The organism is Streptomyces sp. NPDC023838 (genome assembly GCF_040639555.1).
In the GTDB taxonomy this organism is placed as follows: Bacteria; Actinomycetota; Actinomycetes; order Streptomycetales; family Streptomycetaceae; genus Streptomyces.
Window position 1 is genome coordinate 1 of sequence record NZ_JBFAAD010000047.1, and the last position, 47,503, is coordinate 47,503.

Annotated in this window: 43 protein-coding genes and 3 pseudogenes; 25 read left to right on the forward strand and 21 right to left on the reverse strand. The window is 68.6% G+C overall.

The genetic code is table 11. The features are described 5' to 3' along the window. Positions 1-24 precede the first annotated feature (24 nt). From AB0G17_RS33965 to AB0G17_RS33985, 5 genes are all read left to right on the forward strand, one after another. The gene (locus AB0G17_RS33965; RefSeq protein ID WP_361390961.1) at positions 25-5,793 is read left to right on the forward strand and encodes a polymorphic toxin-type HINT domain-containing protein; all 5,769 of its coding nucleotides are present in this window, start codon (positions 25-27) and stop codon (positions 5,791-5,793) included. 143 nt (positions 5,794-5,936) lie between these two features. Then, positions 5,937-6,785: a tetratricopeptide repeat protein gene (locus AB0G17_RS33970; RefSeq protein WP_361390963.1), complete on the forward strand. Its 849-nt coding sequence runs from the start codon at positions 5,937-5,939 to the stop codon at positions 6,783-6,785. 421 nt (positions 6,786-7,206) lie between these two features. Beyond that, a complete protein-coding gene (locus AB0G17_RS33975; protein ID WP_361390965.1) occupies positions 7,207-7,662 on the forward strand; it encodes a hypothetical protein in 456 nt (151 codons plus the stop codon). A gap of 229 nt (positions 7,663-7,891) precedes the next feature. Further along, positions 7,892-9,010: a DUF5937 family protein gene (locus AB0G17_RS33980; RefSeq protein WP_361390967.1), complete on the forward strand. Its 1,119-nt coding sequence runs from the start codon at positions 7,892-7,894 to the stop codon at positions 9,008-9,010. Positions 9,011-9,093: 83 nt separating this feature from the next. Beyond that, positions 9,094-9,432 (forward strand): hypothetical protein, encoded by a 339-nt coding sequence (locus AB0G17_RS33985; RefSeq protein WP_361390969.1) that lies wholly within the window; start codon positions 9,094-9,096, stop codon positions 9,430-9,432. 233 nt (positions 9,433-9,665) lie between these two features. Here the strand turns inward: AB0G17_RS33985 and AB0G17_RS33990 are convergent, their stop codons facing one another. Then, on the reverse strand, positions 9,666-9,914 hold the full coding sequence (locus tag AB0G17_RS33990) for a hypothetical protein (protein WP_361390971.1): 249 nt from the start codon (positions 9,912-9,914) through the stop codon (positions 9,666-9,668). A 149-nt stretch (positions 9,915-10,063) separates the two neighbouring features. Here AB0G17_RS33990 and AB0G17_RS33995 point away from each other — a divergent pair, with 149 nt between their 5' ends. Beyond that, on the forward strand, positions 10,064-10,306 hold the full coding sequence (locus AB0G17_RS33995) for a hypothetical protein (protein WP_361390973.1): 243 nt from the start codon (positions 10,064-10,066) through the stop codon (positions 10,304-10,306). On the opposite strand, the gene AB0G17_RS34000 is transcribed toward AB0G17_RS33995, so the two are convergent. From AB0G17_RS34000 to AB0G17_RS34010, 3 genes are read right to left on the reverse strand one after another with little or no spacing between them, the layout of a single operon-like run. After that, on the reverse strand, positions 10,284-12,038 hold the full coding sequence (locus tag AB0G17_RS34000; RefSeq protein WP_361390975.1) for an IclR family transcriptional regulator C-terminal domain-containing protein: 1,755 nt from the start codon (positions 12,036-12,038) through the stop codon (positions 10,284-10,286). The genes AB0G17_RS33995 and AB0G17_RS34000 overlap by 23 nt on opposite strands. A gap of 5 nt (positions 12,039-12,043) precedes the next feature. After that, positions 12,044-12,622, reverse strand: a complete 579-nt coding sequence (locus AB0G17_RS34005; protein WP_361390977.1) for a hypothetical protein — start codon at positions 12,620-12,622, stop codon at positions 12,044-12,046. Next, complete coding sequence (locus AB0G17_RS34010; protein WP_361390979.1) at positions 12,616-12,933, reverse strand: hypothetical protein; 318 nt, start codon at positions 12,931-12,933, stop codon at positions 12,616-12,618. The genes AB0G17_RS34005 and AB0G17_RS34010 overlap by 7 nt, the downstream gene beginning before the upstream one ends. A gap of 345 nt (positions 12,934-13,278) precedes the next feature. Between AB0G17_RS34010 and AB0G17_RS34015 the strand changes: the two genes are divergently transcribed. The 4 genes from AB0G17_RS34015 (at position 13,279) to AB0G17_RS34030 (ending at position 16,704) form a co-directional block, all read left to right on the forward strand. Next, entirely contained in the window at positions 13,279-14,853 is a 1,575-nt protein-coding gene (locus AB0G17_RS34015; protein ID WP_361390981.1) for a hypothetical protein, read from the forward strand. 60 nt (positions 14,854-14,913) lie between these two features. Then, entirely contained in the window at positions 14,914-15,978 is a 1,065-nt protein-coding gene (locus tag AB0G17_RS34020) for a hypothetical protein (RefSeq protein WP_361390983.1), read from the forward strand. 137 nt (positions 15,979-16,115) lie between these two features. After that, entirely contained in the window at positions 16,116-16,307 is a 192-nt protein-coding gene (locus AB0G17_RS34025; protein WP_361390985.1) for a helix-turn-helix transcriptional regulator, read from the forward strand. Further along, positions 16,297-16,704 carry a DUF2178 domain-containing protein gene (locus AB0G17_RS34030; protein WP_361390987.1) on the forward strand — a complete coding sequence of 136 codons (408 nt, stop codon included), beginning with the start codon at positions 16,297-16,299 and terminating at the stop codon, positions 16,702-16,704. Before AB0G17_RS34025 ends, AB0G17_RS34030 begins: the two co-directional genes overlap by 11 nt. 82 nt (positions 16,705-16,786) lie before the next feature. Here the strand turns inward: AB0G17_RS34030 and gap are convergent, their stop codons facing one another. Further along, on the reverse strand, positions 16,787-17,785 hold the full coding sequence (gene gap / locus AB0G17_RS34035) for a type I glyceraldehyde-3-phosphate dehydrogenase (protein WP_361390989.1): 999 nt from the start codon (positions 17,783-17,785) through the stop codon (positions 16,787-16,789). A 238-nt stretch (positions 17,786-18,023) separates the two neighbouring features. Further along, positions 18,024-18,983 (reverse strand): helix-turn-helix domain-containing protein, encoded by a 960-nt coding sequence (locus AB0G17_RS34040; protein ID WP_361390991.1) that lies wholly within the window; start codon positions 18,981-18,983, stop codon positions 18,024-18,026. A gap of 311 nt (positions 18,984-19,294) precedes the next feature. On the opposite strand from AB0G17_RS34040, the gene AB0G17_RS34045 reads away from it, so the two are divergent. The 6 genes from AB0G17_RS34045 to AB0G17_RS34070 all read left to right on the forward strand — a co-directional run bounded on the left by AB0G17_RS34045 (position 19,295) and on the right by AB0G17_RS34070 (position 25,151). Next, complete coding sequence (locus AB0G17_RS34045; protein ID WP_361390993.1) at positions 19,295-19,837, forward strand: HAD domain-containing protein; 543 nt, start codon at positions 19,295-19,297, stop codon at positions 19,835-19,837. 244 nt (positions 19,838-20,081) lie between these two features. Next, on the forward strand, positions 20,082-20,690 hold the full coding sequence (locus AB0G17_RS34050; protein ID WP_361390995.1) for a hypothetical protein: 609 nt from the start codon (positions 20,082-20,084) through the stop codon (positions 20,688-20,690). Between the two features lie 230 nt (positions 20,691-20,920). Continuing rightward, positions 20,921-21,652 (forward strand): endonuclease/exonuclease/phosphatase family protein, encoded by a 732-nt coding sequence (locus AB0G17_RS34055; RefSeq protein ID WP_361390997.1) that lies wholly within the window; start codon positions 20,921-20,923, stop codon positions 21,650-21,652. Between the two features lie 267 nt (positions 21,653-21,919). Then, positions 21,920-22,687, forward strand: a complete 768-nt coding sequence (locus AB0G17_RS34060; RefSeq protein WP_361390999.1) for an alpha/beta hydrolase — start codon at positions 21,920-21,922, stop codon at positions 22,685-22,687. Between the two features lie 807 nt (positions 22,688-23,494). Further along, on the forward strand, positions 23,495-24,040 hold the full coding sequence (locus AB0G17_RS34065) for a S1 RNA-binding domain-containing protein (RefSeq protein ID WP_361391001.1): 546 nt from the start codon (positions 23,495-23,497) through the stop codon (positions 24,038-24,040). 208 nt (positions 24,041-24,248) lie between these two features. After that, positions 24,249-25,151: a DUF6454 family protein gene (locus AB0G17_RS34070; RefSeq protein WP_361391003.1), complete on the forward strand. Its 903-nt coding sequence runs from the start codon at positions 24,249-24,251 to the stop codon at positions 25,149-25,151. On the opposite strand, the gene AB0G17_RS34075 is transcribed toward AB0G17_RS34070, so the two are convergent. Next, positions 25,123-25,734 (reverse strand): class I SAM-dependent methyltransferase, encoded by a 612-nt coding sequence (locus AB0G17_RS34075; protein WP_361391005.1) that lies wholly within the window; start codon positions 25,732-25,734, stop codon positions 25,123-25,125. The two genes, AB0G17_RS34070 and AB0G17_RS34075, sit on opposite strands and share 29 nt — an antisense overlap. Positions 25,735-26,190: 456 nt before the next feature. Here AB0G17_RS34075 and AB0G17_RS34080 point away from each other — a divergent pair, with 456 nt between their 5' ends. Beyond that, on the forward strand, positions 26,191-26,715 hold the full coding sequence (locus AB0G17_RS34080) for a GNAT family N-acetyltransferase (protein ID WP_361391007.1): 525 nt from the start codon (positions 26,191-26,193) through the stop codon (positions 26,713-26,715). Between the two features lie 53 nt (positions 26,716-26,768). Here the strand turns inward: AB0G17_RS34080 and AB0G17_RS34085 are convergent, their stop codons facing one another. The 4 genes from AB0G17_RS34085 to AB0G17_RS34100 form a co-directional block, all read right to left on the reverse strand. Continuing rightward, positions 26,769-27,365 carry a hypothetical protein gene (locus AB0G17_RS34085; RefSeq protein WP_361391009.1) on the reverse strand — a complete coding sequence of 199 codons (597 nt, stop codon included), beginning with the start codon at positions 27,363-27,365 and terminating at the stop codon, positions 26,769-26,771. Continuing rightward, entirely contained in the window at positions 27,362-29,227 is a 1,866-nt protein-coding gene (locus AB0G17_RS34090) for an alpha/beta hydrolase (protein ID WP_361391011.1), read from the reverse strand. The genes AB0G17_RS34085 and AB0G17_RS34090 overlap by 4 nt, the downstream gene beginning before the upstream one ends. Then, a complete protein-coding gene (locus AB0G17_RS34095) occupies positions 29,224-29,526 on the reverse strand; it encodes a hypothetical protein (protein ID WP_361391013.1) in 303 nt (100 codons plus the stop codon). Before AB0G17_RS34095 ends, AB0G17_RS34090 begins: the two co-directional genes overlap by 4 nt. A 610-nt stretch (positions 29,527-30,136) precedes the next feature. Further along, on the reverse strand, positions 30,137-30,316 hold the full coding sequence (locus AB0G17_RS34100) for a hypothetical protein (protein WP_361391015.1): 180 nt from the start codon (positions 30,314-30,316) through the stop codon (positions 30,137-30,139). A gap of 466 nt (positions 30,317-30,782) precedes the next feature. Between AB0G17_RS34100 and AB0G17_RS34105 the strand changes: the two genes are divergently transcribed. Both AB0G17_RS34105 and AB0G17_RS34110 read left to right on the forward strand, forming a co-directional pair. Beyond that, complete coding sequence (locus AB0G17_RS34105; protein ID WP_361391017.1) at positions 30,783-30,953, forward strand: hydrophobic protein; 171 nt, start codon at positions 30,783-30,785, stop codon at positions 30,951-30,953. A gap of 135 nt (positions 30,954-31,088) precedes the next feature. Then, positions 31,089-31,453 (forward strand): annotated as a pseudogene (locus AB0G17_RS34110) (IS701 family transposase); the annotation flags it as partial. Positions 31,454-31,771: 318 nt separating this feature from the next. Here AB0G17_RS34110 and AB0G17_RS34115 read toward each other — a convergent pair. The 3 genes and pseudogenes from AB0G17_RS34115 to AB0G17_RS34125 all read right to left on the reverse strand — a co-directional run. Further along, positions 31,772-33,109 (reverse strand): hypothetical protein, encoded by a 1,338-nt coding sequence (locus AB0G17_RS34115; protein ID WP_361391019.1) that lies wholly within the window; start codon positions 33,107-33,109, stop codon positions 31,772-31,774. Between the two features lie 454 nt (positions 33,110-33,563). Further along, positions 33,564-33,740, reverse strand: coding sequence for a hypothetical protein (locus AB0G17_RS34120; protein ID WP_361391021.1), 177 nt, complete (start codon positions 33,738-33,740; stop codon positions 33,564-33,566). A gap of 359 nt (positions 33,741-34,099) precedes the next feature. Next, a pseudogene (locus AB0G17_RS34125) lies at positions 34,100-34,636 on the reverse strand (TetR/AcrR family transcriptional regulator); the annotation flags it as partial. Here AB0G17_RS34125 and AB0G17_RS34130 point away from each other — a divergent pair. Then, a pseudogene (locus tag AB0G17_RS34130) lies at positions 34,600-34,812 on the forward strand (methyltransferase domain-containing protein); the annotation flags it as partial. The pseudogenes AB0G17_RS34125 and AB0G17_RS34130 sit on opposite strands and share 37 nt — an antisense overlap. 345 nt (positions 34,813-35,157) lie before the next feature. Here AB0G17_RS34130 and AB0G17_RS34135 read toward each other — a convergent pair. After that, positions 35,158-35,559 carry a hypothetical protein gene (locus AB0G17_RS34135; RefSeq protein ID WP_361391023.1) on the reverse strand — a complete coding sequence of 134 codons (402 nt, stop codon included), beginning with the start codon at positions 35,557-35,559 and terminating at the stop codon, positions 35,158-35,160. Between the two features lie 72 nt (positions 35,560-35,631). Here AB0G17_RS34135 and AB0G17_RS34140 point away from each other — a divergent pair, with 72 nt between their 5' ends. Beyond that, positions 35,632-35,925: a hypothetical protein gene (locus tag AB0G17_RS34140; protein ID WP_361391025.1), complete on the forward strand. Its 294-nt coding sequence runs from the start codon at positions 35,632-35,634 to the stop codon at positions 35,923-35,925. 10 nt (positions 35,926-35,935) lie between these two features. Continuing rightward, positions 35,936-36,814 carry an ATP-grasp domain-containing protein gene (locus tag AB0G17_RS34145; RefSeq protein ID WP_361391027.1) on the forward strand — a complete coding sequence of 293 codons (879 nt, stop codon included), beginning with the start codon at positions 35,936-35,938 and terminating at the stop codon, positions 36,812-36,814. 533 nt (positions 36,815-37,347) lie between these two features. Here the strand turns inward: AB0G17_RS34145 and AB0G17_RS34150 are convergent. Together AB0G17_RS34150 and AB0G17_RS34155 are read right to left on the reverse strand one after the other, a co-directional pair. Beyond that, on the reverse strand, positions 37,348-37,977 hold the full coding sequence (locus tag AB0G17_RS34150; protein WP_361391029.1) for a class I SAM-dependent methyltransferase: 630 nt from the start codon (positions 37,975-37,977) through the stop codon (positions 37,348-37,350). Between the two features lie 321 nt (positions 37,978-38,298). Continuing rightward, entirely contained in the window at positions 38,299-39,015 is a 717-nt protein-coding gene (locus tag AB0G17_RS34155; RefSeq protein WP_361391031.1) for a TetR/AcrR family transcriptional regulator, read from the reverse strand. A 181-nt stretch (positions 39,016-39,196) separates the two neighbouring features. Between AB0G17_RS34155 and AB0G17_RS34160 the strand changes: the two genes are divergently transcribed. Then, positions 39,197-40,801 (forward strand): CocE/NonD family hydrolase, encoded by a 1,605-nt coding sequence (locus AB0G17_RS34160; RefSeq protein ID WP_361391034.1) that lies wholly within the window; start codon positions 39,197-39,199, stop codon positions 40,799-40,801. 122 nt (positions 40,802-40,923) lie between these two features. Here AB0G17_RS34160 and AB0G17_RS34165 read toward each other — a convergent pair whose 3' ends face one another. Both AB0G17_RS34165 and AB0G17_RS34170 read right to left on the reverse strand, forming a co-directional pair. Further along, positions 40,924-41,124 carry a hypothetical protein gene (locus tag AB0G17_RS34165; protein WP_361391037.1) on the reverse strand — a complete coding sequence of 67 codons (201 nt, stop codon included), beginning with the start codon at positions 41,122-41,124 and terminating at the stop codon, positions 40,924-40,926. Positions 41,125-41,216: 92 nt separating this feature from the next. Then, entirely contained in the window at positions 41,217-41,480 is a 264-nt protein-coding gene (locus tag AB0G17_RS34170) for a hypothetical protein (RefSeq protein WP_361391040.1), read from the reverse strand. A 349-nt stretch (positions 41,481-41,829) separates the two neighbouring features. Between AB0G17_RS34170 and AB0G17_RS34175 the strand changes: the two genes are divergently transcribed. Beyond that, entirely contained in the window at positions 41,830-42,372 is a 543-nt protein-coding gene (locus AB0G17_RS34175; protein WP_361391043.1) for a hypothetical protein, read from the forward strand. Here AB0G17_RS34175 and AB0G17_RS34180 read toward each other — a convergent pair. After that, a complete protein-coding gene (locus AB0G17_RS34180; protein WP_361391052.1) occupies positions 42,329-43,111 on the reverse strand; it encodes an IS5 family transposase in 783 nt (260 codons plus the stop codon). The two genes, AB0G17_RS34175 and AB0G17_RS34180, sit on opposite strands and share 44 nt — an antisense overlap. 899 nt (positions 43,112-44,010) lie before the next feature. After that, positions 44,011-45,789 (reverse strand): alpha/beta hydrolase, encoded by a 1,779-nt coding sequence (locus AB0G17_RS34185; RefSeq protein WP_361391046.1) that lies wholly within the window; start codon positions 45,787-45,789, stop codon positions 44,011-44,013. A gap of 849 nt (positions 45,790-46,638) precedes the next feature. On the opposite strand from AB0G17_RS34185, the gene AB0G17_RS34190 reads away from it, so the two are divergent. Further along, positions 46,639-47,055 carry a helicase associated domain-containing protein gene (locus AB0G17_RS34190; RefSeq protein WP_361391049.1) on the forward strand — a complete coding sequence of 139 codons (417 nt, stop codon included), beginning with the start codon at positions 46,639-46,641 and terminating at the stop codon, positions 47,053-47,055. Positions 47,056-47,503 lie beyond the last annotated feature (448 nt).

Sequence of the window (47,503 nt, forward strand, 5' to 3'; positions counted from 1 at the left end):
CACGTCTTCTCCGACGCGGGCGGGGTGATCGACCCGGTCACCGGCAAGACCACCGACCCGAAGAACGCCGGAAAGCTGCAGTCGGTCATGTGGCTGTCCTCCATCCAGCACACCGGCTTGGACACCAGCGCGGGCGGCAGCGGTCCGCTCACCCTGGACCCCGTCACCTTCACCGGCATCGAGATGGACAACCGGGTCGACGGGCTGGATCCCGGGGCGCCGCCGCTGTACCACCCGCGGATCTCCAGCATCCGTACCGAGAGCGGCGAGTCGATCGCGGTCACCTACCGCAGCCCGGAGTGCTCGCGGGTCAACCACACCATGCCGTCCGCCGCGGACAGCAACACCATGCCCTGCTACCCCGTCCACTGGAACCCGTCGGGAGCCATCACCCCGATCGACGACTGGTTCCACAAGACGCTCGTCGTCCAGGTCACCGACAGCGACCTGACCAAGGCCAACTCCCCGCCGAAGGTCACCAATTACTCGTACGGTGGCGGCGCGGCCTGGCACCGTGACGACTCCGACCTCGCCGACGACCAGTACCGCGACTGGAGCGACTTCCGCGGCTACCGCACCGTCACCACCACCACCGGCACGGCGCCGGACCCGGTCACCAAGTCCGTCTCCACCTATCTGCAGGGGATGGACGGCGACTACAAGAAGGACGGCACCAAACGGTCCGTCTCCATCAAGAACTCCGTCGACGACACCGCGGTGACCGACAGCAACTGGCTGGCCGGCGCCACCCTCGAAACCGTCGTCTACAGCAACGCAAGCGGCATCCCCGTCAGCAAGACACTCAACGGACCGCTCACCACGACATCCACGGCCAGCAGCTCCCGCACGGCCTGGACCTCCAAGGACCCGGCCCCGGACACCCTGTCGACGTTGCCGGACCTCACCGCGCACCGCACCACCTCGGTCACCAACCGCACCATGGAGCTGCTCGCCGACGGCAGCTGGCGCACCAAGAAGGGGATCACCGAATACGACAGCCACGGGCGCGTCCACCAAGTCGACGACAAGGGCGACGTCTCGGATTCCAAGCAGGAACACTGCACGGTCACGAGCTACGCCGACGCACCGTCCGGCAACCCGATGATGCTCACCTACCCCAGCGAGACGCTGGACCTGGCGGGGGGCTGCGACACCACACCCGACAGCAAGACCACCCTGAGCCACAAACGGCTCTTCTACGACGGCGACGGCACCGTCTCCACCCCCGGCACGTACGGCAAGCTCGGCCAGACATGGGCCTCGGACAGCAAGTCGCACTCGCTCGGATACCTCACCGCGACCCAGACGGTGACGAAGTACGACGCCGGCGGAGAGCCCGTCTACCAGACACTGGCGGCAGTAAGTTACGACGACTACGGGCGCGTGACCAAGACGCTGGACACTGCCTCGCAGGCCACTACCACCGCCTACTCCCCGAGCACCGGGATCCTGCCCACCAGGGTCACCACGACCTACCCCCAGCCGTTCGGCTGGACCACGACCGTCGTCGTCGACCCGGCGCGGGCCCTGACCACTCAGTCCGTCGACGCCAACAACCGCGTCACGGACATGACCTACGACGCGCTGGGCCGCCGCACCCAGGTGTGGCAGCCGGGTCGCGACAAGGCGACGCAGACCCCCGACCGCAAGTTCAGCTACGCCGTCCACGGCAGCGGCGACAGCCCCGACCCGAACACCGTCACCACGCAGACCCTGCGCGAGGACGAGACGTACAACACCGCGATCTCGATCTACGACGGACTGCTGCGCACCCGCCAGCAGCAGACGACCACCGCCGACAACTCGGCGGGCCGACTGATCTCCTCCACCGGCTACGACAGCCATGGCTGGACCGTCTCCAGCATCGCCGCCTACTCCGACCCCACCACAGCGCCCTCCGCGACGATGTGGGTGGAGAGGGAGAACACGGTCCCATCCCAGACCCGCACGGTCTATGACGGGCAGGGCCGGGCGGTCGCCAACCAGCAGTGGTCCAGGGCAGTCAAGCTCTGGGAATCCACCACCTCCTACCCGGGCGCCGACCGCACCGAGAGCACCCCACCGGGCGGCGGCCAGCCGAGCGTCACGTACACGGATGCGCAGGGCCGGACAACCGCGACCCGCCTGAAGGACACCACCCCGGACCGGAAGCTGACAGCTGGAACCGTCATCGCTTCGGGTAGCCAGGTCGCTTCCAGCAGTGTCCGCCTGTCCATGCAGCCCGACGGCAACCTGGTCCTGACCGGCATTGCCGGTGGCCAGATCCTTTGGTCGACGAACACCGGCGGAAACCCGGGCGCCAGCGCCACAGTGCGCACCGACGGCAGCTTCGTCGTCACCAGCGCCACTGGCACTGTCCTGTGGAACTCCGGCAGCGGCACCACCGGGACGACCGGCGCCTATGCCATGGTGCGGGGCGACGCCGGCGTCCAGATCTACAACGCCGCCGGCAGGAGCATCTGGAGCACGGGCACTCAGGGCAAGGCCGCGCCCGCAGATGTGACGACCAGCTACACGTATACGGCGGCAGGCAAGACCGACTCGATCCGGGACACCCTCGGCAACACCTGGTCGTTCACCTACGACCTGCTGGGACGCAAGACCGCCCAGACCGACCCGGACGCGGGTGCCAGCAGCTACAGCTACGACCAGCAGGGTCGGCTCACCCAGAGCACCGACAGCCGAGGCCAGACCCTCTCGTACGCCTACGACAGCCTCGGCCGCAAGACCGGCCTCTACGACGGAGCCGGCACCACCGACCCGAGCAGGCAGCTCGCTGCCTGGACCTACGACACCCTCGCCAAGGGCTACCCGACCGCCTCGACCCGCTATATCGGTGGCGCCAACGGCAGCGCGTACATCAAGAAGGTCAACGGATACAACACCGCCTACCAGCCGACCGGTACCACCACCGTCATTCCGGCGGCCGAAGGCAAACTCGCCGGCACGTACAGCACCAGCGCCGCGTACACCCCGCGCGTCGGGCTGCTGCAGTCCACCACCTACGGCGCGGACGGTGGACTGCCCGCCGAGAGTGTCGGCTACGGCTACAACCTCCAGGGCGGCCTCGTCGAAACCGGCTCCGACCTGGCCCCCTACCTCGACAAGACCCTCTACACACCGCTCGGCCAGGTCATCCAGTCCACCTACGGCCTGTACGGCAAGCAGCTGCGCACCGCGCAGTCCTACGACCAGGCCACCGGTCGCCTGGCCACGAACACGGTGAGCCTGCAGACCAGCAGCACGAACCCGATCGACGCCACCACTTACGGCTACGACCAGGCCGGCAACCTCGCCACCACCGTCGACGTCCAGTCCTCCGGCGGCACCATCACCGGCACCGACACCCAGTGCTTCGCGTACGACGGCATGAACCGGCTGGCCGAGGCCTGGACCGACACCAAGGGCACAACTTCCGCCGCCACCGGGCAACTCGCGAACTGCAACACCAGCACCCCGTCCGCCGCGACGCTTGGCGGCCCGGCCCCGTACTGGCAGTCCTTCACCTACAACCTGCTCGGCGACCGCACCCAGCAGGTCAAGCACGACACCACCGGCAACGCGCTCAAGAACACCGTCCAGACCAGCGCGTATCCCGGTGGCGGTACCACCCAGGCCGCCCGCCCCAACACTGTCACCAGCGTCACGACGACCGGCCCGAGCGGTGCCACCACTCTCACTCCGCACTACGACGCCGCGGGCAACACCACCAGCCGTGACACCAAGTCCGGCACGGCTACTGCCACCACGCAGACGCTCGCCTACAACACCGAAGGCCGCACCGACACCGTCACCACACCGAAGGCGGGAGGCGGAACCCAGACCTCCGCCTACCTCTACGACGCCGACGGCAACCTGCTCGTTCAGAAGGGCGCGGACTCCAACGTCCTCTACCTCTTCGGCGGCGCCGAGCAGCTCACCCTCACCAAGGCCACCGACAAGGTCGCGGGCCTGCGCTACTACACGAGCCCCGACGGCACCCGCATCACCCGCTCTTCCGCCGGAACGCTGACCTACCAGCCCACCAACCCGCAGAAGACCGCCCAGCTCCAGGTCGAGGCCTCCAGCCTTGCCGTCACCCGTCGTGCCTACGACCCCTACGGCGCGCCGCGCGGCACCACCCCGGCCAACTGGATCGACAACCGCGGTTACCTGGGCCAGCCCGTCGACACCACGAGTGGCCTGAACCTCTTGGGCGCCCGTAACTACGACTCTGTTCTGGGACGTTTCCTCAGCGTCGACCCGATGCTTGAGGCCGGCGATCCCAACCAGATGGGTGGCTACGCCTACGCCGGCAACGACCCCATCAACTCCAGCGACCCCAGCGGCCTGTGGTCTTGGCCCTCCTGGGATGACGTCGGCAACTTCTTCACGGGCGTGGGCGACTCGGTCGTCGGCACGCCGTGGGAATGGGGCGTCAACGGTCTCGGATACTTCGGCAACTCCATCTCCAGCATCTGGAACGGTGAGAACGAGCTCTTCAACGAGTGGACCGGATGGGACGGCCCGCCCGGCCTGCTGAGCATGGAACTGCCGCACAACTCCTGGGAGTCGGACGGCCACCCGCTCGCCGACCTCTTCGGCGTCGACACGAAGTCGACTTCGTACGTCGCCGGGGAAGTCACCGGAACTGTCGCGCAGGTCGCCGCGGACGGTTACGGCGTCTACAAGCTCGCCAAGGAATACAGGGCGACGAAGGCGGCGGTAGCAGCCGGTGCGGAGGTCGGCGAAGCCGGAGGAACGGTCTCGCGGATGCTCCGCGACGATCCGGGCGCGGGCAAGCCCTCAGCGAAGCCCGACGCCGGGAAGCCCGCCGACACCACCAAACCGAGCAAGCCGAGCAGCGGCACCCACGACAGCCCGGAACCCGCACCCGAGGCTCCAGTCGAGGCCGGCAGCGGAGCCGGAAAGTGCAGCTTCACCCCGGACACCCTCGTCCTGATGGACCAGGGCAAGACCAAGCCCATCGGAAAGATCGAGGTCGGCGACAAGGTCGAGGCCGCAGACCCCGCTACTGGCAAAGACAAGGGGCCGCGCCAGGTCACAGCAAAGCTCGTCAACCACGACAACGACCTGATCGACGTCGACATCCGCGGCGCAAACGGCAAGACCGCCACGCTCCACACCACGTCTGAGCACCCGTTCTGGGACACCACCACCAAGGACTGGGTCCCGGCCGGAAAGCTCAAAGTCGGACATGCACTGACGACCGACAAGGGGCAGCGAGTCATTCTCGTCGCCATCCATACGGTCAGCGGCGCGGCCGACATGCACAACCTCACGGTCGCAGAACTCCACACGTATTACGTGCTGGTGGGCAGTAGCCCGGTGCTTGTGCACAACACTTGCCCGACCTCGGCCGCACTACGTGCAGCGCCATCACCCGAGCACGCAAGCTTGCCGACGCACGAGGCCAAGAAGACGGCGGCGAGAGCTGGGAGCACCGTGGCGGTGAGCGGCTACTCAAGCAGCGTGCCGACAGGCTTTTCCCGGGCTACGCCGGAGCAGGTCCTGAATGCAATGCCGCACCACCTTCGGACTCCAAACGCTTTCATGGATAACGGCGCTGGTCCGGGGGCGTATTACCTGTCGCACGCTGAAAGGCAAGTCTCTACCCTGAATTCCACGGACAATATATCCGTGTCGCGGGTAATGTGCGATAATTGCCTCGGCTGGTTCCAGGAGCGAGCGAAGCAATTGGGTAGGGATCTCCATGTAACTGATCCAGAGGTGATCAACGTGTTCAAGCCGGATGGAACCTGGGAAGTGATTGATCATCCTGCCTGGTGGTAGATCATCCCCCATGTCGGGGGAATCCGGCATGGGGATTTCCCGTTTTCGTCTTGATGGTCCGGTGCTCACTTATCCGATCATGGGGTGGTGTATGCTTCGGAGGGTATATGAGAAGCGCTTCGGGTCGACGGGCGGGTTCTGGAATGAGTGAGATTGCCCCTGAATGGCGCCAGTTTCCAAGAGGGGTTTCGGCCGCTTCCCTGGTTTCTCGTGGGGAGGCTTCCCTGCGCGAGGGTGACATTGTCGCTGCGGGTAACTGGTTTGTTTACGCGATGCGGAAGGGGGAGGGCCAGGCGCGGTCGCGTCTTGGCGACCTGATGCCCCAGCTTGAGTCTCTGGCGATGCGTAATGTGGATGCCAAGGCTCTGCTGGCTGGGATTATGCTGGACCTCTCGATCGATGTGGATCGATCGTTCGAGCTCTTCGGGGACGCGGCTGAATCTGGGGTTCCGGAAGGTAAAAGAGGGCTCGGGTTCATGCTTCTCCACGGCCTGGGAGTGCAGAAGGATCCGGTGCGTGCCAACCTCTGCTTCGAAAGCGCACTTCAAGATGGTGACTTGTACTCTGCGTACAACCTCGCTGTCAATTTCCATAATGGCGCCGGAGTCGAACGTAACGACTCGGAGTACTTGCGCCTGCTGCGCATGGCGGCGGAGGGAGGGATTCCGGAAGCATGTGCACTTCTCGGCGATGAGCTGTCGGATCGTGATCTCGACGCTGAGGCACTGTCCTATTACTTGCAAGCCGCCGAAGAGGGGCATGCTCCGGCTATGTTCGTTGCGGCCTGCTGGTGCCGTGATGGCGTGGGTACCGAGGTGGACAAGGTTCGAGCTATTCGTTGGTTCCTCGGCATGCTGGATCGGGGAGACGCGGATGGTATTCACCCAGCCCACGAACTTGCGCAAGGTATGGCGATCGGCGAGGTGAGGGAGGCCGGTCGTCTTGCAGGACGCGAAGAGGAAGCCGAGCTATTGATCAGGGGTCGAGTGTGACCCGTCAACCGGTGCTTCGAATCGCCATGATTCCATACTTGGGATCATGGCGCGGCCGCTGCGATGACGCTATAGATGGGTTCATTTGGCCAGCGTGAACCGGATTTTATGAGTTGGGCGATGGCGTCGGCCGGAGTAGGGCTGGTCCGCGCATGGTGAGTGACTCGCCATGAGTTCCTGAGGATTCCGCAGGTTCCCAGGAAGAGAGCTTCCAAGGGGCGAGTGAGTTTTCGCTTCCAGTGTGGAGCCGGGCGAAATATGTAAGCGGCAGGCTATCCATGCGCACCTTGACTCGGAGCGTGTGGTTGGTGCGATTGAGGTGTTCAAGTCTCCTCGGGAGTCCTGAAGAGGGAGGGACAGGGTGGAGGCAGGCGAGGCACTTTGCTGTGCCGCGGCCGTCAGGCTGGGCGGGGCGCTAAGGGTGCTCGCTGACCGAGCCGGGCTGCCCGACCGCTACGACCAGGTCGCGGCGGGCGTGGACAACGTCATCGCCGCCCTCGACGGGCAGGAGCTCGACGCCGCCGTCCTCGGGAAGGCCTTCGGGGTGAACTGGACCCTGGGTACGAGGTACCCGGCCGAGCTGCCGGGTGGGGACTTCTTCAGAACGGGGCTGAGAATCGCGGACGTGGTGCTCGTCGCAACCCGGCCGGGGCAGCAGGTTGCTCCCGAACGGGGGCTGGAACTCTCTCTGGAGGCCGCGGCCGCATGGCCGGCTGAGGTCCGGACAGATGTAGGGACCGGGCTCGCCGACTTCGAGCTGGCCTGCCAGCAGGAGTCGGAGGAGCGGCTCCGGGAGGGCGGTCCCACCGCTCTGTGGGAACTGGCGGCAGCACAGGCCGACCAGTATCGCAGGGTGGCGGAGCTGCTCTTCGCATAGGAGATCTGTTTCCTCCCTGGCCACGTCCATGGCGGACCGAGACGATCCACCGCCGGCCTCGGCCGCGCCCGGGGTTCACCGGCCGCTTCGGCCACGGCGGCGCCCGGCGCGCGGCGTCCGCCCCTGGTACGCCCCGGCCCTGGTACGCCGCGTACAAGAGCAGGCGGACGGTTGACGGGAATCGTCAAATTACGTCGCCCACCTGCGCGGATTCCGGCACCATGGACCCATGAGCGTGATCATCGACATCGCCGGACTCCCGCCCGAGCGGCTCGTGTTCAGCCCCGCGCCGCTGGCCGAGCTGTTCGCCGCGCTGCACGCGCTGGCCGAGCCGGGGCACCACCCCGGGCTGCACGGGTGGACGACCGCGACGAACGCCGCGCTCAAGCCGGACCTCGCGGACCGGCTGTGCGACGCGAACTTCCTGTGGACCTCCTCCTTCTCCGACATATCGCTGCCGTTCGCCGCGCTGCCCGACACGGACGGCCGGCCGGGCGCGACCCTCGCCGAGGACCTGGACATGCTCGACCGGCTCGACGACGACGTGTTCGTCGACGCCGCCCTGGAGATCTCCTGCACCAGCACCTACGGCCGCGGCGGCCCGTCCCCGCTCAGCGACGCCGAGGCCCGCGCCCACGCCCTGGAGCGCGCGGCGGCCCGCGGCCCGCGGCAAGTGGAGTTCGCCACCCGGCTCCTGGAGGACCCGCCCGCCGTGCGGGCCTGGATCCGCCGTCTCTTCGAGGACTGCGCAGAGGTGTTCTTCGACGACGTCTGGCAGCGCGTACGCGTCGAGCTCGCCGCCGACGCCCGGCACAAGACGCAGGTGCTGCGCCACAAGGGCCTGGCCGAGGCGCTGGCCGAGGTCTCGCCCGCGGTCGCGCTGGAGGACGACGGGTCCCGTATCAGCGTCGACAAACTCACCAGCGGCCGTACGAGCGCGCTGGACGCGGCCGTCGGCGCGGGCGTCACCCTCGTGCCCTCCTCCTTCGGCTGGCCCCATCTGTGGGTGCTGCACGCGCCGCGCTGGCGCCCGGTGATCCACTACCCGGCCGCCGCGCCCCAACTGCCCGGACCCGGCTCGCTGGAGCTGCTGGAGCTGCGCATGGAGGCGCTGGCCCACCCGATGCGGATCCGGATGTGCCGCTATCTGGCCCGCTCCGCGTACACCACGACCGAACTCGCGGCCGCGCACGACATCAGCGCGCCGGAAGTGTCCCGGCACATCGCGGCGCTACGGAAGGCCGGGCTGATCACCACGCGGCGGCGCGGCCGGTACGTACACCACCAGCTGGACCTCACGGTCGTGGCGCGCCTGGGCAGCGACTTCCTGGAGGGGGTGCTGCGCTGACCTGCGCGGTGTGGGTGAGCACGTCCGTCGCGCAGCGGCGTGAGGCGGGAGTCGGGGGTCGTTTTTCGGCCTAGCATGCACTCGTGTCCGTGGCTGTGACGGGGGAGGCGGCAGTGCATCAGCTGGCAGCAGTGATCGCGTTGGAGGGTACGCCGGTCGGGGAGTTGGGCATCGGCGGCCAGATCGCCGCGGTGGTGTTCCCCCTGGCCGTGGCGGCGCTGGGTGGTGCGATCGTCACGGACTTCAAGGGTTTGGCGACGTGGCACCGCCAGCAGGCTCAGGCGAGCACGCCTACGGCGGCCCCCGGCCAGGAAAGGGCCGATGGAACCACCGCGGTGATCCAGAAGATCGTCGGATGGTGGTTCCTGATCGGGGGTCTCGCCATGTCCATGGGGGTGCTGGTCAGCATCCTGTCGAGCTGACCGACCACGAACGCCTGGCCGGCATCGCCTCCTTGACGCCTCCTTGGCGCCTCTTTGACGCCTCCGTACTCGGGTGCGAGGCGTCCCGGCCGACGGGGGCGAACGCCGCCGGACCTATCACGGCGTGATAACCCCAGCCGCCATATCCCCTACGCGACAGGTGGGTTCGACGCCGCCCGCCGCCCCCGGAGCCTCAGGCGCACGACAACCCCCTGCCCGAAGGAGGAGCCCTCCTACGAGCCCGCCGAGTCCTCGAGATGCCCGCACGAGGAACAGACCCAGTAGTCGCGCTGGGCCCACATCGTGCGGTGGCAGCGGCCGCATCCGCGGGTCTGGATGCCGTTCGGGCCCAGGGGCGGCGGGTCCGGGGTGGTCGTCGCGTACTCGACGATCTGGGAGCGGAGTCGCTCGTCCGCGGTGGCGGCCATCCGGAGCAGGCGGGCGGTACGGCTGCGAGCCTCGTCGGCGAAGTCGGTCGTCATCTCGGGCAGCAGGTTACGGGCGGTGGGGTGAAGGGCGGGCCTCGGACCCGATGTTCACCTGAATGTGTCGCGTGAAGTTCACGGCCGGGTACCCGTCCGGAGCCTCCCGTCGGGAGCTTCCCGTCGGGTGCCACGGCGGCAGACCGGTCGTGAGCCCGCCTGCGCTCCACCGCGCCCTGCCCCCCACGTCCCCGCCTCCCGCCCCGGCGCGCACCGACGACCGGACCGATGACCGGACCGATGACCGGACCGACGACCGCACCGACGACCGGATCGACGACCGGCTCGACGCGAACACCTACCCCGCGCTCAGGACGGCCGTGAGCGCGGTCCGCACCAGGGCCCCCACGCCCGCGTGGCGGTCGGTGGCTATCCCCGGATCACCCGGGTGAGGGAGACGCCCGCCCGCACCCGGGGCAGCGCGCGGGCCGTCGGCACGGCCGCCGGCCCCGGGGGCGGCCGCCGCGCGCCGGAGGCTCTGTCGCCCCTGTCGGCCTGTTCGGTCAGCAGCAGGACCAGGAGCAGCCCGGCCGACCGTTCGCTCAGCGCGCGGGCGGCGTCCAGCAGGCGGTGGCGCTGTCCCGCCGGGAGGGAGAGGGCCACGCTCGCGGTGCGCCCGGGGATGCCGAGCGAGAAGGCGGCGCAGACCGCGTGGTGCGAGTACTCCAGCAGGTCGAACTGGCCGGCCAGCGGACCGTGCCCGTCCAGGGCCTCGAAGAGCGCCCGGGGGTTGGTGATGGTGCGTTCGGTGAGCCGGATCGGCCGGTGGCGGGCGAGATGGTCCATCCGCCCCGCGAAGTCGAGCTGCGCCAGCAGGCTCTTGCCGACCGCGCTGGCGTGCGCCGCGTCGCGGAAGTCCACCCACTCCCGTACCGCCGGGGCCTGCGGCCCGTGGGCGGACTGGAAGACCGTGACGTCGCCGTCGGTGTAGCCGCTGACGTACACGGCGGCGCCGAGGTCGTCGCGCAGCCCGGCCAGGGTCTGCTCCAGGAGCTGGGCGCGCTGCTCGGGGCCGCCGGTCATCCCCATCAGCGGCCCGGGGAAGTGCGCCCCGGCGACGGTGGAGACGAAGTGCTGGCCGCGCAGCCAGTGCAGCAGCCACGTCACGGCGGACAGCGGCAGCCCGCTGCGCCGCGCCAGGGCCCGCGTACTGGTGCCGTCCGCCTCCTCCACCAGGTACAGGATGTCCAGGGCCTTCACCGCGGCCTTCCACTGCTCGGGGGTGTCGGTGTGGGCGAGCGTCCCGCGGGCCATGTCGGTCAGGACCGCGGGCCGCAGCGCGTTCGCCGACCAGGGCTCGCGCTCGCCGCCGCGGGGGGGCGGGGGAGGGGTGGTGAGCGCGGGGCGGCCCGGCGGGAGCAGCAGCCTTCCGGAGGGGACGGGGCCGGCGGGCTCGTGGCCGGCGCCGGCGGGGGAGTCCAGCCGCGGAGGGGGTACGAGGACGAGCCGGCGGGGTGCGTCGGGGCCCTGCCCGAACAGCCCGATCCCCGCGCGGACTTCATCGATGAAGAGCGGGTCCTCGACGCCACCGAGACCCGGCCCCTGGCCCGGCCCCAGCCCCAGCCCCGGCCCCGGCCCGGCAGTCGGTAAGGCACGCCCCGTCGCGGCAGCCAGCAGCACACGCGCGTCCCCGTGCCCGTGCCGGGCGGCCTCGGCGACGAGGAACCGTACGTCCTCGGCGACGCGCTCCCGTACGTCCGGCGGGACACACGCCCCCACGTCCGACGGGACACAAGCCCGTACGTCCGGCGCGACACGCACCCGTACGTCCTCGTCCTCGTCCTCGCTCCCCCCGCCCCCCACCCGCGCGGTGAGCGCGGCCAGCCGGAACAGGGCGCCGGGGTGTCCGGCCGCGGCGGCCGTGCCCAGCCAGTCGGCAGCCTGCCGCAGCTCCCCGCGGGCCAGGGCCTTCGAGCCCAGCCGGTAGAGGGAGTTGGCGTGCGCGCGCTGCCCGCGGGTCAGCTCGTACGCATCGCTCAGGGGACCGAAGTCCCCCTCGGGCCGGTCCCAGAAGTCGGACGGTCCGGCGAGGTGGGCCAGCAGGTCCGCGAGCCCGGCCGGGACCACAGGCTCCGGGCGCCCTGTCGAAAAGACGCCGTCGTGGTGGTCGTCGTCCCTGCTCACATCGCTCACCTTTCCCTCTCGTGCTGCTGCTTCTTCCGGTGGGCCTCCCGTATATGCCCGGCGAGGCTGCGTCTGAGGTCCGCGACCGCCTTGTTCCGCAGGTTGTGGAGGCGGGGTGCGGCTATCCCGAGCCGGGCCGCGATCTCCGCGTCGCTGAGCCCCTGGCTCTGCAGATCCACCACCTGCCGCCGCCGGCTCTGAGGCATCTCGCCGATCGCCGGGATCACCAGCTCCCGCAGGACCTGCAGGTCCTCGTAGGCCGGCGCCCGCTGCTCCGGCACCACCGCCGGCAGCCGTCGTGGCCGCTCACGGCAGCGGTCGAGGGCGAGATGAAAGGCCGTACGCCGCAGATACGCCATCACGTTGGTCTCCGGCACCAGCCCCCCGGCCGCGGCCTTGCGGCCCACCCGTAAGAAGGCCTCCTGTGCGACGTCCTGACACGCGGCCAGCGACAGGAACCGGAATCTGCGCCGCAGTACGGAGGGCTGGGAGCCCATGAACGCCGGATAACAGTCCAACAGCCGCTGCCCCACGTCCCCGCCGCCGCACTCCGGGCCCTCCCCGCCCACCCCATCGCCTACCACGGCCCCGGCTCCCCACCCGCGTCCACCTCGACGCCCGCGTCCACCTCGACGCCCGCATCCACCTCGACGCCCGCATCCACCTCGACGACCTGGACGGACTCGACGACGTCGACGAGCTGGACGGCCGGGACGGCCTGGACGTACGGACCGCCGGCGCCGCACCGGCAGCACCCCTCGCGCCGGCCCCGAGGCCGGGGAGGTTTGCCCCGAGCAGGGCCGCGCTCCCGGCACAGGCGCACCAGAGCCCCCAGCGCGTGCACCGCGCTCACGGCGGCCGGGAGATACCCGGTCCACTCCAAGGACGGCGTCATGTAAGTCTTTCTCCATCTGTAGGACCCGGCCGCGATACGCGCTTTCGCCCCCCTGACGGCTCCCGGGCCCCACTTCTCCCTCCAAGACGCCCACGTTCACCCGAGAGAGTGAACGAGGAGGTACGCGGGGCCGGATGAACGGGCGGCACCGGGCCCGGCGCGGCACGCCGGAGGGCGCGGCGCACGAAGAGCACAGCAGGGGCGACCAGGACGCGACGGGCCGACGGCGCATCCCGGTCAACCTCCTTGCCCCGCACCGCCATTGGGCGTCATCCGACTGACAGCGCCACGGGGCCGCCCGTACGATGTTCAGTCCTGTCGCAGGACCGATTCCGGAGACGACTGATGGCCAGGACCGCCCTCGGCGCCGCTGGACCCGGCCACGCCGTGCCGGCGGACGCGCCGAGCCCCTTGCCGTACGCGCCCCCGGTTCCACGGCAGGCACGGTCACCTCATCACCCCGACGAGCCTTCCACGGGCTGGTCGGCATTGGCGCGGCAGCTCAGGGATCCGCTGATCGACGCGCTTTCCGCCGATTGCCGGGAGCTGGTCGCGGCTGATGCCGCGTTATGCGGAACAAATGCCCGTGACTTCGACATCCAACTGCGCCTGCACGCTCCGTTGATGTTCGGGGCGGATCACGGGAAGCGGCCGTCCGCGTCACTCTATGAGGAAATGCGGACCCGGCTGATCGCCCGCTCCAGCCGTATCGCGGGCTATACCCAGGACGCGGATATCTGCGCCAACAGCTCGCTGCTCCTCGGGGGCGGCCAGGCCCGGCGGGAATTCACCGTGCGGCGCCCGGACGGTTCCTCCGTCGGAGTGAATTTCGGCCCGGTCTCCCCCGGTCACGGGTATCTCTACCAGGCGAAGCTCCATTACATGCTCTGCGCCAGGGCCGACACGATGGTCGAGGTCGGATGCTATCTGCAGGGAGCCACCCATCCCGTCACCTACCTCGCGTTCTCCGTGTGCGACAGGCCCGGCGTCGTACAGGCGTTGCGGCGGCAGGGTATTCCCGCCGAGCGCGGCAACTTGCTCATCCTCACCCGTGCCCTAGGATTGTCGGGAGCCGTTCGGAATCTTATGAGCTTCACCATTGGGCAGGCCGTGAGGCATGTGCGGTCCATGGGATGCAGATTCATCGTGACAGCCTTCAACCCCTTACTTGGTTTCACCGGGTCGGCGCTCCACGCCACCAACTTCATTCCCTTCGCGACGGCGCCCGTGGCCTACTTCTATGACCAGTTCGGGAGCTATATGACACGCCGTCAATCCCTGTCGGCCACAGGCACGGACCGCCGAGCCGGAAACTACCGCAACCTCCTGGTGGTGCTCGGCACGGACAGCACGGCGAGAAAAGAAACCCGGAAAGTGGAAACCCTCCAGCACGTGGCCGAACCAACCCCCAGGGCTCCCGTCGGCGAACCTCCCGCGCTCGACCCCGACGAACTGCGCGGCTACCGCCACCGGCTGGAAGCCGCCTGGTCGCTCTCCACCGCACACCCGAGCTACGCCCGGGAGCCCCTGTCGTCGAAAGGGCAGTGCGGCGTCAGCTCGGTGTGGCTGGCCCGCCAACTGCGGCTGCGCGAGATCGAAGCCACGTACTGCTACGGGAGGCTGAGTTTCGACGACCCGTCGATCTCCTCCGTGGACCACCACTGCTGGATCGAGATCGGGCCGGCCGCCGATACCGCCCGTCTGGTCATCGACCTGACCTGTGACCAGGCCGACGGCTTCGAGGAAAAGGTGATCTACCGCCGCCACGACGAACTCACCCGCGAAGGCATCCGCTACGAGCCCGTGACGCGTCTGGCGGTCGACGACCTTCCGGGCGACCGCGTCTGGTCACGCTACACACGCCTCGAAGAGTCCATGACGGCCAAGTGGGGTATGCGCACCCTGTACGAATCGGTCTGAGAACCACGGGATTCACCGAATTCACGAGGGCCACCGGGATCGCCGGATTCAGGGGGAGACGTGAGCGAACAGGAGGAGCGCCCGCAGGTCCTGCTGCTGTCGTCGAACCTGCGGCGCCGATACGCCGAGGACATCCTCACCGCCCTGGCCCTGCCCCGGGGCGCCCTCATCCAATTCCGTTATGAGGCCCAGTACGTGGCCTCTTCGCTCCAGCAGAAGGTGGCCAGCGGATCCGTCCTCGGGCAGCGCGCTCTCATCGGCTTCATCGCCGATGCCACCACACCCGCCGAGTGCTTTCTGCTTCCCGTCAGAGTCGCCGAAGTCGTGGCGGCGGAGTGCGTGGCCGAGGTCATCCTCTTCAAACTACGTGTCACCGACCACGTCGATCTCGACGACTACGCGCTCTCCCGCACGGACATCAACATCGAGAGCCGCAGGGCCATCGACAAGATGATCGAGGGCAACGGCGGGACGTACTACCCGGCCGTCCTCAAATTCCCGGCCTTCCCCATCCGTACGAACGGGGACCAGGCGCAGCTGTGGATCAGTGTCGCCCGCCGCCTGGCGCTCCACCCCACGTTTGAGAACTCGTACTTCATGCGGGTCGACCAGCCCGCCCATCTCGCGAGTGCCGCGGCGTTCACCTTCGAGCCGCAAGGGCGCCTGAGCCTGGGCGACTTACAGCCCGCGCGGCTCCCGGTCAGCTTCTACTCGCAGAGCTACACCGAGACACCGAAGATCACGCTCACGTGCTCCACCGACGGCCGCTTCCTGCGCGTCTCCTCGGACCACTCCCACGATGTGGCACTGCGCTACGACTCCACCGAGTTCTGGCTCCAGCCCGACGCCTCGTCGTTCGACGCGCTCACCCACGTCACGATCCGCCTGGGCCCCGCCGAACCGGGCACGACACCGGTGGCCGCGGTGCGTTTCCCGGTGATCATCAAGCACTCCCGGATACGTCTGATCTCCCGCGTGGCCATCAGCGCACTGGGAGCGTTCCTGGTCGCGATGCCCGCGATCCTGGGCGCGAACTCCTCCCTGCCCCTGCGCGTCCTCCTCGCGGTGATCGGTGCCGCGTCACTGAGCGCGGCGACCATCGTCATGGGGCGGCCCCGCAGCTGAGAACACACCGACCGCGGAGTGCGACGACGGCACCGACGGCGACACCGACGGCGAGTGAACGGCGCCCGAGACGCCGCCACCGGCTCCGATGTAAAGGGTGCTTGACACCCCACGCATGTAAAGCTTACTTTCCATACATGCGGAACGATCTACGTCAGCTGCGCGTCGCCAGGGGCCTGTCCCAGCAGGAGTTGGGCCAGGAGCTCGGTGTGTCCCGGCAGACGATCAACGCCATCGAGCAGTGCCGGTACGACCCCTCACTGCCCCTGGCGATCCGTATGGCCCGGTACTTCGCAAAGACGGTGGAGGAGATCTTTCATGTCGACTGACCACGAGCCCGGCACCACACGCGGCCAGCGATGGGCCGTTCCGGCCCTGGGGCTGGCCATGGGCGTCGGCTACATCGCCATCTTCCTCGCCCGGCACGACCCCGGCATGGCCGTCGCAGGCTTCGTCATCATGGCCGTGTACGTACTGATCCTCGTCACGGCATCGCGCCGGTCGGAGGCGGCCGCCATGCTGCGCGGCCAGACGACGGACGAGCGCCGGCACGCCATCAACCGGCGCGCGTCCGCGTTCACGCTGAACGTGCTCGTGCTGGTGCTGCTGGGCGGTTTCGCGACCGAGTTGATCCGCGGGAACAGCGGTCACCCGTGGGACGTGCTGGGAGGGGTGGCCGGTACGACGTACGTCCTGGCCACCATATTCTTCTCCCGCCGGGGCTGACGCGGCTGACGCGGCAGACGCCCGCGGCTGACGCCGAGCGGGCCCGTACGGGCCCCGCCCCGCCCTCCCCGCGTCCCCAGGCTCACCGCCCCGCGAGCAGCTCCAGCGTGTCGATCACCCGGTTCGAGAACCCCCACTCGTTGTCGTACCAGGCGACGACCTTCACATGACGCCCGTCCACCCGCGTCAGCGCCGAGTCGAAGATGGACGAGGCCGGGTTGCCGGTGATGTCCGACGAGACCAGCGGGTCCTCCGAGTACTCGAGAACACCCGCGAGCGGCCCCTGCGCCGCCGCGCGGTACGCGGCCAGCACGTCCTCGCGCGTCACATCCCGCGCGACGGTCGTGTTGAGCTCGACGATCGAGCCCACCGGCACGGGCACCCGGATCGAGTCGCCCGACAACTTCCCGTCGAGACCGGGCAGTACGTGGCCGATCGCCTTGGCCGCACCCGTCGTCGTCGGCACGATGTTGACCCCGGCGGCGCGGGCCCGGCGGGGGTCGCGGTGCGGGCCGTCCTGGAGGTTCTGCTCCTGGGTGTACGCGTGCACGGTCGTCATGAACCCGTGCTCGATCCCGGCGAGTTCGTCGAGGACGGAGGCCAGCGGCGCCAGCGCGTTGGTGGTGCAGGAGGCGTTGGAGACGATGGTGTGCGTCGCCGGGTCGTACGCGTCGTTGTTGACCCCGTACGCCAGCGTCACGTCGGCGCCGTCCGAAGGCGCGCTGACCAGGACCTTCCGCGCGCCCGCGTCGAGGTGGGCACGGGCGGCCCTGGCCGAGGTGAAGCGGCCCGTCGCCTCCAGTACGAGGTCGACGCCCAGCTCCGCCCACGGCAGGTCCGCCGGCTCGCGCTCCGCGAGCACCTTGATACGGCGGCCGTCGACGACGAGCGTGTCCCCGTCCACGGTCACCGGGCGGCCGAGCCGGCCGGACGTGGAGTCGAAGGCGAGCAGCCGAGCGAGGGCGACGGGCTCGGTGAGGTCGTTGACGGCGACCACTTCCAGATCGCTGTCGCGTTCGAGCAGCGCACGCAGCACATTGCGTCCGATGCGGCCGAATCCGTTGATGGCGATGCGAGTCATGAGCGAGTTCCTGTCCCTGTCACTGCCGCGGTGGCTCTGTGGTTCGCCTCAAGCCTCGCGCGGGCCGCCGGAGCAGGGGAGAGGCGTAAGCGCCACGGTTCAAAAGGATCTCGCCACGGACCTTCACAAGGATCTCGCCAAGGATCTCGTCGAGGCACGTCGAGGACAGGTCCCGGCTCTCCTCGACGGCGGTGGCCGGCAGATGCACAGCCGCACAGCCGCACAGCGAGCGAACGTCCTATTCCCCCTGGGCGAACGTACGCCGGTACTCACTCGGCGTCGTCCCCAGCACCCGCTGGAAATGCAGCCGCAGATTCGCCCCGGTGCCGAGCCCCACGTCCTGCGCGATCTGCTCCACCCCCCGCTCGGACCGCTCCAGCAGCTCCCGGGCCATGTCGATACGGGCGCGCATGACCCACTGCATCGGCGTGTACCCGGTGTCCTCGACGAACCGCCGCGAGAACGTACGCGCCGACACCGCCGCGTGCCGGGCCAGCGCCTCCAGCGTGAGGGGCCGGTCGAGCCGGTGCAGCGCCCACTCACGGGTGGCGGCGAACCGCTCGCCGAGCGGCTCGGGCACACTGCGCGGCACGAACTGCGCCTGCCCGCCGCTGCGGTAGGGGGCCGCGACCAGCCGCCGGGCCGCGTGGTTGGACGCGGCCACCCCGAGATCGCCGCGCAGGATGTGCAGACACAGATCGATGCCCGAGGCGGCACCCGCCGACGTCAGCACGCTGCCCTCGTCGACGAACAGGACGTTCGCGTCGACCCGTACGAGGGGGTACTGCGCGGCGAGCGCCCGCGTGTAGTGCCAGTGCGTGGTGGCGCGCCTCCCGTCGAGCAGCCCCGTGGCGGCGAGCGCGAACGCCCCGGTGGAGATCGCGGCGAGCCGCGCGCCCCGCCGGTGGGCGGCGACGAGCGCCTCCAGCACGGCCCGCGGCGGCTCCTCCCGGTCCGGGAAGCGGTACCCGGGCACGAAGACGAGATCGGCCCAGGCAAGCGCGTCGAGCCCGTGCGCGACGGAGTACGCCAGCCCGTCACCCCCGGCCACCAGCCCCGGCGCCGCCCCGCACACCCGTACCTCGTACGGCATGCTCGCCCGCGTCGTGAACACCTGCGCGGGAATCCCGACATCGAGCGGCTTCGCCCCTTCGAGCACGAGAACGGCTACGCGGCGGAGGGGGGTGGAGGGGGGCACGGGAGAAGGGTATGAGGATCCAGCGCGTGCGGGGGCGGCCGCGGCCGCGGGCGCGGTAGGCGTCACTGACGGTTGGGCGGGTGCGCTATAGTGGATCTTGAGCTTGCGGTCGCGACGAGCGGCTGCGGGACCGGCGTTGGTGGTCCAAGGAAAGGCGCCCCACTTCCTGTGGGGAGATGCAGGTGCAAGGCCTGCCCAGCGCTCAACAACAAGGGCCCTGGCCTCCGTACGGAGACCAGGGCCGTTGTCCGTCCCCGCGCTCAGGACTTCGAGCGGCTTTCCCGGGCCAGGCCCCCGACTACGGTTCAGTCGTGACCGCCCATGCCCAGCCGCCCCTGCTCTTCCTCGACGTCGACGGGCCGCTCATCCCTTTCGGCGCGACGCCCGACCAAATGCCCCACGGCTACCCGACGTACGACACCGGCCACTGCCACGGGCGGCCAGGAGCCGACTCCAACCCGCTCATCACCAGGATCAACCCCGCGTACGGGCCCCGGCTGCTGGCTCTTCCGTGCACCCTGGTGTGGGCCACGACGTGGATGTCCGACGCGAACGAATGCATCGCACCCTGGCTCGGCCTGCCGCACCTGCCCGTCGTGGACTGGCCGGACCCCACGGACGACGACCCGGCCGACGGCCTCCACTGGAAGACCCGACCCCTCCTGACCTGGGCAGCCGGACGCCTGTACGCCTGGATCGACGACGAGATCACCGACCGGGACCGGACGTGGACGCAAGCCCAGCACCCGGGCCGAGCCCTCCTGCACCGCGTCGACCCGCGATACGGCCTGACCGACGACGACTTCGCCGTACTCGACCGGTGGCTGCGTTCGTCGACCGGCGGCGGTGCGTGAGCACGGCACAACCCCGGTACGCCGCGGGCTCAGCACGGTGGGAACCGGGCACGCCAGTGCGCCGAGCAGGAGCAGACGGCTCGCCGGTACGAGGCGGCGGCCGCCGGGGGCGAAGGCCGGCGCGGCCGGTGCGGCGGCCGCGCCGAGGACGATCCCCGGTCGCATCTCCTGGACCGGCTCGGGAACCGTTCCCCAGGGTCCTGCGTGACCTCTTGATGTGGGGTCGGTTGGTGGAGGGGGCTGTATGAGAACGCGGACGACGGTGAGCGTGGCGGTATCGGCCTGCGTGGCGCTGATGGCGTGCGCGTGCGGTCCGGAGAAATCGAAGCAGGACGCGGACGCGAAGCCTTCGCAGCCGTCCGCGTCCACGCCGGCGAAAGAGCCGTTGGCCACGCCATCCGCGTCCGCAACCGCGTCCGCAACCGCGTCCGCGTCCGCGTCCGCATCCGCTCGGGCCGGGAACCCGTCGTCCACCCCGGCCCGTAACCAGCCCGCGCCCAGGACGAAGGAGCGCGCGATCCAGCGGTACGAGCAGTACCTCCACGCCCTCGGCCATGAGGACATCCACACGGTCTGCGAAGTGGCCGGACCCGGCGCGAAGAAGGCGCAGGACAAGGGATTCGGTCCGTGCACGTCAACCTACGTCGTTGTGTTCCAGATGATTTCACCCGCGCAGAAGAAGGCCCTGCAAACCGCGACGGTCGATCCGCAGCGCGTCGCCGTGCGCACGCCCGACAGGATCGAGATGCCGCTCGAAGCGGTCAGGGCCTCCGCCACCTTCTCCGAGAGCGACCTCGGCAGCTACACCCTGGAATACCTCAAGAACGATTACTACATCACCGACGGAAAGTGACGCGTCGCGTCGCGTCGTACATAAAACCGCCTGGCGACAGAAGCAGACACACTCACTCACGCGCTCACTCACTCACTCACTCACTCACTCACTCACTCACTCACTCCAAGTAAACTGGCCCATTCCCAATGACCGGGTGCCTGGCACCCCATGACGGGCTGTTACGCCTGCGACGGCACGATCCCGTCCGGGCGGACCATCGGTAGGGGGATGGTGTGGAGGATCTGCCGATGTCGGTGACGGAGCCGGATGGCAGCGTGGTGGTGCGGGTACTGAGTTACAACATCCGTTCGATGCGTGATGATGTCGAGGCACTCGCCCGGGTGATCCGCGCCTGCCGGCCTGACGTGGTCTGTGTTCAGGAGGGGCCGCGGTTCTTCCGCTGGCGCAAGGCCGCCGCCCGCCTCGCCCGGTCTTGCGGACTCGTGTACGTCGCGGGCGGCGCCACCGCTTCCGGCCCCATGATCCTCTCCTCGCTCCGCGCCCACGTGGAGCGCACCGAGGACGTCCTGCTGCCCCGCACCCCCGGCCTGCACCAGCGCGGCTTCGCGACCGCCGTGCTGCGGTTCGGCCAAGCCCGGCTCGGCGTACTCAGCTGCCACCTGAGCATCAACGACCACGAGCGCCACGAGCAGGGCCGGCTGCTCCTGGCGCGGCTGTCCGCCCTGGACGTGCCGTACGCCGTCGCCGCGGGCGACCTCAACGACCGGCCCGACGGCCCTACCTTCGGCCTGCTCGCGGGCGCCCTGCAGGACGGCTGGGCGACGAAGCCGTGGGGGCGGGAGCACACCACCCGGCTGGGCGATCCGCTGCAGCGGATCGACGCCGTCTTCGCCACACCCGGGGTTGAGGTGCTGGGCTGCGGGGTGCCGATGGGCCTGCCCGGGATCTCGGAACGAGACCTGCGGGCAGCCACGGACCACCTGCCGGTGCTGGCTGCTGTGCGGGTACCCGCCACGTAGGGCCTGCCTGAGGCTGTGATCAGCGATCAGCGATCAGTGATCAGTGATCAGTGATCAGTGATGGGGATGGGGATGGGGATGGGGAAAGGGATTGAAGGGATGATCATCGTTCTGGTAGCTTCCAGTTGCCCGTGACACCGCCCGAGGAGGTGAGACCCATGAACGCTGTATCGATGTGGGTGCTCCCCCTTGCCGTCACGGCCGGCGACTGACGTAGGTGTCGCCGGGAGCGCCTCGACAACAAGGCACTCCCGAAAGGCAACACCCATGCACTCTCTGCAGTTCACCGCCGAGTCCTCGTCGAACGGCATCCTCGAACGCGACTTCACCGTGGGCGACGTCCCCGGCGTCCTCTGGTCGCCGTCCTCCCGTACGGCTGATCGCGCGCCCCTGATCCTCATGGCCCACGGCGGCGGCAACCACAAGAAGCACCCGGCGATGTCCGGCCGCGCCCGCCTCCTCGTGGCCGGCTGCGGCTTCCATGTCGCCGTCATCGACGCGCCCGGCCACGGCGACCGGCCGCGCACGGCGCACGACGAGGCGGAGATCGCCGAGCTGTTCCGGGCGAGGGCGGCGGGCGAGCCGGAAGGCCCGATCGTCGTGCGCTACAACGACCACCTGGCACAGCTCGCCGTGCCCGAGTACCAGGCGACCCTGGACGCCCTCCAAGAACTCCCGCAGATCGGCACCGACGGTCCGGTCGGCTTCTGGGGCATCAACATGGGCACCGCGATCGGCATACCGTTCGTGGCGATCGAACCCAGGATCACCGCCGCGGTCTTCGGCCAGCACTGGCCCGACGTCCTGGCCGAGAAGGCGAAGCAGATCACCATCCCGATCGAGTTCGACCTGCAGTGGGACGACGAGCACATCTCGCGCGAGGAGGGCCTCGCGCTGTTCGACGCCTTCGCCTCGAAGGAGAAGTCGTTGCACGTGAACTCGGGCAAGCACAAGGAACTGCCCCGGTACGAGGCGGACAGCGCGGTCCGGTTCTTCGCCCGGCACTTCGCCGGAGCGCACACCTCACCGGCCTGACGCGGCGGCTGCGGCGCCCGGCCCGCCGAGTCGGGCGCCGACGGCGAGACCAGCTTCACGCGCTTTCAGGACATGCCCGCGGACTGGCCGAGTACGGCCAGGGCGCCCCGCCCGGAGCCTGTAGCCGCCGTTGACGTCGTAGCTGAGCAGGACGTCGGCCTGCTCAGCCTTGAGGATCTCCGCGAGTCGCCCCGCCGCCTCCGTGTCCGCCTCGGCGAACCGGACGCGTCCGGTCGGCGCGGGAGGGTCAGGGAGCACAGGGGCGTCCTTGCCGCCGTTCGCATACCCGAGGTGGACGACTCGATGGACGCCCAACGCGGCAGCACTTGCCCGAAGACTCGCAGCATCGCTCACCATCCCCGGCTGGTGGCAGGGGTTGCTGAGAGCGCCGCCACCGGGCTTGCACCACCTGGCGGTGGACGCCGAGGAAGGTGGGCCGGCGGGAAGTCGCCCTGGCGCTGAAGAAGTGTGCGAGGGCACGGACGAGGTCGCAGGTGAGCGCGATCCGCACGTCGAGTCGGCGACCCGCACCGCACGCGTCAGCCGCGTTCGCACATCGAGGCGGTCGGCCAGGCCGACGGTGCGCGCGGTCGCCCGCCCACTGCCGTGCCAGGTGAGATCGCAGACCGGGTGCGCGCCACACTTCCTTGATGTCGGCGATCAGGCAATTCCCCACCCAGACCGGTGTTGGCGTCACGTAATTCCCCACCTTGACGTTCACGGAATTCCCCAGGGGGACGGCGATCGCCGGACGTCGTCCACTGGTACGCGGGCCGCTCGAACTAGGGGTGGCATAAGGTCGCAGCCATGACCCATCCGCTTCCTTCCCCGGTGTTGAGAGAGTTCCTGGCGACACTCCGTCGCGGGGACGAACGCTCGGGAGTGGTTACGTCGATCGAGAACTTCGGCGTCTTCGTGGACCTTGATGGAGCCCCCGAGCCTTCGGTGGGCTTCATTCCTCCACCGGAGGTCTCGTGGAAGTGGATCTCTTCCTGCGGAGAGGTCGTGACGATGGGCCAACGGGTGACCGCGGCAGTCCTGGGCGTGGACGCCGAGATGCGCGGGCAGGCTGTCCTGTCCCTCATCGCCCTCCAGCCGAACCCCTGGCTGGCATGGGTCGATCAGGTCGGCAGCGTCCTGCAGGGACGCGTCACGAGGCTGGTCCCCTTCGGAGTGTTCGTGAGCGTTGATGACGGGATGGACGGTCTACTCCACAACTCCGAGTTGTCACAGCTGGGCGGCGACCGCGACATCCAGGTCGGCGACGAGCTGACGGCACGGATCGCCGAAGTAGACCCGGCACGGCGCCGCATCCGCCTCTCACTCCCGACCGAGCACACGGCAGCGGACTGACACGGCGGCTCGCCTGGACCGCCTCAGCCGGACAGCCCCTGGGGAATTGCGTGACCGTAACCCTGGGGAATTACGTGATCGTCCACACTTGATCCGCAGGTCCGGGCGGAACGTGCGGCCGACGCACATTCGATGAAGGTGGCCAAGGCCTGGCCCGCAGGGGCCTCGCTCCCCGTTACGGGCCCGGGGAAGCCTCGTTCACCGGGTTATGAGCCCCTCAGATTCATTGAAAGCAGATGTGTGTGACGACTCCGATGAAGCCGTCGTCGCGGCGGTGTGGCAGCTGACCCGCAGCACGCCCTGGACGGTGGTCGGGCGCGTGCCGCTGGACTTCCCCGTTCACCACCCTCAAGGCGTCACGCGTGGACATGACCACCGCCTGTACGTGTCGACGGCGGAGATCACCGAGGCGACCCGCTTCCATGACGGCCCCGTGGACGGCTACGACCGAACCCCCGGCCAGGGGCAGGGGCACGTGTTCGTCACGGACAGCGAGGGCGCGGCACTGGGCCGCGTCAGCTTGGGTGAAGGAACCATCTACCACCCGGGGGGTATCGACTTCGACGGCGGATCGCTGTGGGTGCCGACTGCGGAATACCGGCCCAACTCCCATTCCATCGTCTACCGGGTGGACCCAGATAGCCTGGAAGTGCGGGAGGCCTTCCGTTTCGACGACCACATCGGCGGGATCGTGCGTGATCGCAACAGTGGTCTGCTGCACGCCGTCACCTGGGCTTCCAGGCAGCTGCTCACCTTCACCGTCGACGGGAAACTCATGCACCGGGTCGACAACAAGAGCCACTTCGTGGACTACCAGACCTGTGTGACCGCCGGCGGCGGCCACATGGTGTGCACGGGCATCGCGGAATACCCGCTGCCCGGGACCGGCGTCTTCAGCCTCGGCGGGATCGCCGTCATCGACATCGAAACCGGCCGCATCGAGCACGAAGCGCCGGTGGCCGTACTCTCACCGGCCGGCCGAGTGGTCACCTACAACGCGGTGCACCTGGAGACCGACGGGCGTGTCCTGCGGATGTTCGCCGTCCCCGACGACGGGGAAACGGCAGGCGAATCGCACCTGATCACCCTCGAGACACCACTGGCCACATGACCCGCACGGCAAGAAAGTAGGCCCCCTCGTACGTCACCTCGCCGCCCAGCTCCGAGCACAGGCTCTGCGGGGTGAACCGGCGCCGGAAGATGCGGTATGTGGTGTCGGCGACGGAGCGCAGCTCCATCGTCTCCTCGTGGAGGTCGCTGCCGCTGCGTAGGTCGATCACGATCAGCTCGCGCGCCGTACGGCGTGCCTCGGCGAGGAATGCGGTCCGCTCCGCGGGCCGCAGCAGCCCGTAGAAGTTCCCGGTGACGACGCGGTCGAAGGCTCCAGTGGCGAACGGCAGGGGGGGAAACAGCGCCCGGACCTGCTGAGCCCACGGCGCCCGGGCGTGGGTCAGGTCCAGCATTTCCGCGCTCTGGTCCAGGGCAACGACCGGATCGCGCAGAAACTGGGTCCACACCCCGGTCCCGCAACCCACGTCGAGCGCTCGGCCTGTGGGCAGCGCGGTCAGCAGTTTGCCGATGTCGGCGGTTTCCCGGTCCAGGCCCGCGTTCACCACGGGGTCGCCGCGATAACTGGTCTCGTCGTAGACCGGGGCACGATGCCGGTAGTACTGCTCCCGCACTAAATCACGCATGCCCGGAGAACTACCCCCGCCCGAACATTGGGAAAACAACGGGCGTCCTGCTGCGTGGGAACGGCCGGAAGAATCGATGGGTGGCTGGAGGGCTACCAGAACCCTGCCGCGGGTGTTCTTCCGGCCCGGTGGCCGTCCGGGGCCGGGTCGGGAGGGTTTCGGTGCTCGGGCCGGGCAGTGGGCTTGTGGGCTGGACCCTCACGCGCGAGTGGGCCAGCCACCGGAGGAATCGCGTACCACATACCCGACACACGGACACCCTGACGCGATCGTGCAGCGGGCGGGGTGCCAGTTGTGAGGGTGTGGCTTGCGACCCGTGGTTCCCAGAGGTGTGTCTCTGATCCGGGGTCCGGACGACGCTTCGTCGGCCGTGCGCTGGTGTACCGGCCGCATGGCGACCCTTCGGGTGTGGAAACTCGGTATCGCTGTCACCGGCAGTCAGCTGAAGATGGTGGCATGGACGCGCGGAGTGTGACGCTGCGGAAGATGACGCCGTCGGAGTACGACGCGGCGACTGAGCATCGTGAAGCCGAGACGGCCCGTGAACTGGGCAAGTTCATGCCGGCAGAGCTGGCGCGAGAGCGGGCTCAGCGGGGCACGGCCCGGTTTCTCCCGGACGGGCGTGACACGGCTGGTCATCATCTTGTGGTGGCGGAGAACGGATCGGGCGAGGTCGTGGGAAACGCGTGGATCGGCCCGGACCCGCGTCAGGCAACGGCCACCACGGACTCGGCCTGGCTGTACGACATCAACGTCCTCGCCCCATTCCGGCGCCATGGGTACGGGTCTGCCATCCTCGCCGCCGCTGAGGAACTCGTTGCGCGTGAGGGCATGACCTCGCTCAATTTGAACGTTTTCGGGGACAACACGGCAGCCATTGCCTTGTACCAGCGCAATGGCTATGAGGTGTCGTCGATGTCTCTGTCCAAGAGCGTGCAGCCTCGTTCGAGGGGCCGTGGTCCCAGCGCAGGGGCGGAGTGATGCCCCACAGCACCTGTCGGGCTACGGGGACGCTTCGGCCGGGACCGTCCGGTTCACGTATGCGTTGGCGTGGCTGACCAGAAGTCGTCGTGGATGTCGGCGGGGGCGGGGTAGGGGACGTCGCGCTGCGGGGTGTTGGGGGTGGTGGTGGGGTCGGGAATGTTGCCCGTCTGGGTGAGGCAGGGAGTACCGGCGGAGAAGATGAACTGGCCTGTGGCGCCCACCTGCAGCGTGATTTGCAAGTCGTCGGGCGTGGTGGCGAAGATGGCGGGCATTTCCTTGTCGGGGTTGACGCCGTTGATCTTGTAACCCCAGTTCCTCCAGTTGCGCTCGACGATGCCGAGCAGGCTGCCCCGCCGCTCGGCGGACACTTTGGTCAGGATGGCGATACGGCGTTTTACGGTGCCGGTGCCGGTGGCCTTGCCCAGGATGTTGCTACAGGCGATGTCGTTCGAGGGCCCGTGGTTCCAGCGCAGAGGTGGAGCGATGCTCCGCAAGGTCTGCTGAAGCAGCGTATCGGCCTGCTCGGCACCTTGGCGCATGTCCATGGTCGGTTTCCTTCCTTCAGATGGGCCGCTGGGGAGTGCTCCGCAGCCGACGACAGTCATGAAGAGCAGGATCACGGTGACCGAGCGGAGGAGGGAACTCATCGGGGCTCCGCCGTGATGATCTTGCCGCCCTTGCCTACTACAATGAGCGCGATGTTGCTTGCCGACATTGCATCCTTCTCCGGATCGAAGTAGTTGGAGTGGGCGCCCAGGTCCGTTGGGCTCTTCAGGTGCTTGATCTTGTCGACCGTATCCGCGTCGGGGCTGACGAGCAGCGGCCCGTCAGCCGTTGCGAAGCGCTTGGCCCCGAACTCGCGGCTCGCTGGGTCGGCCCCGAAGTAGCGCTCGTCGGGGACGTCGTTCAGAGCGTGGCCGATCTCGTGGCCGATGTGCGCACCGCCGGGTCCGCCGAGAAGGCCGCCGAGCAGGATTCCGGTGGCTTCGCTCCTGCTGGGCAGCTGGGTCACGATGTCGTTCTTGGCGGCGCCCACATACACGTGGTCCCGCCCGACTCCGAGCTCGTCGGCGGTCTTCGCTTCCGTGCCCGGGCTGCCCACGAGGATGATGTCGTCGGCCCCGGGGATGCCACCATGCCGTTGAGCGGCGAGGCCGACGGTGAGCGAGCCGTAGGAGTGGCCTACGGCGGTGACATGCGGATCGCCCGTCTCGTGCGTGGCGGAGATTCCCGCCATGAACCCGTTGTACGCGGAAGCGCCCATCTTGGCGTTGTAGTCGAACGCGACGGCGGCGTTGGCCAGGGGTTGTTCGGCGGGTAGCTGGGGAGCGTCATACCCGAGCCAGACCATCGAAGCGGTGGGATGGTCGGGGTCCGCTTCCTTGGCACCAAGCGCGGTCTCCCGCGCCCGCTTCAGGTCGCTCTCGGCGAAGTGCGTGTCGAGACTGGTGCCAAGCCCCGGAACGTACGCGGCGACGTTCTTCGCCGTGTCGGGATTGCCGTACGAGACGATGGCGCGGCCGTTGCCCTGGTCCCCGATGCCCAGCAGATACATCGGGGGCTCGCTGCCCGCGCTGAGCTGCTGGTCGATCGACCGCATCCCCGCCAGCTTGGCCCGCGCCGCCTCGTTGTCCTCTCCCGACAGTTTGCCGATCAGCATCTGCAGGTTGTCGCGGTTGGCTTCGTCGCGGGCGAGGGCCGGGATGCCGTCCAGGTTGCCGAGGACGTCCGGGCAGAGCGTGAGGTATTCGTCGCGCTGGGTCTGGGAGAGGTGGGTCCACCACTCGTGGCGCTCGGCGGGGGTGGCGTTCGTCGGGATGGTCTTCTTCAGGCGGTCACCGGAGACCTTGCGTACCGCCGCCAGGTCCGACGCCGCGTCTCTCCACGTCGCGTCGGTGACGTCCAGCCCGGGTTCGGCCTTCAGCCTGCTCAGGGCCGTGCAGAAGTGTTCGTCGGCCTCGCGGGCGGCCGTGAGCGCCCGGCGGATGCGGTCGGCGATGTCCTGGGCCTTGGCCTGGTTGGGGTTGGGGTCGATCAGGCCCGGGTGGGGCGTGCTCAGGGTGGGTGGGCGGGACATGAGTGGGGTGTCGGCGCTGGCGCTGCCGCCGGGGTTCGGCTTGTCCGTGACCGTGTTCTGGCCGCCGGCGGGGTAGCTCACCGATCCGTCCGCCGCGACCGTGAACCCGAGACTGGCGGCGTCGTCCAGGGCGTCCTTCAACTGGCCCTGGAAGCCGATCAGTTCGTACACGAGTGAGCTCAGTGTCGTACGGACCAGACCGCATTCGGTGCGGATGTAGTCGTAGTTGCGGTCCAGGCGGCGCAGCCGGTTGACGGCGGCCGGGGACGCCATGCCTTTCTGCGTGGCCTCCAGAGCGTGGATCATCTCGTTGCTGATCCGGTCCCGGGCCGCGTCGGCCTGGGTGCTGACGGCGCCCCAGCCGTCGGCGGCCTCCAGGAGCTCGGCGCACTTGAGGTCGCGCAGCTGCTGCCAGGTGAGCACGGCCGTCACCGCTTCCCGGAGTACTGGGCGAGCGCCGACTTCACACCCGCGTCCACCTCGCCCTGCGCCCACGCGGTCTTACGCAGGGCCGGTTCCAGTGCGCCGCACTCGGTGTGGACGGCCGTCAGCCGCTTCTCCCACGAGGTGAGTACGGACGTGAGCGCGGCCATGCTGGAGAGTCCGGCCGTGCCCGCCTGGGCACCGGCGTGGGCCGTGGCCAAAGCACTCTTCGCCTTGGCGGTGTCCGTCTGGAGGCTGTGCACCGTGCCCGCCGCGTCCGACCATGGTTTGGCGCTGTGCTTCAGCACGCCAGGGCCACCGTTGGCCGCGCCACCCGCCGGTCCCGCCGACGCCAGTGACATGCCTGACTGCTGTCCGCCCGGCCCCGCCTGGTCCAGCAACCGCTGCCAGCTCTGCGCGTACACGTACTCCCCCGTGGTCTCGTGCGACTCTCTTCCGTCGCCCCGAAATGACGTTAAAGGGGCTGGTGGGGGCGTGCGCAAGCGCAAACAAGGGGGTGGCTGAAAAAAGCGCGGCCACGCATAACACCCTTGTCAGGGTGTGCGCAAGAGTGATCACGCTCAGGCGCACGCGTGGGCGCCGCCATGTTCTCCGGCGCGGCGTCTGAGTGCTCGGTGGCCGGCCGCGGTGTGCGCCGATTCCTGTGGCACAAGGCTCGGGACGCAGGGGGCTCCTGAAGATGCGCGGGACCGTCCCGTCCCGTTCCGCTACGGTCCGTTCCGTCCAGCTGCCGCCGGCGCGGCATTCGGCGTGAGCAGTCGGTTCAGCGGGTCCGGCGTCTCGGGTCCACCACCGTGTCCGGCGGCACTCGGGCGGGTGCCGCACTCGTGAGCTGACCTGGCCGAACAGCTCGTGGCCCCGCTCGCAGAGCCGGATCGACGCCCGTGGTCATCCCGTTCAGGCGGCGTGCGCGAAGCGGTGGCGCAGGTCGCGCAGGTGGCTCACCCGCCCTTCGGCTTCGTGCCCGGTGTGCCGCCGGTTGCGGCGGGCGGCGCGGGCCTGGCCGACCAGCCGCTGGGCGGCGGCCTCGCGGAGCAGCTCGGCCTCGTTCACCTTGTACATCCGGTACTCGAACATCTTCGGCTCCCTGGGGCCCCTCGGAGGGGCTTGAGTTGGTGGTCATCGCTTCCTGCGATGCCCCAACTCTCGTCTCCCAGGGGGTCCTGGGGCATCGGGAGAGTGCCCCATCCTCACGGATGCGGGGCCTTAGAAGTACCGTGGGCCGCCGCCCCGGGGGCTCAGTGCATAAGGCAGGGATACGTAGTCGGCGGTGCAACCCCTAACTTGCTGACCGGGACCGGCGGCCAGGGCCAGGGCCAGGGCCGGGGTGCGGTGCAGGCGGCAGGCGGCAGGCGGCAGGCGCTGCCCGGCCGTCGGCCGCCCCGCAGCGGAGGACGAACGGTGTCGGCCCGCAGGCGCGCAACATGCCGTGGCGGCGGCAGGGCGCCTGCGGGTATGTCCTGCACACCGTTGCGGAAACTCACTTTTTCATGGGCTTGTGGGAGCGGTGTGAGGGCATGCGGTGGTCAGGAGGTTGATAGCAATGGTTCCCCTTCTTCTGGTACTTCTGCTCGCTCTGGTCCTCTTCGGTGCGGGTTTCGCGCTGAAGGCGCTGTGGTGGATCGCCGTGATCGTGCTGGCCGTGTGGCTGCTGGGCTTCGTCGCCCGGGCCGCGGACGGCAGCGGCCGTCGGGGCCGCTGGTACCGCTGGTAGGCGGGTTCTCCTTGGTGTGAGGACCGCGGTGAACGACGCGGCTTGACGTGGGGCCCGGCCGGAGACGGCCGGGCCCCACGTCAAGCGCGTATATACCTTTCCCGCGACGGACGGGTACCTACGACTGGGCCAGGGGTCGAAGTCCGGCCCTGGCACCGCGAGGACCGCCGCCACCGGGTGATCGCCCGCCGGAGCGTCCGCAGACCGGACGAGATCTCCTACTGCATCGCCTACTGTCCCGCCGACGCCACCTGGGCGAGCTGATCCACGTCGCGGGAAGCCGGTGGGCGGTCGAGGAATGCTTCCAGAGCGCGATTCAGGAGTGCGGCCTGGACGACTACCAAGTCCGCCGCTACGAGGGTTGGCATCGCCACGTCACCCTCGCCATGGCCGCACACGCCTGTCTCACCGTCCTGCGGGCCCGCGAACTCGACACCGACAAAGCAGAAACGGATCCTCCCAGCTCATCCGCCTCACTCTTCCCGAACTACGACGACTGATGAGCCGGCTCACCCGCCCTCACCCGAACATCGACCACGTCCTGCACGGGTCACACCGGCGACGCAGACGACAACTCCAAGCCCGCACCAGCCACGACAAACGACGCGGCCACACACCACCGGAAACCGGCAAACCGTCACGGCAAACACCGTTGCAGTCCTGGGGCGTGTTTCGAAAGTCCCGTCTGCCCGGTGGCGTTCGGCACGCACGCTTGCCGCGTTGTCGGGATCGCCCCGAACAACCAGTATCGGGGCGACCCTCCGCCTTGCGATCGCACGCACCAGACGCCGCCGGGCCCGCCCTGCGGGCGGACGACGCTACTTTCGAACCACACCATAGGACTTGCCGGGCTTCAGATCGCCGATCACCCCGATCCGGATGCCCAGCCACGGATAGGTGTGGTTGTAGAACACGTTGTCCTGCGGCTGCAGCCCGACGGCGGAGGGCCACATCTGGAAGGCCGGTGCGTTGGAGACTCCGCCGTGGAGCCGCCGCCACACCCGCAGGGAGCTCTGCCCGGCGGGGGGTGCCGTGATCGTGTCGGTCCACTCGACCGCATTGCCGCCCTGGTCGAGAGTGCCCCACGGCGAGGTGGTCCTCGCCCCGCCGACCGTGCTGAGGCTGCCCTGGTAGACCTCGGCGTAGGTGCTGGGGTCAAGTCCCAATGGGTTGACGGTGGAGCAGGCTTCGGGCTGCAGTTGTCCAGGGCACCAGCTCGGAGCCGGCTTTCCGCTCGCGTGGTACGAGGCCAGTGGCTGGGTCGCCGCGTTGGTGACGTCGCCGGTGGCGGGGTTGAGGGTGGTGGGGTTGGGGGCGGTCGCGTCTCCGTCGCCGAAGACTCCCGGGTTGGTCGGGTACTTCCAGTAGGAGTAGGTGCCTCCGCCGCGCGGGTCGTAGTAGGCCGCCTTGATCCATTCATCCTGACTCGGCAGGACGAAGCCCGAGCTGTGGGCTCGGGTCGTATTCGGCCGGGCCAAGTCGTACATTCCGCGCTCGGTCCGCGTCGACAGTTCGACCTGATAAGTGACATAGCTGAAGCGGCCGTTGCTACTGGCCTTCTTGGAGATCAGTCGGCCGTTGTAGAGCGAGTTAACGAAGCGTGCCGCCCTCAGGAAGTTTGCGAAGCCATACGGCTTGTCCGCCCACTCCGGAAAGGCCACCGAGTAGTGGCTGCCCCTGTGGGCGCTGCCGGAGAAGTCGATTTGGCCGTACTTCGGCCATGCCGACGAGCTCTCAATCTCGTCATAGAGACCGAGGCGGTTGCGTCCCTCGGGATCGGCCGTATTCAGGAACGCCACCCACTGCTTCACGGTGACTTCGAGCTGCCCGATCTCGTAGCCATAGCGCACGCCGCCGACACTCAGGCACTTGCTCGGGGTGGGAGCTTCGGCGCATGAGCGGTACAGGGCGTCCTTGAACGGGACAATGCCCACCGAAGGATTACCGGGCGCGCCGACCTTGGCGGTCCTGAGTGTGATGACCGCGCCCCTGTCGGAGGGGTTGTCCCCAGAGGGACGCGGCTCGGCGGTAGCAGCACCGGAGCCGGCCGTCACGGAGGCGGCGAGCAACGCCGACAGCCCGCACGCCGCTACGACGGCCCTGCTGAGGCGAGTACGGCGGGAAACGAAGTGCATGAGCATTCTCTTTTCGGCCATGGCAGCCCTCTCCGCGGCAACGGCCAGCGCGGATCGGACCGACGATCACTCAACGGTTGACGCCACGCTAACCATATTCACTACTGCGTCACGGAAACCGCATGGCGGGCCGTGGGAGGTCTGGAATTTCGGTCGCGCCCGGGCACGGGAGTGAATCCCATGGGCCGCCCGGTGCAGGAAGGAGGAAAGAGCGGAAGGCGAGGGGCGCCCCTATGTCTTTGGCCGCGAGGACAGTCCGTGTCCCTGACAGGCGCGGCGCGGAAGGGCACGGTTCCTTGTGCTCGGACGCTCTGTCGATATGTGGCAGCGGTATCGGCGACCGGCCCGAAGCCGGACTCCGAACCGCCGTCAGGTCAGGTCTGTGACGTGCCGAACCTGCCGAGATGCGGACGAAGAACCGGGCCGAGTTGTCGACCTCGAATCGGGGAACCTGGTTATGCCGGCCCGGATAGGTCTACAACACCTTTTCCTTCGAGGCGCAGGCGTCGACCAATGCGAGACCGGATTGGCGGTTGTTTTCCTTGTCGTCCCACAGGAGCAGGAACTCGATCCGAATGGTGGTCTGGCCGGCCGCCCCGGCCAGGGCCTCGTACACGAAGCCCCCGCCGAAGGCGGCAGCGGTGAACGACAAGCCGCCGTAGCCGACCGGCGCTTCGCTGCCGATCTCGGGCAGAGCCTGGAGGGCGTCCAGGGTTGCCTGCCATTCCGGCTCGGCGCGCTCCGCCGGTGAGCTGTGGTAGTCGACGACGAGCGGGCCGATCGGCTCTCCTGCCGCCCGAGCTCGCCCGGAGCGGATTCCCCTTCCCGCACGCAGAGGCCCCGCCCCGACATTCTGGGCGGAGCCCGCGCGGCCGTTGCCGCAGGCCGGGACATCTGTTGTGATGTCAGGTTCCCCTGCTGCGCGGGAGCGGCTGACTAGCTGGTCAGGGCGGGTTGACGTGGCTTCAGGTTCACTGGTTCGGCCGCTGCCCGGTCGGCGTAGTGCCTCTCCTAGGCCGGTCGTCGTTGCACGGCGTCGGCGATGACCGCTGTGACGAGTTTGTTGACGACTGCCGTGGCCGGCGGGCCGGGGTCGCGGTCTGCGAACAGGAGATGCCCGCCACCGACCAGGGAGAGGGTGAGTGAGTCGATGTCGGCGTCGGCCGCGATGCGGCCCAGTTCACGCTCGGCGGCCAGATAAGCGGAGATTGCGGTCGTGGCCTGGGCGAGGATCGCGATGCCGCCTCCGAGCCTCGCCTTCCGTAGTCGTGTGCGCAGCTCGTCCCGGAAGGTGATGAGCGGGATGATTGCCACCGGAATCGGTCCGAACAGGGTGGTCAGCGCGCTGGTGAGGTTGTCGGCCACCGTGCCGGTACCGGCGGTCTCGCGCAGCGCACTCGCCTGCCTCTCAAGCTGCGCGGCCCGGTCGAGCACGAGGTCGGCGAGGAAGGCGTCGAAGTCGGTGAAGTGCCGGTGCAGGACGCCTTTGGCGCAGCCCGCCTCGTCGGTGACTGCCCGGCTGGTCAGCCCGTTCGGCCCGTCCCGCAGCGTTGGTGGCGCGGATCGTCGCTGGAAGCCCCGGGCCCGACGTGCTCGACGTCGGCTGCGGCACCGGCATCGCAGGCCGCCAGTTCCAGGCCGCCGGCTGCGCCGTGCTCGGCGTCGAGCCCGATACGCGGATGGCCGACTTCGCGCGAGCTCGTGGTCTGGAGGTCGAGGTGGCGGCACCTCCTGAGTCCATCCGCCAAGTCGCCGCCGACCCAGGGACCCGCGCGGCGTTCGACGCTCTGCCGGGCGTCGGCGGACTGCGGCCAGCCGCGCGGGCAGCCACCTCGGCCAGGACTGCGGCTTCGACCGTGCACCGGACAGCACGGGCCTCACGGAGCCCTTGAGGCCATGGGTCGTGGTCATCGTGGTTCACGCGGCCATCGCGCTTGCCGAGAGCCTGCACGAGCTCCCCCTGCTCTTCCCCTCCAGCCTCGTCTGCGCTCACCACGAGCGCCCGTCCAGCGTCAATGCCCGCAAGGGCAAGGCCATGAACGACGACATCCAGGACCTGATCTCCTGGATCAATTCCGCGGAGGCTGGTCGAGCCGGCCGGGCGGTCCCGCTGGGAGGGGCGAGGCGGGATCTGTCCGCCAGTCGCCCTCGGGCCGGGTGGCGATGCTCATGCGGCTCGCCCCCGCATCGCCGTGCCCAGCCGGCCGCGCGTCGCCCGTGAGGGACGGCACCTTGGCGTGCTCCTTTGTGGCTAGGACGGCGCGGCCGGAGTGCTTGCCGTCGTAGAGGGCGGCGTCGGCGGCGCGCTGCGCCACGGACAGGTCGCGGGTACCGATCACGTCCAGGGCCGCAGCGCCGGCCGGGGCGGCGACGTCCACGGCCTGGCTGTCGTCGAGGGCCACCGGAATGCGCAGCGTCCGCACCAGCTGCGCGAGGCGGACTTCGCGGCGGCCGCGGGGCAGGTGCAGCACGACGACGGACCGTTGACTGAACCCACTCGATCATTTTCGCAGGTCAGGCGGCCCTTCTGCGAGCTTCCGCGGATGCTTGAACGTGATCTTGAGAGGGAGCTAGCGAGCTTCGCGCTGCCCGAGGCCGGACAGCTGGCGGAGACGGGAGATCGGTGGAGGCCGTTTGTCCTCCTCGACGCGGACGGGCTCGAGATCGGACCCGTGGCCGCCTTCTTCGCGGAGCTGCGGGTTTGTGACAAGTCAGCAGCCGCGATCCGGTCGTACGGAATGGCCCTGCTGCGTTGGTGGCGCTTCTTTCTCTGCACTTGGCAAGATGCCGTGCCTGGCAGCGCGAAACCCGTGGCCCGAGAGCTGGAGGTTCCGTAGCGTGTCGGTCATGCCGACGCCCGTCCTGTACTGCCGTGATTCGTTGAACCCTCGACGCGTAGACGAACACTTCGCACTGGAAGCTCGGGAGGTCCGCGCCTGTGGCGGGGAAGTAGGGCTGATCGACCACGACGCGCTGTTGCAGGGCGACGCGCAGCAGGCAGTTGCACAAGTTCCGGCTGGACTGGGAAGTGCCTGGTACCGAGGCTGGATGATTCCCAGCGATCGATACGCCGCGTTGGCTGAGGCCCTGAGTCGACGTGGTACCGAGCTGCTCGTGACAGCGCAGCAGTACCGCACCGCTCACGAACTGCCAGGCTGGCATGCAATATTCGTCGATATCACGCCCGCGAGCGTGTGGCGTCCCACGAAGCCCGGTGAGATGCTGACCGCCGACGATCTGACTGCTCTCGCCGAGCCCCTGCTGCCGGGCCCGGGAATCGTGAAGGACTACGTCAAATCGCGCAAGCACGAGTGGGAGCAGGCGTGTTTCATTCCCGATCTCGCCGACGCCGTGGAGCTGACGCGGGTCGTGCAGCGCTTTGTAGAATTGCAGGAGGAATTCCTGGCTGGTGGGATCGTCCTCCGCGCCTTCGAGGCGTTCTCGCGGCTTGAGTCCGTCGCGTCTGAAGTGCGCGTGTGGTGGCTCGATGGTGAACCCAGGCTGCTGACGCCCCATCCGGACAGTCCGTTTGGGCGCGGGCTGGTGCCCGATCTTGATCACATCGGTCCGGCAGTGCGGCGCCTAGGATGCCGGTTCGTCACAACCGACGTGGCCCTTCGCTCGGACGGGGTGTGGCGTGTCGTCGAAGTCGGTGACGGCCAGGTCAGTGATCTGCACCAGTCGAGCAGCCGAGGCGAATTGGCCGCACTGCTGGTCGGTCCGTAGCACTTGCGCTCCTTCCCCCGGCGAGGCTGTCGAAGCCCATCGCGCGTTCATCGCCCGGCGCCGAGCACTCCGGCCCAGCGAGGAGTACCGAACCCCCACCAACGAGGAATGGGATGCCTTCCTCGGGCACTTCGAGCGACGCAAACTGTCCATCGGAATCTGCGCACGCGCATTCGGAACTCCCTGCGTCCACGAACACGCGTGTGTCCGATGCTCCGTGCTCCGGCCGGATCCGGCTCAGAGACACCGTCTCGTCGAGGTCCGCGACAACCTGATCGCCCGAATCACCGAAGCAGAACAGGAGGGATGGCTCGGTGAGATCGAAGGACTCCAAGTCAGCCTCGCCAGCGCAGAGGAGAAGCTCACCCAGCTCGATGCAGCGCAAGTCCGCCAACGCCAAGTGATCGATCTCGGCATGCCCCGCTTCAGCCGGATCGCGACACGAATCAGTACGGCAAGAGGCCCTTCAAGTCAGCCGGGCCTCATCCACGCGGATGATCTACACCACCCCGACCCGGGCCACGACCCACGCCCTACGGGCGGCGGGCCAGCAAGTGGGTGTCGAGGAAGCCCCGCTCGGACGCTGGGTCGTGGAGCAGCCGGGCGAACGTGACGAGGCCGGCTCCGGCCAGCAACTCGGCAAACTGCTCCGCCGGCCAGCTATAGGCGGGCGCCACCTTGTGGTCGAAGCGGACCGGCTCCGGTCCCTCGGTCCCGAAGAAGGACACCAGGAGCAGGCCCCCTGGTGCCAGGACACGCACCTGCTCGGCGAGCAGCGCGGGCAATTCTCCAGGTGGGGTATGGATCATCGAGTAGTGAGCCAGCACTCCGCCGAGCGCGCCGTCCTCGACTGGCAGGGCTTCCATTCGCGCTTCGTCGAACCGCAGCGCCGGATGGGCCCGCTGCGCGTGGGCGACCATGGCCGGGGAGAGGTCGAGCCCGAAGGCGTTCAGCCCCAAGTCGTGCAGCATGGCCGTCAGATGACCGGGTCCGCACCCGACGTCGGCTACCCGCAGGTTCCCCGTGCCACGCACGAGCTCGGCGAAGGTGCCGATCATGTTCCGTGCGAACGGCTGAGTCTCCAACCGATTAGCGAACATCGACGCATACAGCTCGACGACCCCGTCGTAGGCCGCCCTGGTCTCGTCCTGGTGTTTTAACACGGGAAGGAAACTAACACCCGCGCCGTTCGCAGCCGTTCTCCGGCCCCGTACCGGCCCTTCAAGAGGGTGCGCTGGCCGATCCGGCCGTGAACGCGCAGGAGGGACGACATACCTGGGTTCTCCGTCCCGTCTCGTACGGGATGGGTGGGCCCCCGGACAGCCGTCAAGCCGCCAAGCACAGCGGCTGTCCCGGGGCGCAGCTGCAGCGCGACGTCGCTGCGGGTGGTCCAGCTGACGGGGTTGTGCCAGAGGCCGGCCTTCGCGGCGGGCCACTCCATCTGCCGGCCGGACCGGCGGGACGCCTGTCATGGCTGTGTGGCATCACTCAGTATCGAGGCCGTCGATCAGGCGGTTGAGGAACCGGGTGAAGGTGGCGTCGGGGGTGAGGGGGCGTCCGGGGGCGGAAAGGGCTTCGGCGAGTTCGGGGTGGCAGCCGTCGGCGGCGACAGCGGCGAGGTAGCGGCCCTCGGCTGCGGCCCGGTCCGGTGATCGTGAGGCTGCGGCCTGCGCGATCTCATGGGCGACGTGCCCGGCCACGAATGCGGTGATCTGGGCGAAGACCTCCAGCTTCGCCGCACCGTCCAGCCCGGTGGGCCGCAGGGCGGCGAGTACGTGTTCCAGGAAGGCCAGCGTGTTCGGGCCCGGAACGCGACGGGTGGACAGGGCGGCGGGCAGCCAAGGGTGGCGCAGCATGTGGGCGCGCTGCAGTCGGGCCACGGTCTTCAGATCGGCACGCCAGTCGCCGCTGGGTGGGTCCGCCACCGTGAGTTCGCCGCAGACGTGGTCGACCATCAGTTCCAGCAGCGTCTCCTTGTCAGGGGCGTAGCTGTAGAGCGACATGACGCCCGCTCCGACCTCGGCGGCCACCCGCCGCATGGTGACCGCGTCGAGTCCTTCCGCGTCCGCCAGAGTGACGGCCGCCGCGGTGATCGCCTCCCGGCTGAAGGAGGGCCTGCGGCCCCTGCGGGGCTCGGTGGGACGCAGCCAGAGCTGTTCGGGATCGACGCTCTCGGCACCGGACTTTCCGTCAGTGGACACCGCCTCGCACTCCTTTTCCTGGTTGTTGAGGCGACTCTTGCCAAGGTCATCCAAGCATCCTCTATTCTCGTACGTAGTACGAGAATAGAGGAGGGGAACGATGCCATCACGCACGCCCGACGCCGTAGCCAGGCCAGCCTGGGTGGCACCCGTCGGAAAACCGCCGCTTTCCTCACGGATGATGAGGGCGACCTGGCGAGGTCTGCCGGCGAAACGGCATGAGGCCGGCTGGGAGCCGGGACTGTTGGTGCCGGCCGCCGACGGCAGCCCGTTGATCACTGACCACTACTTTCCGCGCGCCCAGGGCGACTTCCCCACCCTCCTGGTCCGCTCGCCCTATGGCCGAGGCCTGCCGTGGTCACCCCAGTACGGCCTGCTCTTCGCCGAACAGGGCTTCCACGTGGTCCTGCAGAGCTGCCGCGGCACCGGAGGCTCGGGCGGTGTGTTCGATCTGTGGCGCAACGAGGCCGCCGACGGCCAGGCCACGGTCTCCTGGCTGCGCGAGCAACCCTGGTTCAACGGAACGCTGGGGACCGTCGGCCCCAGTTACCTGGGCTACGTGCAATGGGCCCTCGCTTCGAACCCACCGCCAGAACTGAAGGCAATGGTGGTGCAAGTAGGACTGCACGATCCCTACGCCCTGTTCCACGCGGACGGTGCGCTGCGCCTGGAGAACGCCCTCGCTGTCGGCGTGGGCATGAACTACCAGCACCAGGGCATGGCACCGTTCCTCAAGGCGACGCTGCGCCTGCAGCGCCGCCTGCGCGACGTCATGACCGCGCAGCCCCTGCGTGGGGCGTACGTGTCAGCCTTCGGCAGCGAACTGCCTTGGTTGGACGACGCGATGACCCACCCGGACGCCAAGGACGCCTACTGGCGCGGCGCGTCGTTGGCGGAATCGGCGCAGCGGCTCCGCGTGCCCACGGCTCTGATCACCGGATGGCACGACGCCATGGCCGACCAGACCTTCGAGCAGTACGACCGGCTGCGCCAAGCCGGATGTGAGACCGCCCTGCTCGTCGGTCCCTGGACCCACACTTCCGCCCTGCAGCAAGGATGGCCCGAGGTATTCGCCGAGAGCCTCGCGTGGCTGCGCGCCCACCTGTACGCCGATCCCTCCAGCCTGCGTCCCACCGCGGTGCGTGTGCACATCGGCGGCGAAAACGACTGGCGGGACCTGGACGAATGGCCGCCAGCCGCGGCTGCCACCTCGTGGTACCCCATCCCTGGCGGGCATCTCACCCAGCTGGCCCCCGCAGATTCCGCACCCGTGACGGCGTTCCGCTACGACCCGGCCGACCCCACCCCCTCCCTCGGCGGCCCGCTGCTCTCCCGCACCGCCGGTCCCCGGGACAACGCCACTCTGGAGGCCCGAGACGACGTCCTGGTATTCACCGGCCCCCCGCTGACCGAGCCCATGGACATCCTGGGCCCCGTCTCCGCACGGCTGAGCATCTCCACGGACACCGGACACGCCGATGTCTTCACCCGCCTGTGCGACGTGGACCCACAAGGCCGCTCCATCAACATCTGTGACGGGTTCGGCCGACTCCGGACGGCCGAACAGGCGCCCTCGCACGTCACCGTGCCGATGAGCTCCACCGCCCACCGCTTCCCCGTCGGCCACCGCATACGCTGGCAGATCAGCGGAGGCGCCCACCCGCGCTACGCCCGCAGTCCCGGCACCGGTGAGCCGCCGGTGGACGCCACCACCTTCACACCGGTGCGCATCACGCTCCACACGGACTCGGCACTGATACTTCCCAGCAGCTCTGAGCTCGCGTAGTTCGTCAACCCTCCGGGAAACGGTCGACGAGCCGGGCCGTGCGGCCCGGCTCACTCCTCCAGCCCGCTACGCCGTCCAGGTCAACCAAATCAGGGTTACGCAGCGGCCACGGGGGTCACGATTCACTTCGACACGCTGAACTTGGCAGGGAAGTCGTCACCGACCAGGGCCCTGAACTGGCCGAGCTCCAGGACCTGCGTGGCGGGCCAGGTGCGCGCCCACGTCGACTTGCCCGACCCGGCCGCGCCGATCAGGACCACCGGCGACGGGTCGGGGATCGTCGTGTCGATGGGCAGCGCGTTGTCCAGGCGGCAGGGCTTCATGCGGATTCTCCCTGCGGGTCAAGAGCACGGGTGGCGCAGGAGGTCTGGAGGCCGGCGTTGCCGGTGATGAGTGCGGCGGCTCCGTGCAGCGGTCAGGACATCTCGCCGTCGCGGTCCGGCTCGATCCGTCCGGCGCCCTGCGCGGCGACGGTGAGCATCTGCGCGAAGGAGCCGAAGACGCCGTCCTGGCGGTGGTCCTCGTGGGGGAACTCGCGCAGGATCTCCGCGAGTTCGAGGGCGCCGACCCCGCCGCGCAGTTCGTCCGCGATCTGCTGGAGGGCGAGCTGGACGATCCCGGCGGAGGCGCGGACGCGGTCGATGCGCGTGCGGGCCGCTGGCCGCGGAGCCGCGGTCACAGCGCGAGGCCCGGCGGCGGCCAGCGCGAGCAGGGCCGGGGCGGCGAGGCTGAGGTCGACCGCGCGGCGCAGTGTGAGTTCTCGCTGGGGTGGAGGGGGTGTGGGCCGGTGAGTTCTCTATGCCTGTGCTGCCTGCCTCGGAGTGAGGTTGATCTTTGATGTGTGTGTCAGGTCGCTGAGCTGTATGTCTGGCGTGGCGGTCGGGGTTGGCCATGGGTCTGGGTGGGGCTGGCCTGTAGTGGCTGTTGTCTTTCCGGGCTTGAGGGCTGCGTTTTCGCTGGTCATGCATAGGGGCGGCGGTCTCGGGGAGTGGTGGCGTGTCGAGTCGTCGCTCGGGTGGAGGTCGGGGATGCCGTCGGTCGTGGGGCTGTTGGAACAGCGTGAGCTGACCGCTCGCCGTCGAATGGACGAGCTGCGGGAGGAGGCCGACCACATTAACGCGGAGCTGGCCGTGGTCGAGCGGGAGTGGAACGAGTGGGTCATCGCCCGCTCGCGCGTTGGCGAGGTCCTGGCCCCGGGCGGCGACGCCGCCGACCCGGATGCCGCTGAGGACCTGCCGGAACGTGGTGAACCGCCGGTGCCGTCCGGGTCTTCGGGGGCGGCGAAGCCGAAGTCGGTGGTGCCGATGTGGCGTGCGGGACTGGCCTGGTCGGCGCTGTCGTTGGACTACCAGCGGATCTTGCAGGCTCTCGCGGATCGGGACCGGCTCGGTCAAGGGCCGCTGACGTGCCAGGAGATGGCTGCCTGCTTCGGCCTGGACCCGGTGCCCGCGAAGATCGAGGCGTTGCGGTCGAAGGCGAAGCGGCTGGTGGCGCGGGGGTGGCTGGCCGAGCCGACATCGGGCCGGTTCACGCTCGCGAAGGCCGTGGCCGGGCCAGGCGGCGGGTCATGAGCTGCGTCATCGACCAGTAGACCATCGCTTCGGCGGTGCCGGTGGAGCGCTCGAAGTCGCGCACCAGGCGGCGGCTTCGCATCAGATGGGCGAAGAACCGCTCCACGATCCAGCGCTTGGGCAGCACGACGAAGCCGCGCATGTCGTCGCTGCGCTTGACAATCGCCAGGACCAGGGCGAGGCCGTACTCGACGAGGTCGCCGGTGTAGCCACCGTCGGCCCAGACCAGGGCCAGCCGGTGGTGCGCGGCGGCGACCTGGGTGAGCAGGACCTGCGCGGCGGTGCGGTCGCCGACATTCGCGGCGGTGACCATCACGGCGAGGAGCAGGCCGACGGTGTCGACCACAGCGTGCCGCTTGCGGCCGTTGATCAGCTTGCCGCCGTCGAAGCCGCGGCTATCGGCGCCGACGACGGCGTCCGCCTTGACCGACTGGGAGTCGATCACGCCCGCGCTCGGCTCCGGATCCCGCCCGGCCTGCTCGCGGACCTTGCGGCGGAGCCGGTCGTGGAACTCCTTGGCCAGACCGTGGTCGCGCCAGCGGCGGAAGAACGCGTAGACCCGGTCCCACGGCGGGAAGTCCGCGGGCATTGCCCGCCACTTGGTGCCGTTGTCGACGAGGTAGCGGATCGCGTCCAATATTGCCCGGTGGCAGTAGGCCTCCGGCTGCCCGCCCCGGCCCCTCAACCAGGCCGGCACCGGCAGCAGCGGCCGGACCACCGCCCACTCCGCGTCGGACATGTCCGTCGGATAGCGGCGCTCACGGACCCCGTGGTCGGCGGCGTTCCCGAACCGGTGTGCCAGGCAGTCACACGCGAGAGTGACCGAAGTGGACCCCGCTCCCGTGATGCCGTAGAACTGCGACAACAGGGCCTCCTGGAGCGCTCTTTGACGTAGACACCCTTTGAGCTACCAAGAGGCGCTGCTCTCATGCACGCCAGCCGCCGCAGTCACCCGATCGAGACCCTAGTCCGACCGATACCGATCAAGGTCGGACCGACAACAGCCACCGAGCTCGCTCGTGAGTCGAAGGTCGCGGGCAGGGTCCAGCAGGTCGCCGTCATCGACGGAAGAGCTGAGGATAGGGGCAGGCATCCAGGGGCTCGGCTGGCCGATCCGCCCAGTGCCACCAGATGTGACCCTCCGGGCACTTCCAGGCGTGTCAGCACACGCGTTGCTTGTCCTCATCACGGAGAGGCAGGACAAGGACCAAGCTCTTCAGCGCTCGCCCGCAGTCGGGGCAGCTCAGCGGCTCGGGAGTGTGGCCCACGGCGGCCAGAGTAGCTCACCCGATCGAAACTCCCGTTCGGCCATCATCCCTCAAGATCGGAACGACACCAGCCACTGAGAACACCGCGGGGGCCCGGAACAATCCCGGGCCCGTGCGCGTGCAATTCAAGCGATGACCGCCTCGCCGTTGGTGCCCGGGGTAGGCCAGCCCCTCGCCCGCCAGTGCCTCCCAGTCGATGGTGGCTGGTCGACCCGCTGCAGAGAACCCAGCCCAGCCGCGCGGCGCCCATCGCCGGCGGCTGCCGGCCCAGCCGGCCTCACTCCTTCGGCAGTCGGTGCTCGGCGGAACGAGGCTGTCTGGCGACTCGATAGACGGATGGCTGCGAGAGGCCTTGCAGAACGGTCTCTGCTCACAGCCGCCTGCGGCGCCACAGGAGGAGACGGCGGAGATCGCTGATCAGCCGGCCGAGCCGTGAATTGATCGGGTACTCAGTGCCTCCGCGCTTACGGGGTGGAGCCACCCTGACTCTTCTGCGGTCGTGCACACTGATTCTCAGGCGCGCGTCCTCACCGAGAACTGGAAGGGCCTGGGCACCGATGGGCAGATCGATGAAGGAGTCTCCGCTCAGCCCGAACGAGCGTGGTAGCTCAGTGATCGGGTCAAAGCGATCGTTTTCGCCTGCCACCGTTGACTTCCATGCCGCCCATGCCTGCAGACGGCATCCGTCGGTCGCAGGTCTCATGTCGATGATGAGCCAGTCTGCCCACTCGGGAACTTGCTCTAGGTGGTCGTTAGGGCGGAAGAAGTCGTCTCGTTCCTGGACCTTGAACACCTGCAGTGCCATGGTGTAGCGCATCCGCCCTTGATGAGGAGGCTCGGCCTTCGCTGTCTGACCCGGTTCGAGAAGAAACGTGCTGACCAGAGGGACCGAGCGAAGTGGGGCGCGTTGGCTGCGGATTTCCTCGCTCAGCAGGATCGGGCACCAGTGCTCGGTGCGCCGCTCACTCATCACGATCGGTAGCCCACGGATCGCCAGGCGCATGTCGGCCTGCCACGGCGATCCGTCGGGAGCGGGCGGGAGGCCGACCAGGCTGACACCCACGCCCCACTGGCCGAAGAGGAAACGCCGCAGGTTCTGGTAGCCCTCCTCGGAGTTGACCAAACCGTAGCGACCGGAGTGGGACCTGTGGACGTACGCGCGGTGGGCACCGTGGACATACGCACGGTCGATGAGCACCAGCCCGTCGCTGCTGGGGCCCGCCGAGAGCCGGGAGAGCCCGTGCCAGGCCTGGTAGTCCTTCGAGTTGGTGCCGATCAGGCAGAAGATGTCGTCTGCGGAAAAAACCTCTTCGGGGATGGCCTGCGGGTCCCAGTCGGCCGAGCGCGGGGGTACATCACCGAAGCCCGCATGAGGATTGAGGTAGCCGTACATCTTCTGTGGGTCGAAGATGTACGAACCCGCCGGCCCGAACGTCTTCTGGAACCAGTCGACGCCCCATACTCGGGACGCGATCCCACCATGCGGAGTGCCATATGTGAAGAACCTCGCCACTAGTTTGCTCGCCGGTTCTCGGGGAGTGCCCAGCATAGGGATCCTCGCCCCGCGCTTCGCCCAAGGCCTGAGCAACAGCTTCGTCAGCCGCCGCCGCTGGCGACGGCTGACACCTTCGTCTACTGACAGGAGACAGATCTTCTGCATCATGCAGCGCACGACCAAGCCCCCCATGGAGTGAGCCACCACGTGGACCTTCTCGGCGCCGGTCTTCTCGCGGACAAGCGTGATCAGCTTATACAGGCCCTCTGCGGCAGACTCGATGTCAAAGCCCTCGGCAGTGACCTTCTGGTATAGCTTCGCAGCGGCGCGCCGGATGCCGCTCTTGTGGGGTGGCATGAAGGTCGTTGCGGCCTGGTCGTAGAACCGGTAGACCCATAGTGACTTCGGATCAACCTCCTCATTTTCGAGGAGATATCTGTGCTGGTCACCCTCGGCGAACAGCTTGTAGCCCTCGTCGTGAATCAGGCGCAGCAACGGACCCTCGAACTGATGGAAGAGCGGGTCCCCATCTCCATCAATCCGCACATGAGTGGAACCGAGGTTGAAGCCATAGAAGGGATCGTCTGCCGCATCGTCAATACCGGCCGTTGACCCGGCGTACCCCCGCACGTACACGATCGGTAGCCTGTCCATCTGGGCGCCCTCCGCATGCACTCGGTGTAAACCGAAGAAGTACCCCGCACAGCGGAGCAGGTCTACTTGGGGGCGCGGAATCACCCGTTCGATCCGTCGTTCGCCTGGCTACCACATGCTCAGGCCGCAGGCGGGAGAAGAGCCGCTCGCCGGTGGCTCGGGCCTGGCGGACCATGTGCCAGCCAGGCGTGAGCGCGACAGACTGGGACAACAGGGCCTCCCTGCTGCTCGGACGGGCTTCGACAACCCTGAGCTGTGCAGGAGGTCCTGCCTTCATGCGCCCGCCGGCCCGCGATCACCCGAACGAGACTCCCGTTCGATCAGCACGCCTTTTGATCGGTACGACAACGGCTTCTGTAGTCCGTTTGGGTGTTTGAGTTTCCTTGGTGTGTTTGAGAATTGCTGTGTTGTCGGTTGGTTTCTGGGGTGTGGTGGGGGTCGGCAGGGCTGTACGTGTGGGTTTTTGGAGCGCGCGTGTGTCGACGGGGGCTTACCAGGCCGCCCTCACCCCCGACTGGATCACCGAACTCGAAGACCTCGGCATGGTCTGGGACGACAACGAAGCCGCCTGGCAAGGCCACATGGCCACCATCGAAGCCTTCCATACCGAACACGGCCACCTCGCCATCCCCACCAACCGACCCCGGCGGCCCCTTCCTCGTCAACCAACGAGCCCTCGTCCGCAACAACCGCCTCCACCCCGACCGTAACGCCCAACTCACCGCCCTGGACCCCGACTGGACGCTCCCGCACAGCCCCGACTGGCACCGCAAGTACCACCTGCTGCATCGTCACATCACAGCCGGGCACGACGTAGCCGCGCTGCACCGGGACACAGAGATCGACGGGATGAAGGCCGGCGCCTGGCTGCACCGCCAGTTCACCGCCTGGAACCAACTCGACCCAGGCCAACACGACCTCCTCACCCGCATCGGCCTGACCCCCGATCACATCTCCCTTTCCGCACGGAAGAAGACGCCCACCCCCACCAGTCCGCGACACCGCCGCTCCTTCGAACAGAACGCGACCCTGCTGCGCGCCTTCGTGGAGCGTCATGGCCGCCCGCCCGGTGCCCGGGAGTGGATCGAGGCTGACGGCGAGCGCGTCATGATCGGCCCCTGGCTGTGCAAGGCGCGTATACGGCACAAGTCCCGTCAACTTCCGCAAGAACAAGGAGAGTTGCTACAGGAGATCCTCCGGGAGGACTGGTCCGGAACGGATCGCACCTCCGAGGAGGGACACGGCGATCTCTCGGAAGTCCTATAGTTTTTCTGCTTCCAAAAGAGCCCAGAGAAGCTCCGAGCCGCTACGATGGAAACCAAGAGGAGCACACTCGCCGCCACCCAGGGGAAGCAGCCCGCCACGCGACAGGCTCACCACCCAGGCGTCGAGACCATCACCCCAAGTGCCCTGCCAGGTTTCCCACGAGCCGTCAAACTACGCTTGTAGCTGCGTATTTCCAGGAAGCCGCGGAGCGGATTCCGGCAGGCCGGATCGCGGAGCGATTCGCGCCGCAGCCAACGGAGTTGGCTGCACCCGGCGGCGGAGCCGCCGGCCAGCCGCGCGGAGCGCGGCATCTCTTCCGCCGCGTAGCGGCGGCGCGTCGTGTCTGCGGAGCAGACCGCGCGAGTCTTACCTTGCTTCGTCGGACCGACGATAGCCAACGCTACTTGTGCACTCCGATGAATTCCGTACATTGGAGCGATGCCCGTTG

What these genes read in the sequence shown, in the direction of transcription:
- AB0G17_RS33970 (WP_361390963.1), top strand. Translation starts at nt 5,937, where the DNA reads ATGAGTGAGATTGCCCCTGAATGGCGCCAGTTTCCAAGAGGGGTTTCG.
- AB0G17_RS33980 (WP_361390967.1), top strand. Translation starts at nt 7,892, where the DNA reads ATGAGCGTGATCATCGACATCGCCGGACTCCCGCCCGAGCGGCTCGTG.
- AB0G17_RS33990 (WP_361390971.1), bottom strand. Translation starts at nt 9,914, where the DNA reads ATGACGACCGACTTCGCCGACGAGGCTCGCAGCCGTACCGCCCGCCTG.
- AB0G17_RS34010 (WP_361390979.1), bottom strand. Translation starts at nt 12,933, where the DNA reads ATGACGCCGTCCTTGGAGTGGACCGGGTATCTCCCGGCCGCCGTGAGC.
- AB0G17_RS34015 (WP_361390981.1), top strand. Translation starts at nt 13,279, where the DNA reads ATGGCCAGGACCGCCCTCGGCGCCGCTGGACCCGGCCACGCCGTGCCG.
- AB0G17_RS34025 (WP_361390985.1), top strand. Translation starts at nt 16,116, where the DNA reads ATGCGGAACGATCTACGTCAGCTGCGCGTCGCCAGGGGCCTGTCCCAG.
- AB0G17_RS34030 (WP_361390987.1), top strand. Translation starts at nt 16,297, where the DNA reads ATGTCGACTGACCACGAGCCCGGCACCACACGCGGCCAGCGATGGGCC.
- gap (WP_361390989.1), bottom strand. Translation starts at nt 17,785, where the DNA reads ATGACTCGCATCGCCATCAACGGATTCGGCCGCATCGGACGCAATGTG.
- AB0G17_RS34050 (WP_361390995.1), top strand. Translation starts at nt 20,082, where the DNA reads ATGAGAACGCGGACGACGGTGAGCGTGGCGGTATCGGCCTGCGTGGCG.
- AB0G17_RS34055 (WP_361390997.1), top strand. Translation starts at nt 20,921, where the DNA reads ATGTCGGTGACGGAGCCGGATGGCAGCGTGGTGGTGCGGGTACTGAGT.
- AB0G17_RS34060 (WP_361390999.1), top strand. Translation starts at nt 21,920, where the DNA reads ATGCACTCTCTGCAGTTCACCGCCGAGTCCTCGTCGAACGGCATCCTC.
- AB0G17_RS34065 (WP_361391001.1), top strand. Translation starts at nt 23,495, where the DNA reads ATGACCCATCCGCTTCCTTCCCCGGTGTTGAGAGAGTTCCTGGCGACA.
- AB0G17_RS34070 (WP_361391003.1), top strand. Translation starts at nt 24,249, where the DNA reads ATGAGCCCCTCAGATTCATTGAAAGCAGATGTGTGTGACGACTCCGAT.
- AB0G17_RS34075 (WP_361391005.1), bottom strand. Translation starts at nt 25,734, where the DNA reads ATGCGTGATTTAGTGCGGGAGCAGTACTACCGGCATCGTGCCCCGGTC.
- AB0G17_RS34080 (WP_361391007.1), top strand. Translation starts at nt 26,191, where the DNA reads ATGGACGCGCGGAGTGTGACGCTGCGGAAGATGACGCCGTCGGAGTAC.
- AB0G17_RS34085 (WP_361391009.1), bottom strand. Translation starts at nt 27,365, where the DNA reads ATGAGTTCCCTCCTCCGCTCGGTCACCGTGATCCTGCTCTTCATGACT.
- AB0G17_RS34100 (WP_361391015.1), bottom strand. Translation starts at nt 30,316, where the DNA reads ATGTTCGAGTACCGGATGTACAAGGTGAACGAGGCCGAGCTGCTCCGC.
- AB0G17_RS34105 (WP_361391017.1), top strand. Translation starts at nt 30,783, where the DNA reads ATGGTTCCCCTTCTTCTGGTACTTCTGCTCGCTCTGGTCCTCTTCGGT.
- AB0G17_RS34115 (WP_361391019.1), bottom strand. Translation starts at nt 33,109, where the DNA reads ATGGCCGAAAAGAGAATGCTCATGCACTTCGTTTCCCGCCGTACTCGC.
- AB0G17_RS34140 (WP_361391025.1), top strand. Translation starts at nt 35,632, where the DNA reads ATGCTTGAACGTGATCTTGAGAGGGAGCTAGCGAGCTTCGCGCTGCCC.
- AB0G17_RS34145 (WP_361391027.1), top strand. Translation starts at nt 35,936, where the DNA reads ATGCCGACGCCCGTCCTGTACTGCCGTGATTCGTTGAACCCTCGACGC.
- AB0G17_RS34160 (WP_361391034.1), top strand. Translation starts at nt 39,197, where the DNA reads ATGAGGGCGACCTGGCGAGGTCTGCCGGCGAAACGGCATGAGGCCGGC.
- AB0G17_RS34165 (WP_361391037.1), bottom strand. Translation starts at nt 41,124, where the DNA reads ATGAAGCCCTGCCGCCTGGACAACGCGCTGCCCATCGACACGACGATC.
- AB0G17_RS34175 (WP_361391043.1), top strand. Translation starts at nt 41,830, where the DNA reads ATGCCGTCGGTCGTGGGGCTGTTGGAACAGCGTGAGCTGACCGCTCGC.
- AB0G17_RS34180 (WP_361391052.1), bottom strand. Translation starts at nt 43,111, where the DNA reads ATGTCCGACGCGGAGTGGGCGGTGGTCCGGCCGCTGCTGCCGGTGCCG.
- AB0G17_RS34185 (WP_361391046.1), bottom strand. Translation starts at nt 45,789, where the DNA reads ATGGACAGGCTACCGATCGTGTACGTGCGGGGGTACGCCGGGTCAACG.
- AB0G17_RS34190 (WP_361391049.1), top strand. Translation starts at nt 46,639, where the DNA reads ATGAAGGCCGGCGCCTGGCTGCACCGCCAGTTCACCGCCTGGAACCAA.